Annotated in this window: 49 protein-coding genes and 1 tRNA gene (1 of these 50 cut by a window edge); 20 read left to right on the top strand and 30 right to left on the bottom strand. The window is 71.0% G+C overall.

Annotated elements, in window-relative coordinates:
* The 4 genes from ACFXKG_RS06100 to pdhA form a co-directional block, all read right to left on the bottom strand.
* A protein-coding gene (locus tag ACFXKG_RS06100; RefSeq protein WP_384833098.1) for an NTP transferase domain-containing protein crosses the window boundary here: on the bottom strand, positions 1-374 show its 5' end (the start). The gene continues 502 nt to the left of window position 1, outside the view; 374 of the gene's 876 nt are visible here — the first part of the coding sequence; its start codon is at positions 372-374; its stop codon lies off the left edge, out of view.
* Between the two features lie 69 nt (positions 375-443).
* Entirely contained in the window at positions 444-1,946 is a 1,503-nt protein-coding gene (locus ACFXKG_RS06095; RefSeq protein ID WP_384833094.1) for a dihydrolipoamide acetyltransferase family protein, read from the bottom strand.
* A complete protein-coding gene (locus ACFXKG_RS06090) occupies positions 1,946-2,971 on the bottom strand; it encodes an alpha-ketoacid dehydrogenase subunit beta (protein ID WP_384833091.1) in 1,026 nt (341 codons plus the stop codon). Before ACFXKG_RS06090 ends, ACFXKG_RS06095 begins: the two co-directional genes overlap by 1 nt.
* Positions 2,968-4,149, bottom strand: coding sequence for a pyruvate dehydrogenase (acetyl-transferring) E1 component subunit alpha (gene pdhA, locus ACFXKG_RS06085; protein WP_384833088.1), 1,182 nt, complete (start codon positions 4,147-4,149; stop codon positions 2,968-2,970). The genes ACFXKG_RS06090 and pdhA overlap by 4 nt, the downstream gene beginning before the upstream one ends.
* Positions 4,150-4,354: 205 nt before the next feature.
* Between pdhA and ACFXKG_RS06080 the strand changes: the two genes are divergently transcribed.
* The gene (locus tag ACFXKG_RS06080) at positions 4,355-4,861 is read left to right on the top strand and encodes an Lrp/AsnC family transcriptional regulator (RefSeq protein WP_384833085.1); all 507 of its coding nucleotides are present in this window, start codon (positions 4,355-4,357) and stop codon (positions 4,859-4,861) included.
* 82 nt (positions 4,862-4,943) lie between these two features.
* Here the strand turns inward: ACFXKG_RS06080 and ACFXKG_RS06075 are convergent, their stop codons facing one another.
* Both ACFXKG_RS06075 and ACFXKG_RS06070 read right to left on the bottom strand, forming a co-directional pair.
* The gene (locus ACFXKG_RS06075; RefSeq protein WP_365807626.1) at positions 4,944-5,534 is read right to left on the bottom strand and encodes a TetR/AcrR family transcriptional regulator; all 591 of its coding nucleotides are present in this window, start codon (positions 5,532-5,534) and stop codon (positions 4,944-4,946) included.
* Complete coding sequence (locus ACFXKG_RS06070) at positions 5,531-7,054, bottom strand: 3-hydroxyacyl-CoA dehydrogenase (RefSeq protein WP_384833080.1); 1,524 nt, start codon at positions 7,052-7,054, stop codon at positions 5,531-5,533. The genes ACFXKG_RS06075 and ACFXKG_RS06070 overlap by 4 nt, the downstream gene beginning before the upstream one ends.
* 208 nt (positions 7,055-7,262) lie before the next feature.
* Here ACFXKG_RS06070 and paaN point away from each other — a divergent pair, with 208 nt between their 5' ends.
* On the top strand, positions 7,263-8,969 hold the full coding sequence (paaN, locus tag ACFXKG_RS06065) for a phenylacetic acid degradation protein PaaN (protein ID WP_384833077.1): 1,707 nt from the start codon (positions 7,263-7,265) through the stop codon (positions 8,967-8,969).
* A gap of 111 nt (positions 8,970-9,080) precedes the next feature.
* Here paaN and ACFXKG_RS06060 read toward each other — a convergent pair whose 3' ends face one another.
* The 3 genes from ACFXKG_RS06060 to ACFXKG_RS06050 form a co-directional block, all read right to left on the bottom strand.
* Complete coding sequence (locus ACFXKG_RS06060; RefSeq protein ID WP_384833074.1) at positions 9,081-9,758, bottom strand: TrmH family RNA methyltransferase; 678 nt, start codon at positions 9,756-9,758, stop codon at positions 9,081-9,083.
* Positions 9,759-11,084, bottom strand: coding sequence for an HTTM domain-containing protein (locus ACFXKG_RS06055; protein WP_384833702.1), 1,326 nt, complete (start codon positions 11,082-11,084; stop codon positions 9,759-9,761).
* A gap of 104 nt (positions 11,085-11,188) precedes the next feature.
* Positions 11,189-11,893: a DUF5819 family protein gene (locus ACFXKG_RS06050; RefSeq protein WP_384833071.1), complete on the bottom strand. Its 705-nt coding sequence runs from the start codon at positions 11,891-11,893 to the stop codon at positions 11,189-11,191.
* A gap of 114 nt (positions 11,894-12,007) precedes the next feature.
* Between ACFXKG_RS06050 and paaA the strand changes: the two genes are divergently transcribed.
* The 5 genes from paaA to ACFXKG_RS06025 are packed head-to-tail and all read left to right on the top strand — an operon-like array spanning position 12,008 to position 15,694.
* A complete protein-coding gene (gene paaA / locus ACFXKG_RS06045) occupies positions 12,008-13,003 on the top strand; it encodes a 1,2-phenylacetyl-CoA epoxidase subunit PaaA (protein WP_384833068.1) in 996 nt (331 codons plus the stop codon).
* Positions 13,000-13,290 carry a 1,2-phenylacetyl-CoA epoxidase subunit PaaB gene (paaB, locus tag ACFXKG_RS06040; RefSeq protein WP_384833065.1) on the top strand — a complete coding sequence of 97 codons (291 nt, stop codon included), beginning with the start codon at positions 13,000-13,002 and terminating at the stop codon, positions 13,288-13,290. Before paaA ends, paaB begins: the two co-directional genes overlap by 4 nt.
* Positions 13,287-14,069, top strand: coding sequence for a 1,2-phenylacetyl-CoA epoxidase subunit PaaC (paaC, locus tag ACFXKG_RS06035; RefSeq protein ID WP_384833062.1), 783 nt, complete (start codon positions 13,287-13,289; stop codon positions 14,067-14,069). The genes paaB and paaC overlap by 4 nt, the downstream gene beginning before the upstream one ends.
* Entirely contained in the window at positions 14,063-14,635 is a 573-nt protein-coding gene (paaD, locus tag ACFXKG_RS06030) for a 1,2-phenylacetyl-CoA epoxidase subunit PaaD (RefSeq protein WP_384833059.1), read from the top strand. Before paaC ends, paaD begins: the two co-directional genes overlap by 7 nt.
* The gene (locus tag ACFXKG_RS06025; protein WP_384833056.1) at positions 14,636-15,694 is read left to right on the top strand and encodes a 2Fe-2S iron-sulfur cluster-binding protein; all 1,059 of its coding nucleotides are present in this window, start codon (positions 14,636-14,638) and stop codon (positions 15,692-15,694) included.
* 80 nt (positions 15,695-15,774) lie between these two features.
* On the opposite strand, the gene ACFXKG_RS06020 is transcribed toward ACFXKG_RS06025, so the two are convergent.
* The 4 genes from ACFXKG_RS06020 to ACFXKG_RS06005 form a co-directional block, all read right to left on the bottom strand.
* Complete coding sequence (locus tag ACFXKG_RS06020; protein WP_365807610.1) at positions 15,775-16,119, bottom strand: rhodanese-like domain-containing protein; 345 nt, start codon at positions 16,117-16,119, stop codon at positions 15,775-15,777.
* Between the two features lie 83 nt (positions 16,120-16,202).
* Positions 16,203-17,087 carry a J domain-containing protein gene (locus tag ACFXKG_RS06015; protein ID WP_384833051.1) on the bottom strand — a complete coding sequence of 295 codons (885 nt, stop codon included), beginning with the start codon at positions 17,085-17,087 and terminating at the stop codon, positions 16,203-16,205.
* Positions 17,088-17,156: 69 nt separating this feature from the next.
* Positions 17,157-18,641 (bottom strand): DUF2252 domain-containing protein, encoded by a 1,485-nt coding sequence (locus ACFXKG_RS06010; RefSeq protein WP_384833048.1) that lies wholly within the window; start codon positions 18,639-18,641, stop codon positions 17,157-17,159.
* 413 nt (positions 18,642-19,054) lie between these two features.
* Positions 19,055-19,138, bottom strand: a tRNA-Leu gene (locus ACFXKG_RS06005).
* Between the two features lie 338 nt (positions 19,139-19,476).
* Between ACFXKG_RS06005 and ACFXKG_RS06000 the strand changes: the two genes are divergently transcribed.
* The 6 genes from ACFXKG_RS06000 (at position 19,477) to pknB (ending at position 27,658) form a co-directional block, all read left to right on the top strand.
* The gene (locus ACFXKG_RS06000; RefSeq protein ID WP_384833045.1) at positions 19,477-20,352 is read left to right on the top strand and encodes an FhaA domain-containing protein; all 876 of its coding nucleotides are present in this window, start codon (positions 19,477-19,479) and stop codon (positions 20,350-20,352) included.
* Positions 20,353-20,362: 10 nt separating this feature from the next.
* Entirely contained in the window at positions 20,363-20,881 is a 519-nt protein-coding gene (locus ACFXKG_RS05995) for an FHA domain-containing protein (protein ID WP_365807604.1), read from the top strand.
* 141 nt (positions 20,882-21,022) lie between these two features.
* Positions 21,023-22,546, top strand: coding sequence for a PP2C family protein-serine/threonine phosphatase (locus ACFXKG_RS05990; protein ID WP_384833041.1), 1,524 nt, complete (start codon positions 21,023-21,025; stop codon positions 22,544-22,546).
* Positions 22,547-22,572: 26 nt separating this feature from the next.
* The gene (locus ACFXKG_RS05985) at positions 22,573-23,991 is read left to right on the top strand and encodes an FtsW/RodA/SpoVE family cell cycle protein (RefSeq protein ID WP_384833038.1); all 1,419 of its coding nucleotides are present in this window, start codon (positions 22,573-22,575) and stop codon (positions 23,989-23,991) included.
* Positions 23,988-25,454, top strand: coding sequence for a peptidoglycan D,D-transpeptidase FtsI family protein (locus tag ACFXKG_RS05980; protein ID WP_384833035.1), 1,467 nt, complete (start codon positions 23,988-23,990; stop codon positions 25,452-25,454). The genes ACFXKG_RS05985 and ACFXKG_RS05980 overlap by 4 nt, the downstream gene beginning before the upstream one ends.
* A 167-nt stretch (positions 25,455-25,621) precedes the next feature.
* Positions 25,622-27,658 (top strand): Stk1 family PASTA domain-containing Ser/Thr kinase, encoded by a 2,037-nt coding sequence (pknB, locus tag ACFXKG_RS05975; RefSeq protein ID WP_384833032.1) that lies wholly within the window; start codon positions 25,622-25,624, stop codon positions 27,656-27,658.
* A gap of 362 nt (positions 27,659-28,020) precedes the next feature.
* On the opposite strand, the gene ACFXKG_RS05970 is transcribed toward pknB, so the two are convergent.
* A complete protein-coding gene (locus ACFXKG_RS05970; RefSeq protein WP_384833029.1) occupies positions 28,021-28,380 on the bottom strand; it encodes a hypothetical protein in 360 nt (119 codons plus the stop codon).
* A gap of 70 nt (positions 28,381-28,450) precedes the next feature.
* Between ACFXKG_RS05970 and ACFXKG_RS05965 the strand changes: the two genes are divergently transcribed.
* On the top strand, positions 28,451-28,609 hold the full coding sequence (locus tag ACFXKG_RS05965) for a hypothetical protein (RefSeq protein WP_384833026.1): 159 nt from the start codon (positions 28,451-28,453) through the stop codon (positions 28,607-28,609).
* A 235-nt stretch (positions 28,610-28,844) separates the two neighbouring features.
* Here ACFXKG_RS05965 and ACFXKG_RS05960 read toward each other — a convergent pair whose 3' ends face one another.
* The 5 genes from ACFXKG_RS05960 to ACFXKG_RS05940 form a co-directional block, all read right to left on the bottom strand.
* On the bottom strand, positions 28,845-29,513 hold the full coding sequence (locus tag ACFXKG_RS05960; RefSeq protein ID WP_384833699.1) for a class E sortase: 669 nt from the start codon (positions 29,511-29,513) through the stop codon (positions 28,845-28,847).
* Between the two features lie 175 nt (positions 29,514-29,688).
* Entirely contained in the window at positions 29,689-31,173 is a 1,485-nt protein-coding gene (locus tag ACFXKG_RS05955; RefSeq protein ID WP_384833023.1) for a class E sortase, read from the bottom strand.
* Positions 31,170-31,808 (bottom strand): aminodeoxychorismate/anthranilate synthase component II, encoded by a 639-nt coding sequence (locus ACFXKG_RS05950; protein WP_382890257.1) that lies wholly within the window; start codon positions 31,806-31,808, stop codon positions 31,170-31,172. Before ACFXKG_RS05950 ends, ACFXKG_RS05955 begins: the two co-directional genes overlap by 4 nt.
* Positions 31,805-31,978: a hypothetical protein gene (locus ACFXKG_RS05945; RefSeq protein ID WP_365807594.1), complete on the bottom strand. Its 174-nt coding sequence runs from the start codon at positions 31,976-31,978 to the stop codon at positions 31,805-31,807. Before ACFXKG_RS05945 ends, ACFXKG_RS05950 begins: the two co-directional genes overlap by 4 nt.
* 113 nt (positions 31,979-32,091) lie before the next feature.
* Positions 32,092-32,907 carry a DUF881 domain-containing protein gene (locus tag ACFXKG_RS05940; protein WP_384833018.1) on the bottom strand — a complete coding sequence of 272 codons (816 nt, stop codon included), beginning with the start codon at positions 32,905-32,907 and terminating at the stop codon, positions 32,092-32,094.
* Positions 32,908-33,046: 139 nt separating this feature from the next.
* Between ACFXKG_RS05940 and crgA the strand changes: the two genes are divergently transcribed.
* The gene (crgA, locus tag ACFXKG_RS05935) at positions 33,047-33,304 is read left to right on the top strand and encodes a cell division protein CrgA (RefSeq protein WP_382890261.1); all 258 of its coding nucleotides are present in this window, start codon (positions 33,047-33,049) and stop codon (positions 33,302-33,304) included.
* Positions 33,305-33,594: 290 nt separating this feature from the next.
* Here crgA and ACFXKG_RS05930 read toward each other — a convergent pair whose 3' ends face one another.
* Together ACFXKG_RS05930 and ACFXKG_RS05925 are read right to left on the bottom strand one after the other, a co-directional pair.
* On the bottom strand, positions 33,595-34,497 hold the full coding sequence (locus ACFXKG_RS05930) for a rhomboid family intramembrane serine protease (RefSeq protein WP_384833015.1): 903 nt from the start codon (positions 34,495-34,497) through the stop codon (positions 33,595-33,597).
* A gap of 164 nt (positions 34,498-34,661) precedes the next feature.
* Positions 34,662-35,189: a peptidylprolyl isomerase gene (locus ACFXKG_RS05925; protein WP_384833012.1), complete on the bottom strand. Its 528-nt coding sequence runs from the start codon at positions 35,187-35,189 to the stop codon at positions 34,662-34,664.
* Between the two features lie 291 nt (positions 35,190-35,480).
* Between ACFXKG_RS05925 and ACFXKG_RS05920 the strand changes: the two genes are divergently transcribed.
* On the top strand, positions 35,481-36,218 hold the full coding sequence (locus ACFXKG_RS05920) for a DUF5324 family protein (RefSeq protein ID WP_384833009.1): 738 nt from the start codon (positions 35,481-35,483) through the stop codon (positions 36,216-36,218).
* 22 nt (positions 36,219-36,240) lie between these two features.
* Here the strand turns inward: ACFXKG_RS05920 and ACFXKG_RS05915 are convergent, their stop codons facing one another.
* On the bottom strand, positions 36,241-36,867 hold the full coding sequence (locus tag ACFXKG_RS05915; protein WP_384833006.1) for a DUF6344 domain-containing protein: 627 nt from the start codon (positions 36,865-36,867) through the stop codon (positions 36,241-36,243).
* 229 nt (positions 36,868-37,096) lie between these two features.
* Between ACFXKG_RS05915 and ACFXKG_RS05910 the strand changes: the two genes are divergently transcribed.
* Together ACFXKG_RS05910 and ACFXKG_RS05905 are read left to right on the top strand one after the other, a co-directional pair.
* Complete coding sequence (locus ACFXKG_RS05910) at positions 37,097-38,416, top strand: MFS transporter (protein WP_384833003.1); 1,320 nt, start codon at positions 37,097-37,099, stop codon at positions 38,414-38,416.
* 20 nt (positions 38,417-38,436) lie between these two features.
* On the top strand, positions 38,437-42,288 hold the full coding sequence (locus ACFXKG_RS05905; RefSeq protein WP_384833000.1) for a hypothetical protein: 3,852 nt from the start codon (positions 38,437-38,439) through the stop codon (positions 42,286-42,288).
* 21 nt (positions 42,289-42,309) lie between these two features.
* Here ACFXKG_RS05905 and ACFXKG_RS05900 read toward each other — a convergent pair whose 3' ends face one another.
* The 8 genes from ACFXKG_RS05900 to ACFXKG_RS05865 all read right to left on the bottom strand — a co-directional run bounded on the left by ACFXKG_RS05900 (position 42,310) and on the right by ACFXKG_RS05865 (position 52,244).
* Positions 42,310-43,083: an SDR family oxidoreductase gene (locus ACFXKG_RS05900; protein WP_384832996.1), complete on the bottom strand. Its 774-nt coding sequence runs from the start codon at positions 43,081-43,083 to the stop codon at positions 42,310-42,312.
* Positions 43,080-44,732, bottom strand: coding sequence for a DHA2 family efflux MFS transporter permease subunit (locus ACFXKG_RS05895; protein ID WP_384832994.1), 1,653 nt, complete (start codon positions 44,730-44,732; stop codon positions 43,080-43,082). The genes ACFXKG_RS05900 and ACFXKG_RS05895 overlap by 4 nt, the downstream gene beginning before the upstream one ends.
* A gap of 111 nt (positions 44,733-44,843) precedes the next feature.
* The gene (locus ACFXKG_RS05890) at positions 44,844-45,788 is read right to left on the bottom strand and encodes an MBL fold metallo-hydrolase (protein ID WP_384832991.1); all 945 of its coding nucleotides are present in this window, start codon (positions 45,786-45,788) and stop codon (positions 44,844-44,846) included.
* Between the two features lie 60 nt (positions 45,789-45,848).
* Positions 45,849-46,601 carry a dienelactone hydrolase family protein gene (locus ACFXKG_RS05885; protein WP_384832988.1) on the bottom strand — a complete coding sequence of 251 codons (753 nt, stop codon included), beginning with the start codon at positions 46,599-46,601 and terminating at the stop codon, positions 45,849-45,851.
* Between the two features lie 137 nt (positions 46,602-46,738).
* Positions 46,739-47,707 (bottom strand): PDR/VanB family oxidoreductase, encoded by a 969-nt coding sequence (locus ACFXKG_RS05880; RefSeq protein ID WP_384832985.1) that lies wholly within the window; start codon positions 47,705-47,707, stop codon positions 46,739-46,741.
* 658 nt (positions 47,708-48,365) lie between these two features.
* Positions 48,366-49,802 carry an NAD(P)-binding protein gene (locus ACFXKG_RS05875; RefSeq protein ID WP_384832982.1) on the bottom strand — a complete coding sequence of 479 codons (1,437 nt, stop codon included), beginning with the start codon at positions 49,800-49,802 and terminating at the stop codon, positions 48,366-48,368.
* Positions 49,803-50,279: 477 nt separating this feature from the next.
* Complete coding sequence (locus tag ACFXKG_RS05870) at positions 50,280-51,464, bottom strand: epoxide hydrolase family protein (RefSeq protein WP_384832979.1); 1,185 nt, start codon at positions 51,462-51,464, stop codon at positions 50,280-50,282.
* A 117-nt stretch (positions 51,465-51,581) separates the two neighbouring features.
* Positions 51,582-52,244 (bottom strand): TetR/AcrR family transcriptional regulator, encoded by a 663-nt coding sequence (locus ACFXKG_RS05865; protein ID WP_384832976.1) that lies wholly within the window; start codon positions 52,242-52,244, stop codon positions 51,582-51,584.
* A gap of 462 nt (positions 52,245-52,706) precedes the next feature.
* On the opposite strand from ACFXKG_RS05865, the gene ACFXKG_RS05860 reads away from it, so the two are divergent.
* A complete protein-coding gene (locus ACFXKG_RS05860) occupies positions 52,707-55,127 on the top strand; it encodes a PQQ-dependent sugar dehydrogenase (RefSeq protein ID WP_384832974.1) in 2,421 nt (806 codons plus the stop codon).
* 1,083 nt (positions 55,128-56,210) lie between these two features.
* Entirely contained in the window at positions 56,211-57,299 is a 1,089-nt protein-coding gene (locus ACFXKG_RS05855; protein WP_384833696.1) for an alpha/beta fold hydrolase, read from the top strand.
* The last annotated feature ends 122 nt before the right edge of the window (positions 57,300-57,421 follow it).

The following is a 57,421-nucleotide window of genomic DNA, read 5'->3' as shown; positions in this document are numbered from 1 at the left end:
TCGGCGTCGGTGAGCAGGGCCCCCTCCGCGCCGCTCGTGGTGAGCGCCCCGACCAGCCGGCGCACCGTGGGCCGGGAGAGGAACGGCAGATCCGCGGAGAGGACGAGCACCGTCTCCGTATCGGGGCGGACGCCGCGGACCCCGGCGTCGAGCGCGGCGAGCGGTCCGCCGCCCGGCGGCTCCTCGCGGGCCCAGCGCACCGGCCGTGCCGTCGGCCGCCGGCCGCCCACGACCACGGTGTCGGCGGCCCCGTCGCAGGCGGCGAGCACCCGGTCGAGCAGCGCCCGGCCGCCGACCCGTACACCGGGTTTGTCGACCCCGCCGAGCCGTCTGGCGGCGCCTCCGGCGAGCACGATGGCGTCATACGCGGTCATGGCTGCATTATGTGCCGTGATCGCCGGTACGGAGCACGCGAGGGTGCCCGTTCTTCGAACTCGCCCTCCTCACAAGGCGCGCAGCAGCACCGCCGGCTGCTCGACGCAGTCCGCCACGTAGCGCAGGAAGCCGCCCGCCGTACCGCCGTCGCAGACCCGGTGGTCGAAGGTGAGCGAGAGCTGGACGACCTGACGCACCGCCAGCTCCCCTTGGTGGACCCAGGGTTTGGCCGCGATCCGCCCGATGCCGAGCATCGCCGCCTCGGGGTGGTTGATGATCGGGGTGGAGCCGTCGACCCCGAACACCCCGTAGTTGTTGAGGGTGAAGGTGCCGCCGGTCAGATCCCGCGGCGTCAGCGCGCCGGACCGGCCCGCCTCCGTGAGCCGGGCGAACTCGGCGCTCAGTGACTCCGCGGAGCGGGTGTGCGCGTCCCGTACGACGGGGACGACCAGCCCGCGGTCGGTCTGTGCGGCGAAGCCGAGATGCACCTCGGGCAGCAGCATGATCTCCCGGGCCGCCGTGTCCACGGTGGAGTTCAGCTCGGGGTGGCGGGCGAGGGCCGCCGTGCAGATCCTGGCGAACAGCGCGATCAGCGAGACCTTGGGCCCGTCCGCCGCGTTCATCGCCGCCCGGGCGGCCAGCAGCTCCGTGGCGTCCGCGTCGACCCAGCAGGTGGCGTCCGGGATCTCGTGCCGGCTGCGGGTGAGCTTCTCCGCGACCGCGCCCCGTACGCCCCGCAGCGGCACCCGCGTCGCCCCGGACCGCGCCGTGGAAACCTGCGTTCCGGCGGTCGTGGCCGGCCCACCGGGCCGGGCCCCCGCGGGCCGGTCCGGCGCGAGGTGCCGCGGCGCCGCCGGAAAGGCCGTGCCCACCGTGGAGGCGGTGGCCGCCGTGGGAGTGGTGGCCGCGGTGGTCCCCTGGGCCTGCGCCGCGGGAACGCCTTCCCGTATCGCCCGCTCGACGTCGCACCGCAGGATCAGTCCGTCCCGGCCCGAGCCCGTGAGCGTCCGCAGATCGAGGCCGTGCTCACGGGCGAGCCTGCGCACCAGGGGTGAGACCACGGCGACCGGCCCGGGTACCGGCCCGGGTGCGCCCGCCGCCCCGCCGTCCGGGACGGCGGACGGAGCCGTACGGGCCCCGTTGACGGGCGGCCGGACCCGGCGCCTGCGGGCCACCGGTGCGCCCGTGCCGTACCCGACGAGCACATTCCCCGACGCGCCCTCCCGGGACGGTGCGGGGTCCTGCGCCGGCGTGCGCGTAGGCGCGGAATCGGCCACCGGAGCCGGAGCGGCGGGAGCGGGCGTGGACGCACCGGCCGGGGCCGAGGCACCCACCGCGACGGTCAGCAGCGGCGCCCCGACGGGCAGCTCCGTGCCCTCCTCGCCGTAGCGCGCCGTCACCACACCGCCGTAGGGGCAGGGCACCTCGACCATCGCCTTGGCCGTCTCGACCTCGACGACCGGCTGATCGACGGCGACAACATCCCCCACCGACACCAGCCAGCGGACGATCTCCGCCTCGGTCAGCCCTTCACCGAGGTCAGGCAGTTTGAATTCCAGCACCTGCGCCATCAGCTCTCCGTCTCCCACTGGAGCCGCGCAACCGCGTCCAGCACCCGGTCCACTCCCGGAAGATGGTGCCTCTCCAGCATGGGCGGCGGATAGGGAATGTCGAATCCGGCCACCCGCAGCACCGGCGCCTCCAGGTGGTGGAAGCAGCGCTCGGTGACCCGCGCGGCGATCTCCCCGCCCGGCCCGCCGAAGCCCGTGGACTCGTGGACGACGACCGCCCGGCCCGTACGGCGCACGGATTCCGCCACCGTCCCGTCGTCGAACGGCACCAGCGAGCGCAGGTCGACGACCTCCAGGTCCCAGCCCTCGGCACGGGCCGCTTCCGCCGCCTCAAGACAGACCGGAACCGAGGGGCCGTACGTGAGCAACGTGGCGCTGGAGCCCCGGCGCCGGACGACGGCCCGCCCGATCGGCGCGACCTCGGCCGGCGCCTCCGGCAACCACGCGGCCTTCGACCAGTAGAGCCGCTTCGGCTCCAGGAAGACCACCGGGTCGTCGGAGGCGATGGCCGCCCGCAGCAGCCCGTACGCGTCCTCGACCGTCGCGGGTGTGACGACATGGAGGCCGGGCGTGGCCATGTAGTACGCCTCGGAGGAGTCGCTGTGGTGCTCGACCCCGCCGATCCCGCCGCCGTACGGCACCCGCACCGTGATCGGCAGCGGCAGCGCGCCGCGCGTGCGGTTGCGCATCCGCGCCACATGGCTGACGAGCTGCTCGAACGACGGATAGGCGAAGGCGTCGAACTGCATCTCCACCACCGGCCGCAGCCCGTACATCGCCATCCCGACGGCCGTCCCCAGGATGCCCGCCTCGGCGAGCGGCGTGTCCGTGCAGCGCTCGTCCCCGAACTCGGCCGCGAGCCCGTCGGTGATCCGGAAGACCCCGCCGAGCGTGCCCACGTCCTCCCCGAGGACATGGACCGAGGGATCCTCGGCCATCGCGTCGCGCAGCGCGCGCTGGAGCGCCAGCGCCATCGTGGCGGGCTTCGCCGCGACGGCCGCCTTCTCGGTGAGCGTGTCGGTCATCGCGGATCACCGGACCCTTCGGAGCCCCCGGCCGGCTCGGCGGCGGCCGCCAGCTCGGCGCGGAGCTGGTCCTCCTGCTCGCGCAGTTGCGGCGTCCGCTCCGCGTAGACGTGCGCGAACAGATCCATGGGGTCCAGCACCGGATCCGCGTTCATCCGGTCGCGCAGCCGCGCCGCCATCGCCTCGGCGGAGGCGGCAACTTCCCTGACGCCGTCCTCGTCGAGCACCCCGCGCCCCGTCAGCTCGCGCTCCAGGAGCCGCACCGGGTCGTGTGCGCGCCAGGTCTCCACCTCCTCCCGCCCGCGGTAGCGCGTCGCGTCGTCCGCGTTCGTATGGGCGTCGATGCGGTACGTCACCGCCTCGACCAGCGTGGGGCCGTCGCCGCGCCGGGCGCGCGCCAGCGCCTCCCCGAGCACCGCGTGCACCGCGACCGCGTCGTTCCCGTCGACCAGCCGCCCCGGCATGCCGTACCCGACGGCCTTGTGGGCCAGGGAGGGCGCGGCGGACTGCTTGGCGAGCGGTACGGAGATCGCGAAGCCGTTGTTCTGGACGAGGAAGACGACCGGAGCGCGCCATACGGCGGCGAAGTTCAGCGCTTCGTGGAAGTCCCCCTCGCTGGTGCCGCCGTCGCCGACCAGGGCGAGCGCGACGACGTCGTCCCCCCGGAGCCGGGCCGCGTGGGCCAGCCCGACGGCGTGCGGAAGCTGGGTGGCGAGCGGCGTGGAGAGCGGGGCGATCCGGTGTTCGTGCGGGTCGTAGCCGGTGTGCCAGTCGCCGCGCAGCAGCGTCAGGGCCTGGACGGGGTCGAGCCCGCGCGCCACGGCGGCGAGGGTGTCGCGGTAGCTGGGGAAGAGCCAGTCCTGCTCGCGCAGGGCGAGGGCGGCGGCGACCTGGCACGCCTCCTGGCCGGTGCTCGACGGATAGACGGCGAGCCTGCCCTGCTTGGTCAGGGCCGTGGCCTGCGCGTTGTACCTGCGGCCGCGGACCAGCTCGGCGTAGAGCCGCAGCAGCAGCGCGGGGTCGGCCCCCGCCGCGGCGTCCGTCCCCAGCACGCGGTACGGCTCGGGGTCGGGGAGCAGCGGTGCGGGGTCGGTCCGCGGCTGCCAGGCCGGTGGCGGGGCGGGTGGACGGGCCGCGGCGGCGGGCAGTTCCTGGACCGGCGTGCTGCTCTTCTTCACGCGTGCACCTCCTCGTCGGGGCGAACGGGCTCGTCGGGCGAGCGGGCGGACGCCGGATCGCGGCGCCTCCTCCCTACCGATTGTTCGGTCGTCAGGCCATTTTGGCTACACACGCCTCCAGCCTGTGGACAAACGGTTCTCCACAGCCTGGGATGGACGCAGGCCGTCCATCGCGGGCAGTCCGGGAGACAGGGGAGCTGAACAAATGGCCGACGGCACGGCACGGGCCGCCGAGCAGGAGCAGCCACCGCGTCCGCTGGACGCCATCGACCGGGACATCCTGCGCATCCTCCAGACGGACGGCCGTGCCTCGATACGGTCGGTCGCCGAGCGTGTCCATGTCTCGCGGGCCAACGCGTACGCGCGGATCAACCGGCTGATCGACGACGGGGTGATCCGTGGTTTCAGCGCCAGGGTCGACCATGAACGGGCCGGTCAGGGGGCTTCCGCGTACCTCACGCTGAAGATCGTGCAGAACTCCTGGCGCACGGTGCGCGAGCAGCTCCAGGAGCTGCCGGGAGCCACCCACATCGCGCTGGTCAGCGGCGACTTCGACGTGCTGCTGCTGGTGCACACCCCGGACAACCGGACGCTGCGCGAGCTGGTCCTGACCAGGCTCCAGGCGATTCCCGAGGTGCTCTCGACGCGCACGCTGCTGGTGTTCGAGGAGACGGACCTGGACCCGGGCGGGGGCGGTGTGCCGCCCCTGTAGGCGGCAGGCGGTGCCCGCGGCCTGCAGGAGGCCCGCGGCCCGTCAGGAGAGGGCGCGGCCCGTCAGGAGGCCCGCGGCCCCGTCAGGAAGTGCGCAGGCCGTCGAAGGCCAGCCGTACGACCGCGTCCGCGACCTGGTCGCGTCCGTAGCCGCCGGCCGCGTGCGGTCGGTACCACTCGACCAGGGAGTTGACCATGCCGAAGAGCAGCCGGGTCGCGAGCTTGGTGTCCAGATCGGCCCGCAGGTCCCCCTCCGCGGCGGCGGCCTTGAGCAGACCGGCGACCCGCTGGTCGAACTCCCGGCGCCGCTCCATGGCCCAGCGCTCGGTCTGCGTATTGCCCCTGACCCGCAGGAGCAGCGTCACGTAGGGCAGCTCGGCCATCAGCACCTCGACCGTGCGCCGGACGACGTGCTCGACCCGGTCGACGGCCCGGCCGTGCGTCGCGCCGTCCTCGTCGAGAACGCCGAAGAGGCCGTCCAGGGCGCGGCTGACGGCCCGGCGCAGCAGTTCCTCCTTGCCGACGACATGGTGGTATATGGAGGACTTGGAGATCCCCGCGGCCTTGGACAGATGCTCCATGGAGGTGCCGTCGTAGCCGCGTTCGTTGAAGACCCGGACCGCCACGGCCAGCAGGGTCTCCGGAGTGTAGGTGTCGCGCTTGGCGGTGGTCATGAACGCCCCTGCTTCGCTTCGGTGTCGGCACGGCGGGTCAGTGCCGGGGACGGGGCGTAGCGGCCGCCGGGATACGCCCCGTCCAAGGTCGACAGGAAGGACCGGGCCCACTCCGAGGTGAGCCGGTCGCACCACTCGCCGGGTCCGCCAGGGTAGTTCACGCCGAGTTTCATGGCGGTGTCGATGTCCCCCGCACCGGCCACCCCACGGGCGGCGGCGTCGCAGGCGAAGTCGATCAGCAGCGCGACGGTGCGGCCGACGATCATGCCGGGGACGTCGTCGACGACGCTGACCCGCTTGCCTAGCCGCTGGAAGAGGCCGATGGCCGCCCGCAGGTCCGCGGGGTCGACGTCGTCCCCGGGCGCGAGGGCGACGCGCGTACAGGAGCGGTAGTCCAGCGCGAGGTCGAAGTGGATGGTCGGACCGAAGGGGTCGCCGGTGGCGCTCGTTCCGCCGGTGAGGCGCAGCGACGTGCCGCCGGGCAGCGCGAGGAACCCCTCGGAGACGTGCGGGGTGCGGTCGCGGGTGACCTTGATGCCCGCTTCCTCGATCATCTCCCGCAGGACGGCGGCGGGCCCGAGGCGGGCGTGGAGGCCGACCGTCTCCGGGGCCTCGCAGGGCTCTTCCGTACGCGGTACGGGGGCGGCGGCGCCCTCACCGTACGGGAACCACCCCCGGCCCGTCTTGCGGCCGAGCCGGCCCGACTCCACCAGCCTGCGCTGGGCGAGCGACGGCGTGAACTTCGGGTCGTGGAAGAAGGATTCCCACACGGAGCGGGTGACGGCCTCGTTGACGTCCTGGCCGATGAGATCGGTCAGCTCGAAGGGGCCCATGCGGAAGCCGCCGCACTCGCGCAGGACCGCGTCGATGGTGGCGGGGTCGGCGGCCCTCTCCTCGTACACCCGCAGCGCCTCGGCGTAGAAGGGGCGCGCGACGCGATTGACGACGAAGCCCGGCGTGTCGGCGCAGCGCACCGGGGTCTTCCCCCAGGCCAGCACGGTCTCGTACGCGCGTGTCACGGCGTCCGGGTCGCTCGCGTGACCGCTGACGACCTCCACCAGGGGCAGCAGGGGGGCCGGGTTGAAGAAGTGCGTCCCGACCAGGCGTCCCGGCAGCCGCACGGCGCCCGCGACGGCCGTGACGGAGAGGGAGGAGGTGTTGGTGGCGAGCAGGCAGTCCTCGGCGACGACGTCCTCCAGCGCCGCGAAGAGCTCGCGCTTGACGGACAGCTCCTCCAGGACCGCCTCGATCACGAGCGCGGCGTCGGACAACTCGGCGAGGTCCGCGGCCGGGAACAGCCGGGCGGTCGCGGCGTCACGGGCCGACGCGTCGAGCCGGCCCTTGGCGACCAGCCGGTCCAGGCGTCCGGCGATGGTGGCGGCGGCCCGTACGGCCCGGCCCGGCACGGCGTCGTGGAGCCGCACGGGGTGGCCGGCGACCAGCGCCACCTGGGCTATGCCCTGGCCCATCGTGCCGCTGCCGACGACCGCGACGACGCGGCCGGGCCCGATTGCTGTCATGGCCGCGATCCTCCTGTTGTCGGTGGGCGCACGGCGGCGGGTGACCGTGCTCCGGGGGCGGTGGTCCGCCGCCCGCCGACCGGCGTCGCTTTTCCACAGGATCGCCCGGATCCCCTTGTCCCGACCGATCGTTCGGTTACTCTAACCCTGTCCGCCCGTACTTGTCCCCCCGCTCCGCCTGCCTGACTCGATGAGGAGTTGGTCCACGATGGCCGCCCAGCTCAGCCCCCAGCAGCTCGCCGAGAAGCACCGGCCCACGCTCGACCGGGCCCTTGAGACGGTCGGGTCCCGCGGTTACTGGTCCCCGCATCCCGAGCACCCCAAGGCGTACGGCGACACCGCCCCCGCCGACGGGCTCGCCGCCTTCCAGGCGCTGCGCGGTACCCGCTTCGAGCTGGACCAGCCGGGCACGGACGGCTGGACCGGCGGCGAGGTCTCGCCGTACGGGCCACCCCTGGAGATCGAGTATCCGCACGCGGACCCGGACGTCCTGCTGCCCGCCCTGCGCGCGGGCATGGGCGCCTGGCGCGAGGCCGGGCCCGAGACCCGCGCCCTGGTCTGTCTGGAGATCCTGGCGCGGATCGGTGCGCGGACCCACGAGTTCGCGCACGCGGTGATGCACACGAGCGGCCAGGCGTTCACGATGGCGTTCCAGGCGGGCGGCCCGCACGCCCAGGACCGCGGCCTGGAGGCGGTGGCGTACGCGTACCAGGAGCAGACGCGTACGCCCGCCTCGGCCGGCTGGTCCAAGCCGCAGGGCAAGCGCGACCCGCTGGAGCTGCGGAAGTCCTTCACCGCCGTGCCGCGCGGGGTCGCGCTGCTGATCGGCTGCAACACCTTCCCCACGTGGAACGGCTATCCGGGGCTGTTCGCCTCCCTCGCCACCGGCAATCCGGTCCTGGTCAAGCCGCATCCGCGCGCCGTGCTGCCGCTCGCGCTGACGGTACGGGTGGCCCGTGAGGTGCTCGCCGAGGCGGGCTTCGACCCGAATCTGGTGGCGCTGGCGGTGGAGCGGCCCGGCGAGGGCATCGCCAAGACCCTGGCCGTCCGCCCGGAGGTCCGGATCATCGACTACACGGGGTCGACGGCCTTCGGTGACTGGCTGGAGACCCACGCGCGCCAGGCGCAGGTGTACACGGAGAAGGCGGGCGTCAACACGGTCGTCGTGGACTCCACGGACGACTACAAGGGGATGCTCTCCAACCTCGCCTTCTCGCTGTCGCTGTACAGCGGCCAGATGTGCACCACACCGCAGAATCTGCTGATCCCCCGCGACGGCATCACCACGGACGCGGGCGAGAAGTCGTACGACGAGGTGGTGGCCGATCTGGCGGCCTCGGTGGCCGGGCTGCTGGGCGACGACGCCCGAGCCAACGCGCTGCTGGGCGCGCTGGTCAACCCCGGGGTGAAGGCCCGGCTGGAGAGCGCCGACGGGCTCGGGGACATCGCGCTGGCCTCGCGGGAGATTGCCCACCCGGACTTCCCGGACGCCGTGGTCCGTACACCCGCGATCGTGAAGGCCGACGGCGCCCGCAAGGTCTGGGAGAAGGCGTGGCAGGGCGGCGAGGAGGTGCCGTACCTGACGGAGTGCTTCGGGCCCGTGTCCTTCGCGGTCGCCATGGACTCGACGGAGGACGCGCTGGAGCTGCTGCGGCGCACGGTGCGCCATCAGGGCGCGATGACGGTCGGCGCGTACACGACGTCGCCGGAGACGGAGCGCGCGGTCGAGGAGGTGTGCCTGGACGAGTCCGCGCAGCTCTCGCTCAACCTGACGGGCGGGGTGTACGTGAACCAGACGGCGGCGTTCTCGGACTTCCACGGCTCGGGCGGCAACCCGGCGGCGAACGCGGCGCTGTGCGATGCGGCGTTCGTGGCGAACCGCTTCCGGACGGTGGAGGTCCGCCGCCCGGCCTGAGGTCGCCCGGCCTGAAGTCGCGGCCTGAGGTCGCGCGTCCGGGGCCCGGCCGGATCGGGGGCATCCCCGGCCGGGATACGGGGCCGGATCAAGCCGGGATACGGGGCCGGATCAGGGCGCGGGCGGTGCCGGGATCTCGGCGTACCGCTGGATCCAGGCGTGCATGGCGATGGCCGCGGCGGCTCCCGCGTTGATCGAGCGCGTCGAGCCGAACTGGGCGATCGAGCAGACCATCGTGGCGTGCCGACGGGCCTCTTCGGTCAGGCCGGGACCCTCCTGGCCGAAGAGCAGCACGCAGCGGCGCGGCAGCTCGGTCCGCTCCAGCGCGACGGCCCCCGGCAGGTTGTCGATCCCGATGATCGGCAGCCCCTCGGCCGCCGCCCAGGCCGTCAGCTCCTCCGTGCCGGGGTGGTGGCGCACATGCTGGTACCGGTCGGTGACCATCGCGCCGCGCCGGTTCCAGCGCCGCCGGCCCACGATGTGGATCTCCTTGGCGAGGAAGGCGTTGGCGGTGCGGACGACGGAGCCGATGTTGAAGTCGTGGCTCCAGTTCTCCACGGCCACGTGGAAGTCGTGCCGCCGGGTGTCGAGGTCCGCGACGATCGCCTCGCGGGTCCAGTAGCGGTACTGGTCGGCGACATTGCGCCGGTCACCGGCGGCCAGCAGCTCCGGGTCGTACCGCTCGCCCCGGGGCCACGGCTCGCCGTGCGGTCCGACGCCGACCGGGGGCCCGTAGCCTTCGTCGTACTGGACCGGCTCCAGGCCCTCGTCCGCTGTCTCGCTGATCACCTATACGAGGGTACGTGGCTGCTCGGAGCTCTCCCGCCGCTGCCCGGGCGGTGCGGCCGCCCCGGCGAGGGGGCGTCGCCGGCCCGGCAGCCGCCGACGCAGCCGGTCGTACACCGCGGTGGTCCGGCCGCCGAGCCACAGCAGGAAGACCGTCGGCAGGAACACGGCGTCGGCGGCGATCATCGCGAGCGAGAAGAACGGCAGCCCGAGCAGGACGGCGATCCCCGCGTGCTCCAGGATCATCGCGACGAGCAGGACGTTCTTGACGCGCCGGTTGAAGAGCGTGAACGGGAAGGCGACCTGCACGATGACCGTGCCGTACGTCAGCACCATCACGACGAGCGCGCTGGACGCGAAGAGGCCCGAGAGCGCGGGCCAGGGGGCGAAGTAGTCCAGTTTGAGCGGGTAGTACAGCGCGGTGCCGTCCTGCCAGCGCGAGCCCTGGATCTTGTACCAGCCGGCGGTGGCGTAGATGAGACAGACCTCGGCCATGATGACGGCGAGCGCGGCGTTGTGGATCAGATTGGCCAGGACGTCCAGCAGCGCGCGCGGCTCGCCGTGGGGCGCGCGCCGGTTCACGGCCCACCAGAGCCCCTGTCCGGCCCACGCCCCCCAGAACAGGGCCAGCAGCCAGCTCTCGGCCTGGACCCGGTCGGTCAGCGTGCCGACGAGGAGGACTGTGCCGGTGACGGCCCACAGGACGGGGCCGACCCGGTCCCGTACGGCCGGCCGGCCCGCATCCGCCGCACCCGCCCCGGCCGGTCCCGACGGGTCCGGTCCATCCGTCCCGGCGGATATCTCCGCTCGGCGCGACGCACGGGCGGCGCGCCGCGCGTCGAGCGACCAGACCTGCCCGCAGCGCGTCAGCACGAGATAGATCGCCATGAGGTGGATGACGTTGTCTCCGCCGTCCCCCATGAAGATGCTGCGGTTCTGGAGCGAGAGCACCCCGAACATGAAGAGCACGGACATGGTGCGGGTCCGCCAGCCGAGCATCAGCAGCGCGCTGGAGAGCACGGCGACGGCGTAGACGATCTCGAACCAGACCGTGCTGTCCGACCACATCAGCGCGGAGAAGGCGCTGTTCTTCGCGATGAGCTGCTGGGCCATGCCCCAGCTCCAGGGGCCCTCGGGACCGTACAGCTCATGGCGGTGCGGCACCTCGCGCAGCAGAAAGAGCAGCCAGGTGCCGGCGAAGCCGATCCGGATGACGGCGCTCTGGTAGCGGCCGAGGGCGGTCGCCGTGACACGCCGGAGCGCGACCGCGGCCCGCTGTTCGAGGTGGCGCGGCCGGCCCACGGACGAGGCGGGCTTCGGACCGGGCAGTCCCGGCGGTACGGGCTCCACGGAAGGCCCCGGCCGTACGGGCTCCACGGGCCGCGCGGACTCCGCGGGCTGTCGTTGCTGTGAGGGTTCCACGGGCTGTTCGCTCACCGGTCCGCCTCCGCGCTGCCGTTCTCCACGCCTCCGGGAAGATCGGCGGCGTTCACCGCCCACCACGGATAGACCCGGTAGGACGGGCGCGTGCTGATCTTCTCCGTGCTCCAGGACGGCGAGGCGACGGCCGTGGTGACCGACCTGACCTGGATACGTTCCACCGGGCCGCCCAGGTCGTGGTTCTCCAGCCGCAGCATCACGATCCGGCGGATGTAGCTCTCGGAGAGCTGGCCGCGCAGCCCGTTCGGACGGTTCTGATTGTCATGCGATCCGACGAAGAAGTCCCAGCCCCGGCGCAGCTCGTTCTGGTCGACATGGCTGGGCAGGAGATTCCCCTGGATCGCGGCGCCGTCCTCGGCGGAGAGATCGATCCATTCGCTGGTCCGGCGCGCGGCGCCGGACCCGGTCTCGGCGCGCGCCTGGACGGCGATGTTCTGCTGGAGGGGGTTGGGTGCGAAAAGCTTCCAGTTCTGCTCGAACTCGGGGTAGACCCAGGCGTCGACGGCCTTGCCGTGCTGCTTGGTGAGCGTGTTGGACGGGGCGACGTGGAGGAACACCATCGCGACGTGCACGCAGGCCAGCAGTCCGATGACCGCGAGGGAGACGGCGGCCACCACCTGGTAACGGAAGGAGAGGCCGGCTATCCCGGCCCCGGGTGGCGGTCCGGCTTTCCCGCCCTGGTCGTCGTACGAATCCATCCCGCCCCGATCGCCGTCGCACTCCGGTCAGTTATCCACAGGGTTGACACCCTACGGGCCGCCGACTCACCATTGAAGTCCATGAACCGAACGATCGGTCGGTAGGGGGTCCGGATGACGGCAGTGACCACGGGGACAGCCGAGGAGGCGACGGTGGAAAGGACGACGGAGTCCTTCGAGGCGGCGTTCGACGCGGCCGTGGCCGCCGACGAGCGCATCGAGCCGCGCGACTGGATGCCCGAGGCGTACCGCGCGTCGCTGGTCCGCCAGATGGCCCAGCACGCGCACTCCGAGATCATCGGGATGCAGCCGGAGGCAAACTGGATCACGCGCGCGCCCTCCCTGCGCCGCAAGGCGATCCTGATCGCCAAGGTGCAGGACGAGGCGGGACACGGTCTGTATCTGTACAGCGCGGCCGAGACGCTGGGCACGGGCCGCGACGAGCTGCTCGACAAGCTGCACAGCGGCCGCCAGAAGTACTCCTCGATCTTCAACTACCCCACCCTGACCTGGGCCGACGTCGGCGCGATCGGCTGGCTGGTGGACGGCGCGGCGATCACGAACCAGGTCCCGCTGTGCCGCTGCTCCTACGGCCCTTACGCCCGGGCCATGGTCAGGATCTGCAAGGAGGAGTCCTTCCACCAGCGCCAGGGGTACGAGCTGCTGCTGACCCTGAGCAACGGGACGGACGCACAGCACGCCATGGCCCAGGACGCGGTGGACCGCTGGTGGTGGCCGTCGCTGATGATGTTCGGCCCCCCGGACGACGAGTCGGCCCATTCGGCCCGGTCCATGGCCTGGAAGATCAAGCGGCACTCCAACGATGAGCTGCGGCAGCGCTTCGTCGACATCTGCGTCCCCCAGGCCGAGGCCCTCGGCCTGACCCTCCCCGACCCGGATCTCCGGTGGAACGAGGAGCGGGGGCGGCACGACTTCGGGCCGATCGACTGGGCGGAGTTCCACGAGGTGCTGAAGGGCAACGGGCCGTGCAACGAGGAGCGGATCACCCAGCGCCGCCGCGCACACGAAGAGGGCGCATGGGTACGGGAGGCCGCCGCGGCGTACGCGGAGAAGCACCGCCCGGCGGCACGGACGGAGGCGGCGGCATGAGCGGTACGGCCGACTGGCCCCTGTGGGAGGTCTTCGTACGCTCCCGCCGCGGGCTCTCGCACACCCACGCGGGCAGCCTGCACGCCCCGGACGCGGAGCTGGCCCTGCGCAACGCGCGCGATCTGTACACCCGGCGCGGTGAAGGCGTCTCGATCTGGGTGGTGGAGTCGTCGGCGATCACCGCCTCCTCGCCGGACGAGAAGGACCCGTTCTTCGACCCGTCCGCCGACAAGCCCTACCGGCACCCGACCTTCTACGAGATCCCCGAGGGGGTGAACAACCTGTGACCGGCGTACCGGCAACGGAACGGCCGGCGCGGGCCGCGCGGCCCGCGCCCCGGGCGGCGGCTCTCGCGCTCGGCGACGACGCGCTGGTGCTCTCGCACCGGCTGGCGGAGTGGGCGGGCCACGCCCCCGTCCTCGAAGAGGATGTCGCGCTCGCCAATATCGCGCTGGACCTGCTCGGCCAGGCGCGGTTCCTGCTCTCCCTCGTCGGGGACGAGGACGAGCTGGCCTATCTGCGCGAGGAGCGCGCGTTCCGCAACCTCCACCTGGTCGAGCAGCCGAACGGGGACTTCGCGCACACGATCGCCCGCCAGCTCTACTTCTCCACCTACCAGCTCCTGCTGTACCGGCAGCTCGCCGCCGGGGAGAGCGAGTTCACCGGACTCGCGGCCAAGGCGGTCAAGGAGATCGCCTACCACCAGGACCACGCCGAGCGCTGGACGCTGCGGCTCGGGGACGGCACACCGGAGAGCCATGAGCGGATGGACCGGGCCTGCCGGGCGCTCTGGCGGTTCACCGGCGAGATGTTCCACCCCATCGGAGAGGACGACGAGCCCGACGACCACGACGGGCTCGACGTCGACTGGCGGGCGCTGGAGGAGAGCTGGCTCGCGTCCGTCACCGATGTGCTGCGCCGGGCGACCCTGACCGTGCCGGACGGCCCCCGGTCCGGCGCCTGGACGGCGGGCGCGGGCAGGCAGGGGCTGCACACGGAGCCGTTCGGCCGGATGATCGCCGAGATGCAGCATCTTCACCGCAGCCACCCGGGGGCGTCATGGTGACGACCCCGGGCACCACCCCGTACCCGGCCCCGGACAGGAGCACGGACAGAAGCGCTGCACCGGCGGGCACGACGGCGCTGGAGGAGGAGCTGCGCGCCCTGGCCGGGGCCGTGCCCGACCCGGAGCTGCCGGTGCTGACCCTGGCCGAGCTGGGCGTGCTGCGCGGGCTGCGTCTCTCGGGCCCCGGCCGGGTCCGCGTGGAGCTGACCCCCACCTACACCGGCTGCCCGGCCATCGGGACGATGTCCGCGGACATCGAGCGCGTCCTGCACGACCACGGGGTGCCGGAGGTCTCGGTCGTCACGGTCCTCTCCCCGGCCTGGTCGACGGATGACATCAGCGCCGAGGGGCGCCGCAAACTCGCCGCGTCCGGCATAGCGCCGCCGCGCCCGGGCGCGGCGCCGGGAGCCGCCGCCGGACCGGTGCCGCTGGCGCTCTCCCTGCGCTGCCCGCACTGCGGCTCCACCGACACCGAACTGCTCAGCCGGTTCTCCTCCACCGCCTGCAAGGCCCTGCGCCGCTGCACGGCCTGCGGTGAACCGTTCGACCACTTCAAGGAGTTGTAGATGTTCCATCCGCTCCGGGTCAGCGAGGTCGAGCCGCTCACGGACGACGCGGTGGCGCTCACCCTCGCCGTCCCGCCCGAGCTGCGCGAGGCGTTCCGGCACATGCCGGGCCAGCACATCGCCCTGCGCCGCCGCACCGCGCACGGCGAGGAGATCCGGCGTACGTACTCGATCTGCGCACCGGCGGGCCCCGAGCCGACGCTGCGGGTGGGCATCCGGCTGGTCGAGGGCGGCGAGTTCTCGACGTACGCCCTCAAGGAGCTCGCCGTGGGCGACACGGTCGAGGTCATGGAGCCGACCGGCCGCTTCGTCCTGGAGCCGCGCCCCGGGCACTTCGCGGCGATCGTCGGGGGCAGCGGCATCACCCCGGTGCTGTCGATCGCGGCCACCCTGCTGCTCCGGGAGCCCACGGCCCGGTTCTGTCTGGTGCGCAGCGACCGCACCGTGGCGTCCACGATGTTCCTGGAGGAGGTCGCCGATCTCAAGGACCGCTTTCCCGACCGGTTCCAGCTCGTCACGGTCATCTCACGGGAGCAGCGGCAGGCAGGACTGCCGTCCGGCCGTCTGGACCGCGAGCGGCTGACCGGGCTGCTGCCCGCGCTGCTTCCGGTGGCCGAGGTCGACGGCTGGTTCCTGTGCGGCCCGCTCGGCCTGGTCTCCGGCGCGGAACGCGCGCTGCGCGGCCTCGGGGTGGAGCGCGCCCGCATCCACCAGGAGATCTTCCACGTCGACGAGGCGCCCCCCGCCGTCGCGGCGGCCACAACCGGCGCCCGGGCTCCCGCGCACAGCACCCTCACCGCGAGCCTCGGGGGCCGCTCGGGCACCTGGCCGGTCCAGGAGGGCGAATCGCTGCTGGAGACGGTGTTGCGCAGCCGGGCGGACGCGCCCTACGCGTGCAAGGGCGGGGTCTGCGGCACCTGCCGGGCGTTCCTGGTCTCGGGCGAGGTCACGATGGACCGCAACTTCGCGCTCGAACCGGAGGAGACCGACGCGGGGTACGTACTGGCCTGCCAGTCCCATCCGGCCACCCCGGAGGTGGAGCTGGACTTCGACCGCTGACCGCTGACCACGACCACCGACTCCGACCTCTGACCGCGACCACCGGCTTCGGTGGCTGAGCCGACCACCGGCCCCGGCGGTCAGAGCACGAAGGCCGCGGTGCCGTTGTCGGCGACCATCGGGCGCCCGGCGCCGTCCCAGGCGAGCATGCCGCCGTCCACGTTCACCGCGTCGATCCCCTGCTGCACCAGATACTGGGTGACCTGTGCGGACCGACCGCCCACCCGGCACATCACGAAGGCCTTCCGGCCCTCGGCGACCGCCTCCGTGACCTCGCCGAAGCGGGCCACGAAGTCACTCATCGGCACATGCAGCGCGCCCTCGACATGACCGGCCGCCCACTCGTCGGCCTCCCGGACGTCCAGCACCAGGGCGTCGGAGGGCACCGCCGCGGCATCGACCGAGGGCAGCGGGGCGAAATTCATGGGTGTTGCCTTCTCTCGTACGGGACCGGGACCGGGGTCCGAGCCGGGGCGCGATCGCCGTGGCGGGACCCGGGCTCCGGAATCTACTCCACCAGTCCGGCGAGCTCCGCCTCACGCCCGGAGACCTCCGCGAGCAGCTGCTCCGCGATCTCCTCCAGCAGCCGGTCCGGATCGTCCGGAGCCATCCTGAGCATGGCGCCGATCGCGCCCTGCTCCAGCTCCTGGGCGACCAGCGTCAGCGCCTCCTTGCGCTGCGACAGCCACTCCAGCCGGGCGTACAGCTCCTCGCTCTCGCTCAGCTCGGCCGGCCGCGGCGCGGGCCCCGCCGCCCACTCGCCGGCCAGCTCCAGCAGCTGCGCCTCGTCCCCGCGCCCGTACGCGGAGTTGACCCGCGTGAGGAATTCCTCACGGCGCGAGCGCTCCCGGTCGTCCTGCGCGAGATCCGGGTGCGACTTGCGCACCAGGTCCCGGTAGAGCTTGCGTGCCTCGTCGCTCGGCCGGACCCGCTTGGGCGGCCGGACGGCCCGGTCCGTGAGCATCGCCGAGGCCTCCGGCGACAGACCGTCGGAATCGAGCCAATCGTGGAACAGCTCCTCCACGCCCGGCATCGGCTGCACCATCGCCCGTGCCTCCCGCGCCTTGCGCAGATCCTCCGGGTCGCCCGAGCGGGCGGCGCGGGCCTCCGCGATCAGCGCGTCCAACTCGTCGAGCCGGGCGTACATCGGGCCGAGCCGCTGGTGGTGCAGCCGGGAGAAGTTCTCGACCTCGATCCGGAACGTCTCCAGGGCGATCTCGAACTCGATCAGCGCCTGCTCGGCGGCGCGCACGGCCCGCTCCAGGCGCGCCTCGGGGCGCGGGTCGGACGCTTCGGTGGCGTCCGGCACCGAAGCGGTGGCGTCCGGCACGTCTCGTACGTCCTGCTCGTCGTCGTTACGGATCGTCGGCTCCCCAGGGGCGTCGTGCATCACCCGCCCAGCCTACGGGCGGATCCGGCCGCCCCGTCCCTCCCCGGCCCCCGGCACGCCCGTACCGGCCGCTCAGACGCCCAGTTCGGCGGAGATCCGCCCACCGCGCACCGCCGCGAGCAGCTCCGAGTGGTTCGCCTCCGTGCGGTCCGCGTACGCCACAGCGAACTCCGCCACGGCCGCGTCCAGTTCCTCGTTCCTGCCGCAGTACCCGGCGACCAGGCGCGGGTCCACGCTGTGCGCGTGCGCCCTGGCGAGCAGCGCCCCGGTCATCCGGGCGTAGTCGTCGACCAGGTCGGCGGGGAGGGCCGCCGGGTCCACGCTGCCTTTGCGGTTCCTGAACTGGCGCACCTGGCAGGGCCTGCCCAGGACCGTCGTCCAGCCCAGCAGGTTGTCGCTCACCACCTGCATCCGCTGCTGGCCGAGGACCACCCGCCGCCCCTCGTGCGCCACCTCGGGCGGCTCGAAACCGACGGCCGGCAGATGGGGCAGCAGGGCGGAGGGCCGCGCCTCCTTCACCTGGAGTACGAGCGGCTCCCCCCGGTGGTCCAGCAGGAGCACCACGTACGACCGAGTCCCCACGCTGCCGGTGCCGACGACCCGGAACGCCACGTCGTGGATCGCGTACCGCGCGAGCAGCGGCAGCCGGTCCGCCGGAAGGGTGGTCAGATACTCCTCCAGCGAGGCGGCCACGGCCGCCGCCTCCTCGTCGGGCACGCGCCGCAGCACGGGCGGCGCGTCCACGAAGCGCCGCCCGGCGGGGCCCTTCCCGCTCACGCCGTCCACCGCCTCGGTCGACCGGGCCGCGAACCGCGCGCTCGTGTTGTTGCGCGCCTTCTCCGAGACACGCTCCAGCGTGCCGGCGAGATCACGGGCGTCCGTGTGCGAGACCAGCTCCTCGTCGGCGATGGCGTTCCACGCGTCGAGCACGGGCAGCTTCGCCAGCAGCCGCATCGTGCGCCGGTAGGCCCCCACCGCGTCGTACGCCGCGCCCCGGCAGGTGTCCTCGTCGGCGCCGGCCTCGCGCCCCGCCAGCACCAGCGAGGCGGCGAGCCGCTTGACGTCCCACTCCCAGGGGCCGACCACGGTCTCGTCGAAGTCGTTGAGATCGATGACGAGCCGGCCGCGCGCGTCCCCGTACAGGCCGAAATTGGCCGCGTGCGCGTCACCGCAGAGCTGCGCGCCGACCCCGGTGACCGGGGTACCCGTCAGGTCATGGGCCATCAGTCCGGCGGAGCCGCGCAGAAAGGCGAAGGGGGTCGCGGCCATCCGCCCCACCCGTAGCGGAGTGAGCCTCGCCACCCGGCCGCGGCCGGATTCCTCGACGGCCCGCACCGCGTCCGGCCGCCCCGCCACCTCGGCCCACGCGGCGTGCGAGGACCGCGGCACCCGCTCCCGCAGCGCGCGCCCCCGCGCCTTCGGCGTCCGCGCACCGTCCGCCTCCGCCCGCGCGGCACGCGGCGCGAACCCCGGCACCGCCGGAATCCGTACCGCCCCGGCCGCCGTCGCCGGACCCGCTGCCCGCGGACCAGCCGTCCCAGACCCGACACCGCCCATGGCGCGCCGCCTCCCCCGTACTCGTCTGCCCGTCGTGACTCGGCACTCGTCGTGTGAGATCAACCGCTCACGACCGTACCGCCGGTTTCGGCCAGGCGCCCGCCCCTGTGGAAAACCCCGGAACGGTCCCCGCCCGGCCACCCGGCAGTAACCTGCGTCACAGAGTCACAGAGCCGGATCCCCGAGAAACGGGAGAATCCCGAGGAACCGAAGAAACCCGCGGCACCCGAAGCCCGGGGCACCCGGACCACACCCGCCGGCCCACACCCGCCGGACCACGTACAGGGCGGCCCCACACCAGCCGGACCAGGCACGACACCACCGCCCGGGCATACGGAAGAACCCCCGCCCCGGAAGATCTCCGGAGCGGGGGTTCGACCAATCCGCTGTGGGTAGTCACTGACTACCCGCTGTGCGCGAGGGGGGAGTTGAACCCCCACGCCCTTTCGGGCACTGGAACCTGAATCCAGCGCGTCTGCCTATTCCGCCACCCGCGCATTGGGTGTGTCGTCCCGGTACTTCACCTGCTGGTGTTGAGCTGGTGTGTGCTCCTGGCGACATCGAGAAGATTAGCACGCTGCCGAGGGTGGAATCACATCCGTTTGTTTCCGGGACCTTCGACGGATCGGCCGCGGAAGCAGGGAACGGACAACGGGCGCCACCCACTCCTCCTGAGTGCACCCAGGGTGCGGGACACTGGCGTCGGGCCGCCTCTACGATCCGTGTGAGAGGTGACACTCATCGACGGGGCAGACAAGGGGAACCAGCCGATTTCCCGACGCGTGGATACGATCAGTAAGCAGTACCAGGACGGCAACGACGGAGGAGGTGCCCCATGGGAGTCATGAAGCGTTTCGAACAGCGTCTCGAAGGTTTGGTCAATGGCACCTTCGCGAAGGTGTTCAAGTCCGAGGTCCAGCCCGTCGAGATCGCGGGTGCCCTCCAACGCGAGTGCGACAACAACGCGACGATCTGGAACCGCGAGCGGACAGTCGTCCCGAACGACTTCATCGTGGAGCTGAGCACGCCGGACTTCGAGCGGCTCAGCCCGTACTCCGGCCAGCTCGGCGACGAACTGTCCGGGCTCGTCCGCGACTACGCGAAGCAGCAGCGGTACACCTTCATGGGGCCGATCAAGGTCCACCTGGAGAAGGCCGAGGACCTCGACACCGGTCTGTACCGGGTACGCAGCCGGACCCTGGCGTCGAGTACGTCACAGGACGGACCCGGCGGCCCGGGCGGCCCCGCGGGCGTCTCCGGCCGCCCCGGCTCCGCGGCCCCCGCCTCACCTCCCAGGGGCGCCCCCGGCGGCTACGGCTACCCGCCCAGCGCCGTGCCCCCGATGCCCTCCTCCTCGCCGCCCGGAAGCCCGGCGGGCGGCCCCGGCGGCCGGCCCGCGGGCCCCGGCCCCGGCCCGCTGCCGCAGGGCCAGGTGCGCCGCTGGATCGAGATCAACGGCACCCGCCACCAGATCTCCCGCGCCACCCTCGTCCTGGGCCGCAGCACCGACGCCGACGTACGGATCGACGATCCCGGGGTCTCGCGCAGGCACTGCGAAATCCGGGCAGGAACGCCCTCCACGGTCCAGGACCTCGGGTCCACCAACGGCATCGTGGTAGACGGACAGCACACCACCCGCGCTACGCTCCGCGACGGCTCGCGGATCGTCGTGGGCAACACCACCATCGTTTTCAGGCAAGCCGAAGGGTGAAGCGGGGGCAATGTCAGAGCTGACCCTGACGGTCATGCGGCTAGGTTTTCTGGCCGTTCTGTGGCTGTTCGTGATCGTGGCCGTACAGGTCATCCGCAGCGACCTGTTCGGAACACGCGTCACGCAGCGCGGCTCACGCCGCAACGCAGACGCCCGCCCGCAGCAGGGACGCCAGTCCGCGGCGCCGCCCCAGCAGCGCCAGCAGCAACAGCAGGGGGGCCGGCAGCGCAGGGGAGCGCCCACCAAGCTGGTCGTCTCCGAAGGGAGCCTCACCGGCACCACGGTGGCGCTCCAGGGGCAGACGATCACGCTGGGCCGCGCCCACGATTCGACCATCGTGCTGGACGACGACTACGCGTCCAGCAGGCATGCCAGGATCTACCCGGACCGTGACGGTCAATGGATCGTCGAGGACCTCGGGTCCACCAACGGCACGTATCTCGACCGGACCCGGCTCACGACCCCGCAGCCGATCGCACTGGGCGCTCCGATCCGCATCGGAAAGACCGTCATCGAGCTGCGGAAGTAGTACGACAATGAGCGAGCGGAGCGAGCGAGCCGCGACGGTCCCCACAGCGGACCGCAGCAGGCTCCCGACCGGAGGGTGGGCAGTGTGGCTCGAGACCGGCTGGCGCGACAGTCGACCGGCGAGCCGACGGGCGAGGTGCGCATGAGTCTGTCTCTGCGTTTCGCCGCCGGGTCGCACAAAGGAATGATCCGGGAGGGGAACGAGGACTCCGGCTATGCCGGCCCCCGGCTGCTGGCCATCGCCGACGGCATGGGCGGCCAGGCGGCCGGAGAGGTCGCCTCGTCCGAGGTGATCTCCACCCTCGTGCAGCTCGACGACGACGTACCGGGCTCCGACCTCCTCACCTCGCTCGGTTCCGCGGTGCAGCGCGCCAACGACCAGCTCCGCGTCATGGTCGAGGAGGACCCCCAGCTGGAGGGCATGGGCACCACGCTCACCGCCCTCCTGTGGACCGGCCAGCGGCTCGGCCTCGTCCATGTCGGCGACTCCCGCGCGTACCTCCTGCGCGACGGCGTACTGACCCAGATCACCCAGGACCACACCTGGGTGCAGCGGCTGGTCGACGAGGGCCGGATCACCGAGGAAGAGGCCACCACCCACCCGCAGCGCTCCCTGCTGATGCGCGCGCTGGGCAGCGGCGACCACGTCGAGCCCGACCTCTCCATCCGTGAGGTCCGTGCCGGCGACCGCTACCTGATCTGCTCGGACGGCCTCTCCGGCGTGGTCTCGCACCAGACCATGGAAGAGACCCTCGCCAGCTACCAGGGCCCCCAGGAGACCATCCAGGCCCTCATCCAGCTCGCCCTGCGCGGCGGCGGACCCGACAACATCACCTGCATCGTCGCCGACGTCCTGGACGCCGAGGCCAACGACACCCTGGCGGGACAGCTCAACGACACCCCCGTCGTCGTCGGCGCCGTCGCCGAGAACCAGCTCCCGCTGAGCTCCGCGGAGAACGCCGCGGCGATGCAGACCCCGGCCGGCCGCGCCGCCGGCCTCGGCCGCGCCGTACCCCCGCAGGCCGCCGGCAGCTTCGGCCCGCCCGGCAGCGGCGACGACACCGACTACGGGTACGGCGGGATGCCGCCCGGCAGCGGCTCCGACGGCTTCGGCGCGTACGACAGCGCCTCGGACGGCTTCGTCAAGGAGCGCCCGCGCCACCGGTGGCTCAAGAGATCTCTCTACTCCGTGCTCGCGCTGGCCGTCGTCGGCGGCGGTCTGTACAGCGGCTACCGCTGGACCCAGACGCAGTACTACGTGGGCGCCAGCGACCAGCACGTCGCCCTCTACCGGGGCATCAGCCAGGACCTCGCCTGGCTCTCGCTCTCGAAGGTCGAGAAGGACCACCCCGAGATCGAACTCAAGTACCTCCCTCCGTACCAGCGCAAGCAGGTGGAGGACACCATCGCCGAAGGCAGCCTCGCCAACGGCCGCAAGAAGATCGAGGAACTCGCCACCCAGGCATCGGCGTGCAAGAAGGAAGAGCAGCGCCGCACCGCCGACCAAGAGTCCAATGTGGTCACGGGTGAGGGAGAGGCCGGCGGTACGACCGGTACACCCCTCACGAAGTCCACCGTCAACCCGAAAGCCGCGACTCCCACTCCGGGCCCCAGCCTCTCGGAAGAGGAGCAGAAAGTGGCCTCGAACTGCGGTAAGCAGCAGTAGCCGGCCGTAGGGGGCCCTTCACCACCATGAGCGTTGTCACCAACACGACCACCATCGGCGCGATCGAAGCACCGAGCCGCCGCAACACCGAGCTCGTCCTGCTCGCCTTCGCCGTAGCCATCCCCGTGTTCGCGTATCTGAACGTGGGACTGGCCATGGACGGCAAGGTCCCCGCAGGCATGCTCGGCTACGGGGCCGGGCTCAGCCTGCTCGCGGGCGTCGCGCACCTCGTGGTGCGCAAGTTCGCCCCGTACGCCGATCCGCTGCTCCTGCCGCTGGCGACGCTTCTCAACGGCCTCGGGCTGGTGCTGATCTGGCGCCTGGACCAGTCGCCGCGGCTGATCCAGCTCGCCAAGATCGTCACCAAGTCCGAGTACAACCCGGCAGCCCCCGGCCAGCTCCTCAACTCCGCGATCGGCGTCGCGCTCTTCGTCGTCGTACTGGTCGTGCTCAAGGACCACCGCGTTCTCCAGCGCTACACGTACATCTCGATGGCCGTCGCGCTCTTCCTGCTGATCCTGCCGATGTTCTTCCCGGCGAAGAACGGCGCCAAGATCTGGATCACCCTCCCCGGCCTCGGCTCCCTCCAGCCCGGCGAGTTCGCGAAGATCATCATCGCGGTCTTCTTCTCCGGCTACCTGATGGTCAAGCGGGACGCCCTGGCCCTCGCCAGCCGCCGCTTCATGGGCCTCTACCTGCCCCGGGGCCGTGACCTGGGACCGATCCTCGGTATCTGGGCCATCTCGATCCTCATCCTGGTCTTCGAGACCGACCTCGGTACCTCCCTGCTCTTCTTCGGCCTCTTCGTGGTGATGCTGTACGTCGCCACCGAGCGGACCAGCTGGATCGTCTTCGGGCTGCTGATGTCGGTCGGCGGCGCCGTCGGCGTCGCCACCTTCCAGTCACACGTCCAGTCCCGCGTCAACGCCTGGCTCGACCCCTTCGCCTGCTACGAGACCAGCGGCGCCTGCCAGCAGATCGGCGACGCCCTGCTCTCCTTCGGCTCCGGAGGCACCCTCGGCACCGGGCTCGGCCAGGGCAACTCCGACCTCATCGGCTTCGCCGCCAACGCCGACTTCATCCTCACCACCATCGGTGAGGAACTGGGCCTGGCCGGCACCATGGCGGTCCTGATGATCTACGCGCTGATCGTGGAGCGGGGCGTACGCACCGCCCTCGCCACCCGCGACCCCTTCGGCAAGCTCCTCGCCATCGGGCTCTCCAGCGCCTTCGCCATCCAGGTCTTCGTCGTCGCCGGCGGCGTCATGGGACTCATCCCGCTGACCGGTATGACCATGCCGTTCGTCGCGTACGGCGGCTCCTCCGTCCTCGCCAACTGGGCCCTGATCGGCATCCTCATCCGCATCAGCGACACCGCGCGCCGACCCGCCCCGGCCCCCGCCCCGTCCCCCGACGCCGAGATGACCCAGGTGGTCCGACCGTGAACAAGCCCCTGCGCCGTATCGCCATCTTCTGCGGGCTCCTCATGCTCGCCCTGCTGATCCGGGAGAACTGGCTCGGCTTCGTACGCTCGAACGAGCTCAGCTCCCACGATTTCAACAAGCGCGTGCAGATCGAGCGGTACAGCAGCGCACGGGGCAACATCATCGTCGACGGCAAGCCCATAACCGGCTCCGCGAAGACCGACGACACGTACTACACGTACAAGCGCACCTACACCGACGGCCCCATGTGGGCGCCTGTCACCGGCTTCGCCTCGCAGGCGTTCGGCGCCACCCAGATCGAGTCCATCGAGGACGGCGTCCTCACCGGCAACGACGACCGGCTCTTCTTCGACCGGACGATGTCGATGTTCACCGGCGACGAGAAGAAGGGCGGCAACGTCGTCACGACGCTCAGCAGCGCCGCCCAGAAGGCCGCGTACGAGGGCCTCGGCAAGAAGAAGGGCGCCGTCGCCGCGATCGAACCGGCGACCGGCAAGATCCTCGCGCTGGCCTCCACCCCCAGCTACGACCCGTCCACCTTCGCCGGCCGTACGGAGAAGGATTCCAAGGCCTGGGTCGACCTCGACAAGAAGAACGACCCTGACGACCCGATGCTCAACCGGGCGCTGCGCGAGACCTACCCGCCGGGCTCCACCTTCAAGGTGCTGACCGCCGCCGCCGCCCTGGAGCACGGCAAGATCAGCGACGTCGACGCCCCCACCGAAACGCCGCTCCCCTGGATCATGCCCGGGACCACCAGGCCGCTCCCGAACGAGGGCAACATCCCCTGCGAGAACGCCACGCTCCGGGTGGCCCTGCGCTACTCCTGCAACACCGTCTTCGGCAAGCTGGGTTCGGACCTGACCAAAGAGAAGATGCTGGAGACCGCGAAGAAGTTCGGCTTCAACGAGGAGCAGTTCGTCCCGGTCCGCGCGGCGGCCTCGGTGTTCCCCGAGGAGATGAACAGCTCGCAGACGGCGCTCTCCTCCATCGGCCAGTTCGACACCCGCGCCACGCCCCTCCAGATGGCCATGATCGCCGCGGCGGTCGCCAACGACGGCAAGCTGATGAAGCCGTACATGGTCGACCGTCTGGAGACCCCGGGCGTCGACGTGCTCAGCAAGACCGAGCCCGAGGAGCTGAGCCGGCCCCTCTCGCAGGAGAACGCCCAGAAGCTCCAGAGCATCATGGAGACCGTCGTCGACGAGGGCACGGGAACCAACGCCAAGATCCCGAACGTCACAGTAGGCGGGAAGACCGGCACCGCCCAGCACGGCGAGAACAACAGCAAGAACCCGTACGCGTGGTTCATCTCGTACGCCAAGACGAGTGACGGCTCCCCGGTTGCCGTCGCTGTCGTCGTCGCGGACAGCGATGCCAGCCGTGACGACATCTCCGGTGGTGGCCTCGCGGCCCCCATCGCCAAGGACGTGATGAAGGCGGTCATCGACAGCAAGAAGTGACGCCCGTCACGACGCACGTCCATACCCGCACAATGCGATACCGGTCGTATATCAGCTCACCGTTACGGGCCAACCTCATACGGCGTGCCCGGTAGCGTAGGCGCGAACAGCACACCGCCGGACCACTCGCCGGTGCGGTCGGGACTGACGGAGAGGGCTGGAACGTTATGGAAGAGGCGCGTCGCCTCGGCGGCCGGTACGAACTGGGCTCGGTGCTCGGTCGTGGTGGCATGGCGGAGGTCTACCTCGCCCATGACACCCGGCTCGGCCGCTCCGTGGCCGTCAAGACCCTGCGGGCCGACCTGGCCCGCGACCCGTCCTTCCAGGCCCGGTTCCGCAGAGAGGCCCAGTCGGCGGCCTCGCTCAACCACCCGGCGATCGTCGCGGTCTACGACACCGGCGAGGACTACGTCGACGGGGTCTCCCTCCCGTACATCGTGATGGAGCACGTCGACGGCTCCACCCTCCGCGAGCTGCTGCACTCCGGTCGCAGGCTGCTGCCGGAGCGCACGCTGGAGATGACCGTGGGCATCCTCCAGGCGCTGGAGTACTCCCACCGCAACGGGATCGTCCACCGCGACATCAAGCCGGCCAACGTCATGCTGACGCGCACCGGCCAGGTCAAGGTCATGGACTTCGGCATCGCCCGCGCCATGGGCGACTCCGGCATGACGATGACCCAGACCTCGGCGGTCATCGGCACCGCCCAGTACCTCTCCCCGGAGCAGGCCAAGGGCGAACAGGTCGACGCACGCTCCGACCTCTACTCCACCGGCTGCCTGCTCTACGAACTCCTCACGGTCCGGCCGCCGTTCATCGGCGACTCCCCGGTCGCCGTCGCCTATCAGCACGTACGGGAAGAGCCGCAGACGCCCAGCGTCTTCGACCCCGAGATCACGCCCGAGATGGACGCGATCGTCCTCAAGGCCCTCGTCAAGGACCCGGACTACCGCTACCAGTCCGCCGACGAGATGCGCGCCGACATCGAGGCCTGCCTCGACGGCCAGCCCGTCGCCGCCACCGCCGCCATGGGCGCGGTCGGCTACGGAGGCGGTTACGGCGCCGACCAGCCGACCACGGCGATGCGCGCGGGCGACCCGGCCGGCCAGACCTCGATGCTCCCGCCGGTCAACCCGGACGACGGCGGCTTCGGCGGATACGACGACCGCCCGGCCCGCCGCCGCCAGCAGCCGAAGAAGTCCAACACGTCGACCATCCTGCTCGCGGTCGCGGGCGTCCTGGTGCTGGTCGGCGCGATCCTCATCGGCAAGTGGCTCATGGACGGCAGCGGCGGCGAGGCCACCGGCCAGGTGCCGGTCCCGCAACTCGTCGGCAAAACGCTCGAAGAAGCCCAGACCCTCGCGGACAACGCCTCAGTGAAGGTCGCCCAGTCGGGCGCGGAGCGCTGCGACCAGCCCAAGGGCTCCATCTGCAGCCAGAACCCCGAGACCGGCCAGATGGACAAGGGCAACACGATCCAGGTCGTCGTCTCCGAGGGCGCGCCGCAGATCGAGGTCCCGGACGTCACCGACAAGCAGAAGGACAAGGCGACCGTCCAGCTGGAGAACAAGGGCTTCAAGGTCGACTACAAGGAGGAGGAGTCCGACCGGGACGCCGGCACGGTGCTCTCCCAGGACCCCGAAGGCAACACCCAAGCCGAGAAGAACTCCACGGTCACGCTGACGATCGCCACGAACAGCCTGATCCCTGTCCCGAACGTGACCACCAACGCCGTGGACGACGCCGAGGCGCAGCTCAAGACGCTCGAATTCGTGGTCGTACGCAACCCGGTCGACTCCGACCAGCCCGCCGGCACCGTCGTCAAGCAGGATCCGCCGGGCGACACCAAGGCCGCCAAGGGCGCCACCATCACCCTGGACGTCTCCAAGGGGCCCCAGCAGGAGAAGGTGACCATCCCCGCGGACATCCTCGCCGGCAAGCGGCTCGGCGAGGTCAGGGGCACCCTCCAGGGCCAGGGCCTGAACGTCGCGGTCGCGGGCGGCTCGTCCAACGACGACAACGCCATCGTCATCAACAGCGACCCGCGCCCCGGCCAGGAAGTGAACAAGGGCGACACGGTCACCCTGACGACCTTCGGCGGCGGGAACAACGGCAACAACGGCGGGGACAACAACGGGAACAACAACGGCGGGAACAACGGCTTCATCGCCGGCCAGTCCGGCTTCCGCAACGGGGACCAGTAACCGGACACCGGCGCACCAGCCCGCCGCCTCGGCTCAACGCCTCAGCGCACTGCCCCGGTACCCACCTCATGGGTACCGGGGCAGTGCGCGTCCCTGTGGCCGTCCGGTCGTCCCCCGTCCGTGACCGGCGTCAGCGCAGCTCCGGCGGGGGCATGCGCTCCCGTAGACGGGCGTGCAGGTCGTCAGTGTCAGGTAGCGGCCCGGCTTGGTCTTTCTGGATCGGCGGGCAGCTCGCCCCGGTCCCGCATCGTGCCAGAGCGCGGTGCGGAAGGCTGTGGAGCGGCCAGTCTGCGCCGAGTTGTGCGGTCCCGATCGGCACATAAATCAGAAACAGGAATCTAAACCCGCTGAAGAGTAGTTATTCACCGCGCAGACGAAATTCCCGACGTCAACCCCAAGATCGACAAAATCAGGTCATCATCGGAATCACTTAGTCCGAAATTGATCACGCCAAGTGCATAACCCATGTGTTTCGATTTAAGCGCCAAGAAGATTAGACATGGGGAGAAAATGAACCACTCAAAGGCGAAAATTGGTCGCACTATCGGATTGGCTCTCACCGCCACGGCGCTGACAATGGGAACAGCGACGGCCGCGAACTCAGCCACCGCCGCGGTCACCAAGACAGCGAGTTGCTCCACTACCGGAGCAAAGGGGTCATCGGTGACGGTCAGACCCTCAAGCGATCCGTACGCCGAGGTGAAGGTGACTTTGAGCGTCACCGATACGTCGGCTGATGGTCATCACGTCAGGGTGAGGTTCGTCCACAAGTCGAGTGGTGGCGGTGTTACCGTGCCGTGGACGTGGCGCTCCAACACCAGCGGCGCAAACACCACCAAGGAGTGGGCCACCACCGCTCAGAGCAGCAGCGGTATCTACGAGGTGGGCGTCCAGGTAGCCCGCTTCGAGGGTGACACGCTGCTCAATTCGTGCACCGACTGGGCCTCATAGAATTCTCGTCCTCGTCTGACTGAAACCCCAGTTCCGGCCTTTTCGGTATTCCCACAAACCGCCTCGCATGCTCTGCACCATTGAACGGCGGAATGCAGTTCCAGTCGGTCCCGAAAGGCCGATACCGCATCATGACCTGGCCGCCCCAAGGGCGGTCAGGTCATGGGCGAATTCGATTCAGGACACCTGGCCCAGCTGGAATTACAAGAATCTCCCGTCGCTCAGGAGAGCCCCGTCAGCGCAGCTCCGGCGGGGGCGTGCGCTCCTTGTCGACCTTCTCCGTGCGTTCCAGCTCGGCCCAGACGATGTAGCGGTAGTCCGAGGTGTAGACGGGCGTGCAGGTCGTCAGCGTCAGGTAGCGGCCCGGCTTGGTCTTCCCCGACTCCTTGGGCACCGGCGACAGCACGTCCACGTTGTACTTCGAGGTCTTCGGAAGCTCCTTGTAGACCTTGTAGACGTACCAGGTGTCCCGCGTCTCGAAGACGACCGCGTCACCCGTCCTGATCTTGTGGATGTTGTGGAACCGCGCCCCGTGGCCGTCCCGGTGGGCCGCCAGCGTGAAGTTGCCCTGCTCGTCCCAGGGCAGCGCCGACTTGACCGGATCCGTGTAGTACCCCGCGACGCCGTCGTTCAGCAGGGACGTACTCGTGCCCTTCTTCACCAGCACCTCGCCGTCGCCCATCGCCGGGACGTGCAGAAAGCCGATGCCGTCCGCCGGGTCGAAGCTCTTGGGGCCACCGCCGGTCACCTCACGCGCCCAGTTGTGCCGTACGTCGTCGCTCTGCCGGTCCGCCGCGCGGTCGGCCAGCACGTTCGTCCACCACAGCGAGTAGACGACGAAGAGGCCCAGCACCACCCCCGCGGTGATGAGCAGCTCGCCGAAGACGCTGACGGCGGCGGCCACCCGGCCCCGGGGGCGGCGGGCCGGGGCCGGCGCCGGATCCCGGTCCGGGTCGCGTTCCTGGTCCTGGGCCTGTTCCTCGCGCCCGGTACTCGCTGCCACGGCACCCGTCCCCGTTTCCCTGTCGTGATTCCGGCCGCTCGTTCGTCGGCCGGGCCCCGCGGGGTCCCCGCCGGCCTCAGCGGACGAGCGCGTCGGGCTTCCCCTTGCTGCGCGGCCGTTCCTCCACCATCTTGCCCCACACGATCATGCGGTAGGTACTGGTGAACTCCGGGGTGCACGTCGTCAGCGTGATGTAGCGGCCGGGCTTGGTGAACCCGGACCCCGGCGGCACCGGAGTGATCACGCTCACGTTCGACGGCGGGGTCTGCGGCAGGATGCTCGTCATGTCGTACGTGTAGTACGTGTTCTGCGTCTCGACGATGATCTTGTCACCGGGCTGCAGCCGGTTGATGTAACGGAACGGCTCACCATGGGTGTTGCGGTGCCCGGCCACGGAGAAGTTGCCCTGCTTGTCGGAGGGCATCGCCGTCTTGAGCTTGCCCTCCGCGTAATGGCCGACCATGCCCTGGTCCAGGACCTTCGCCTTGTTGATGCCCTCCGCGATCGGCACGACGACGTCCAGCTTCGGGATGTGCATGATGGCGAAGCCCTGGCCCGGCGCGAAGGTCCCGGGCTGCCGCCCCTCCGCCCAGCTGCTCTGGATCTTGTTCGTCTCCTTGCCGGCGATCTGGTCGGCCCGGATGTTCGTCCACCAGAGCTGGTACGTGACGAACAGCAGCATCAGCACACCGAAGCTGATGAACAGCTCACCGATCGCCCGGCTCGCGATCACCGCGGGGCTCTCCTTGAGGGCGCGCGCCGCCCGCCGTGCCTCCAGCCGGGAGAGCGGCCGGGAGGAGGCCGCCGCGGCGGACGCCGGACCCGGGGCCGTCCGCTCCGCCTCGTTCCGGCTGCTACGGCCGCTTCCGCCGCTTTGAGGTGTGTCCTCGTCCTCCGGCGCCTCGGGGCGTCTGCGGCCCCTGCCGCCGCCCTTGGCGGCCGCTCTCCGGCGCTCCGCACGGCCGCCGGTACGGGGCTCGGGCGCCGCCGGAACGGGCACGGCCGCCGGCAGCGGTCCCGGGCCCGGCGCGGGATCCACCACGGGCATCGGCTGCGTCGCGAACGGCGCCGCGCCGGAGTCCGTGGCGCCGGCCGTGGGTATCGAGGCGGGAGCGGGTGCCGGGGCCGGAGCCGGGTGGGGCAGCGCCTGCTGAGGAGCCGGTGCCGGGGCCGCGGGCGAGAGTGCTCCGCCGTCGTACAGCGGCCGCGGCGGCTCCGCCGCGTACTGCCGGTAGTAGTCCCCGGTCCACTCGGGCTCGGCGGCGGCCCCCGGCGCGGGCGCGGACGGGCGCCCGGGTCCCGGCTCCGGCGGCTCGTCGCGCCGCGGGCCCCTGTGCCGCCCCTGCCGACGCTCCGGGCGCTGTCGCTGTTCCGGGGCCCGCTGCCCCGGCAGAGGGTCGCTCAGCGGGTCGGCGAGGCCGTCCACCACCGCCTCGAACGCGCGGGCGTCCCCGTACGGACCCGGCCGGAACCCGTCCGGTTCGTATCTGCCCGCTCCGTATCCCTCCGGCTCGTACGCGGACCCGTGACCGGCGCCGTGTTCGGGGCGCGGTGGGGTCACGCGAGCGCCTTGCCCACCACCGGCGCCAGTCCCGTCGAGCGGTCCACCGCGCCCGGATCACCGCACTGCGCCAGCCAGTTGGCCAGCATCAGGTGGCCGTGCTCGGTGAGCACCGACTCCGGGTGGAACTGCACGCCCTCGACGGGCAGTTCACGGTGGCGTACGCCCATGATGATCCCGTCCTCGGTCCGCGCCGTGACCTCCAGCTCGGCCGGCAGCTCGGCCGGTTCGGCCGCGAGCGAGTGGTAGCGGGTCGCGGTGAACGGCGAGGGCAGCCCGGCGAAGACGCCCCTGCCCTCGTGCGTGACGAGCGACGTCTTGCCGTGCAGCAGCTCGGGCGCCCGGCCGACGACACCGCCGTACGCGACGGCCATCGACTGCATGCCGAGGCAGACGCCGAAGACCGGCAGGCCGATCCCGGCGCAGTGGCGCACCATCTCGACGCAGACACCGGCCTGTTCGGGGGTGCCGGGGCCCGGGGAGAGCAGAACGCCGTCGAAGCCGTCCTCGGCGTGCGAGGTGGCCACCTCGTCGTTGCGCAGGACCTCGCACTCGGCCCCGAGCTGGTAGAGGTACTGGACGAGGTTGAAGACGAAGCTGTCGTAGTTGTCCACGACCAGGATCCGCGCGCTCATCGGGCCGCCCCCGCTCCGTCGACCGTCACGTCGTTGAACGGCAGCAGCGGCTCCGCCCACGGGAAGACGTACTGGAACAGCGCGTAGACGACGGCGAGCGCCAACACGAGCGAGATCGCCGCCCGTACCAATGCGTTGCCCGGCAGATGACGCCAGATCCAGCCGTACATGCTGTCCCTTCCGTTCGGTACCGCACCAGGCGGTACGGCACCAGACTAAAGGGCCGCGGGGGCACGTGGGCGGTGATGAGCCAGCTGCGCGGAGGTTCCGGACTTGCTCTTCGTCACTCGTCCCCGTCGTCCGCCGGCGTCGCGTAGTGCAGGTCGACCGTGCCCGAGTAGCCGGGGAGCGTCTCTTTGCGCAGCTCATCGACTTTCCAGCCGAGTCCGTACGCCTTCACGTACAGCTCGTAGTTCTGGATCGCGGGCGAGTTGTCGAGCGCCTTGCGGAGCTTGGTCCGGTCGCCGACGGCCGTGATCCGGTACGGCGGGGAGTAGACGCGGCCCTGGAGGATCAGGGTGTTGCCCACGCACCGGACGGCGCTGGTGGAGATCAGCCGCTGGTCCATGACGCGGATGCCCTCGGCGCCGCCCTGCCAGAGCGCGTTCACCACGGCCTGGAGGTCCTGCTGGTGGATGACGAGGTCGTTGGGCTGCGGTTCGGGGTAGCCGGGGTTGGCGGTGGCATTGGGCGGGGCGTCGTCGAGGGTGACGGTGAGGCCGGGGCCCGTGACCTCCTTGGTGCCCGCGGCGCTCTCCAAGGCGCGCAGCTCGGCGTTCTCCGCCTCGGAGGTGCCGTGGTCGCGGCTGACGAGCCGGTCGTTCTCGCGCCGTATCGCGGCGGTGGTGTCGCCCAGCTCGGCGTTCTTCCGGTCGCGTTCGTGGATCAGGTCGGAGAGCTTGAGGAGCGAGGTGTCCGTACGGATGTTGGTGCCCTTGGCCGTGTTGAAGCTCGTCACGAAGATCAGCCCGGCGAGGGCGAAGACGGCGGCCGTGAGGCCCCGGACGGGGCGTATCCGTGACCGGCGGCCCGGCGGGTTTTCCGGCTGTTCGTCCGGCCGGTTCACCGGCCCTGGGGGAGAGTCGGCTGAATTGCTCAACGTACCCTTATCTCCTTAGGCGCCGCGGAAGCACTACGCTAACGGACGCCCGGGGGCGGCGGTTCCCCCTGCTCTCCGCCCCGGGACCCGTTAACAGTCCCCTGCGCGGTCACGCAGCGCATCGACAGGAGAGTCCCTCGTGCCGAAGTCACGTATCCGCAAGAAGGCCGACTTCACACCGCCTCCGGCGGCGAAGGAGGCGACCGCCATAAGGCTCACCAACCGCAGCTGGGTGGCTCCGGTCATGCTGGCCCTGTTCCTGCTCGGGCTGGCGTGGATCGTCGTCTTCTACGTGACCGAGGGCGATCTTCCGATGAAGAGCTTCGGGAACTGGAACATCGTGGTCGGGTTCGGCTTCATCGCGGCCGGCTTCGGCGTCTCCACCCAGTGGAAGTAGCGGCCCGGCCGCTCCCCGTCAAGCTCTCCCCATGCTTGTCCACATTGTTATCCACAGGCAGGGGAAAAGGTCAGAAGATCTGTGGATAACCCCGCGGGTCGTTGACGCCGGTGTGACCGATCCGGTCCCTCCGATCATGTGACAGCCCCTTGTCTCCGCTGGTCAAACCCGTACCGGCGACAAGGGGCACGCATGTTCCCCACACGATGCACAAGATCCGGCACACTCTGTGGACAACTGGCCTCAGGTGAGCCCCGGCTGAGCCTTCGGCGCGTTTCAGGTGAGCTACTTCAGGTGAGCTGCATCGTCCGGGCCACGACGATCCCGACCGTCACCAGCAGCACCAGCGCGCACGTCCCGTACTGCACCACCGTCCGGTGCGCCCGGGGCGCGTGGACCATCCCTATGGCGATCGCGACGCCCGCGACCAGGCCGCCGACATGGGCCTCCCAGGCGATACCGCTCCAGGTGAAGGTGAAGAGCAGGTTCAGCGCCAGCAGGGCGAGGACCGGCCGCATGTCGTAGTTGAGCCGGCGCATCAGCACGGCGGTGGCGCCGAGCAGCCCGAAGACGGCGCCCGACGCGCCCAGCGAGATCTGGCCGGGCGCGGCGATCAGGTAGGTGAGCGCGCTGCCGGCCAGCCCGGAGAGCAGGTAGAGCGCCAGAAAGCGGGCGCGGCCGAGCGCGGCTTCCAGCGGACCGCCGAGCCACCACAGGCTCAGCATGTTGAAGGCGATGTGCCACACCTCCTGGTGCAGGAACATCGAGGTGACCAGCCGGTACCACTCGCCGTCCGCGACACCGATGACCTGGCCCGAGCTGTAGGCGCCGCCGATGAGCCCGAGGTCGATGACGAGCCGGTTGCCGCCCACGGCGAGGACGGCGACGAAGACGGCGACATTGATGCCGAGCAGGATCTTGGTGAGCAGCCGCGGGTCGGCGGCGACGGTGCCGCCCGCGAGGGTGCGCGGCAGGTTGGCGGTGGCGCCGTGGCCCGTACCGGATCCCTGCCGGACGCACTCGGGGCACTGGAATCCGACCGAGGCGCTGATCATGCACTCCGGGCAGATGGGCCGGTCGCAGCGCGTGCAGCTTATGCCCGTCTCCCGGCCGGGATGGCGGTAGCAGCTCGGCGGGCCGTCGGTGACGGCGGGCTGGTCCTGGCCTCCGCGGCCTCCTGGCGGCTGGTCCATCGGTCCCCTCGGTCTTCGTGTCGGCGGGCGGTACACAGCGCACCGCCCCGCCCGTCCGGTATGTAACCACTACGGACGGGCAGGGCGGGAAGGTTCCCGGAGTGCGGGAACCCGTCGGCGGCGGGTCGGCACGGGGCCGGTGGTGTCGGCACGGGGCCGGTGGTTCAGCGGGTCTCGACGACGACCGATTCGATCACGACGTCCTGGAGCGGGCGGTGGGTGCCCGGGTTGGTCGGGACGGAGATGATCGCGTCGACGACCTTCTTGCTCGCGGCGCCGCTGACCTCGCCGAAGATGGTGTGCTTGCGGTTCAGCCAGTCGGTCGGCGAGACGGTGATGAAGAACTGCGAGCCATTGGTCCCCGGTCCCGCGTTGGCCATCGCCAGCAGGTACGGCTTGTCGAAGGCCAGCTCGGGGTGGAACTCGTCCGCGAACTCGTACCCCGGGCCTCCGGTGCCGTTGCCCAGGGGGTCACCGCCCTGGATCATGAAGCCCTTCATCACGCGGTGGAAGACCGTGCCGTCGTAGAGCGGGTCCGTCGTCTTCCGGCCGGTCGCCGGGTGGGTCCACTCCCGTTCGCCCTGGGCCAGTTCGACGAAGTTCTTGACCGTCTTGGGCGCGTGGTACGGCAGAAGCCGCAGCTCGATGTCGCCCTGGCTGGTCCTGAGGGTGGCGTAAAGCTGCTCGGCCACGATGTGCCTTCCGTGAGTCGTCGCTGACGTGCACGATCCTCGCACGGAAGCAGCGGCGGAACGCGGCTGCGGAAGACAGGTCCCGGAGGCGGGGCCGGAAGTCGGGCCGGAAGCCGGGGCCGGAAGTCACGGCCGGAGGGCGGGTTCAGACGGCCCGTCGGGCATGCCGAAGGGACGGACGTCCGGGATGACACGGATGCCCGTAACGCATGCCGGGATCGTCACCGGCAGGCATGATTTCGAAAAGGGTGGATAGGCGAAATACGGAACGCCACCGAGGAGGATGATCCTGTGACCCGCATGGACAGCGTGCTCGCCGCTACCGGTTCGGCGAAGGACAGCGTGCAGCACGCCGCGGAAGCGGTGGCCCCTTACGCCGGCACGGCAAAGGAGCAGGCCACTCTGGCCAAGGAACAAGCGGCGCTGTACGCCCGCGAAGCACGGGTACGGCTCGCGCCGGCGGTGTCGAAAGCCGCCGAGCAGGCTCGTGTTCAGTACGGAGCCTATGTAGCGCCCCGGGTACCCCCGAAGGTCGATGACGCGGCTCACCGTGCCGCCGCACGCACCCGCAGGGCCGCCCGTCAGGCGGCGGACTACACGGTCCCACGGGTCGGTCTGGCGGTGGCCACGGCCCAGCCGGTGGCGGAGCAGGCCGCGGCGCGTTCGGTGGCGGCGCTGGCCGCCCTGCGCGGACAGGTCACACCGAAGGAGATCCGGAAGCTGGTGCGCAAGCACGAGCGCCGGGCCAGGGCCGGCCGGATCGCCAAGGGCCTCGCGGTCGTCGGTGTGGTGGCCGGTGGAGCTTTCGCGGCGTGGAAGTGGTGGGACAAGCAGGCGAACCCGGACTGGCTGGTGGAGCCGCCGGCCGCCACGGAGGTCTCGGAGCGCGCCCCGCTGACATCGGTGGACGGCAGTCCCCTGGAGGGCAGCCATGTGGTCGATCCGCTCGACGCCGAGCTACAGGCGAAGCAGGCCGACGCGGAGGCCGCGGAGCGGGACCGGGACCGGAACCGGGACGACCGTCCCTGACCACCCGGGCCGTACGAGCGCCTCACGCCGCGACGAGTGCCGCGGCGGCACGGGCGTCGGGGCGGGTGTCCGAGTCCGAACGAGCGGCGGAGCGGGCATCCGGACGGGCGTCACCGTAGGTACCGGAGGAGGCGTCCGGGTGGGCGCCGGCACGGGTACCGGAGGAGGCGTCCGAACGGGTGTCACCGTGGGCGGCGAAATAGGCGTCCGAGCGGGCACTTGCACTTGTACCGACACCGGCACTTGCACTCGCACTTGTACCGGCACCAGCACCGGCGCCGGAGTGAACACCTTCACCGTCCGGCACCGCGAGGGCGGGCAGGTGACGGACCGACGGTGACGAGCCGTGCGCCTCGGCGCGGATGCGCTGCTTGATCGTGGGCGGCAGGGAGCGGGCCCGCGGCAGGGCCCGGGGCACGGTCGCCCTGGGTACGGCCGCTCTGGCCGCCGGTACGGACGCGGTGGCCCGGTGCGCGGCGGCGGGCGCCTGCGCCGGACGGCCGGCGGTCTCGGCGCCGGACCGGTCGGCCGGCTGCTGGGCGCCGCGGGCGGCGGCGGTGGCCGGGGTGGTGAGCCCCAGGGAGGCGAGCACCGCGAAGAACGCGGTGAGGAAGACGGTCCACAGTTTCTTGACCTTGAAGGCGGCCATGACCCCTCGCTTTCGATCGAGCTTCGGATCTGCTGTTGCTTCGCGTTCGGGTGAGCTTCGAGTTGCGCTTTCGGTCGGGGCGATCTACATACCTTCCTCATGATGTGTACGCATCTTGAGAAACCCAGGAGCTACGCCGCCGCTTCGCAGTTCTTCGGATGAACACCACTCGTACGGTCCAACCGGCCCCGAAATCCCCCCGGCACAACGTCGTGTAGGAGGAACAGCCATGGCCCAGCGGACGGTCGGAGCCGCCCCTGGCGAAGCCGTCGGCCGGGAGGAGGTCAGCTCCCAGCAGTGGAGATGGTCCGTCCTGGCCGGTATGGCGTCCTATCTGGACGCGGGATCCATCGTGGCCCTCGGCGCCGGGCTGGCCCTGTTCCAGACGTATCTGGGGCTGAGCAGCACGGTGGTGGGCGCGCTCGCCGCGATCGGCCCGAACGCCGTCGGCTGCGCGATCGGGGCGTTCATCGGGGGCCGGCTGGGTGACCGTCTCGGCCGTAAGCGCATCTACAAGTACGACCTGCTGGTGTACGCGGCGGGGGTGCTCTGTGTCGCGCTCTCCTTCGACTCCCTCATGCTCTTCCTCGGGGTCTTCGTCATCGGAGTTGCGGTCGGCGCGGACGTGCCCACCTCACTGGCGCTGGTCGGCGAGTTCTCGCCGCCGAAGTCGCGCGGCAGGCTGCTCGGTTTCACCCAGGTGGCCTGGTCGCTGGGGCCCGTGGTGGTCCTGGTGCTGGCTCTGGTGCTCGCCCCGCTGGGACTGCTGGGCATTCGGATCGTCTTCCTCCATCTGCTCGTCGTCGCCCTGATCACCTGGGCGCTCCGTCAGGGGCTCACCGAGTCGCCGCGCTGGCAGGCCGCGTCCGCCGCCGCGGCGGCGGCCGGGACCGCCGCCGGGACGGTCGCCCGTTACGGCGTGCGGGACCTGTTCTCCGGCGCCCATCTGCGGGCGCTGGCGTGGACCGGGACGATCTATGTCTTCTGGGGGCTGGCGGCCGGTACGGCGGGCATCTTCACGCCGTACTTCGTCAAGACGCTGGGCGCCGGGGGCCAGGCGGCGGGCGTGGCGCTGTCGTGCGCGGGCTTCGTGATCAGCATCGTCGTGACGGTGCTGGTGTTCATGCGGCATGCGGACGGGGAGCACGGGACGCGCAGGCTGCTGTGGGGCGTCGGCTCGGTGCTGCAGATCGCGGCGTACGCCCTCTTCCTGGTCCTGCCGTTCACGATCCCGGTGATCATCGTCAACATCGTGCTGTTCAGCGCGGGCGGCGCCCTCGCGGGCGAGGCGTTCTACAAGGTCTTCAGCCAGGAGCTGTTCCCGACCATGCTGCGCGGCACGGCGCAGGGCTTCACCTTCGGGGTGGCACGCATGTTCCTCGGCGTCTGGAGCTTCTTCGTACCGACGCTCGCACAGGTCGGGCTCGGCGTCGTGGGCGGTCTGCTGTCGCTGTTCCTGCTGATCAGCGGCGTGGTCGGGTTCTTCTTCATGCCCAATACCTCCGGCAAGCCGCTGGAGCTGATCGAGGCGGAGCGTGCCACGGCATGAGCAGGGGCAGGAATGCGGGCATGAATCCGGGATCAAGCGGGACGGCGAACGCTCACACGGGCACCCGCACGAGCGCGGGCGAGCTCCTGGCCCGGTTCACCGCACCGGGGCCGGAGTACACCCCGCTGCCGATCTGGTGGTGGAGCGGCGCGAAGGTCACGCGGCAGGGGCTGCGGCGCCAGATGACGGAGCTGGTCTCGCAGGGCGTGCGGCAGGCCGTGGTGATGTGTCTGGCGCCGACGGGGCCGATGTTCGGCTCGCTCGCCGACGATCCGCCCTTCCTCAGCCCCCGGTGGATCGAGCTGCTGGACAACGCCTGCGAGGACGCGCGCGAGCTGGGCTTCCACCTGTGGATGTACGACCAGATCGGCTTCTCCGGCGCCAACTTCCAGGGCCGGCTGACCGCCTTACGCCCCGATTTCGCCGGACTCGCCCTGCACCAGGGGGCGCACGGGGTGATCGAGGAGCGGGTCAGCGGCTTCGACTACTTCGGCACCGAGGCGTGCGCGGCCCTGCTCGACCAGGTGCACGGCGAGCTGGAGCGCCAGGTGGGGCACTGGTTCGGCACGGTCATCCCCGGGTTCTTCCAGGACGAGCTGCCGCCGATGCCGACCTGGGGGCGGGACTTCGCGGCCACGTTCGAGAAGGCGTACGGGTACGACCTGGTGCCGCTGCGCTCCGCGCTGTTCGCGGGCGGCCGGAGTGCCGAGGGCGCCCGCTATCTCGGAGCCGTGAGCCGGGACGCGGCGACCGTCCGCCGGGACTACCACGCGCACCGGGCCACGCTGGCGCGCCGGGCGTTCTTCGACCCGCTGGACGACTGGTTCGCCGAGCGAGGGCTGGTCTGCGGCTTCGACCAGGCGTCCCCGGCGCGGGAGGGCGACCCGGTGGGCGGGGTGCTGCTCTACGGCGACTACCTGGGCACCCACAAGGGGTACGGGGCGCCCGGCAGCGACCACTGGGGCGACCCGAAGGCGCACAGTTCACTGGCGCACGCGCACGGCGGCCCGCGGACCTGGATCGAGGCGTTCCACTCCTCCGGCTGGGGCGGCACCCTGGAGGAGACGTACGACTGGCTCGCGCCCTTTCTGCGCCGGGGCGCCAACCTCTACGACCCGCACGCCGTCTACTACTCGACGGCCGGGGGCTGGTGGGAGTGGGCCCCGCCGTCCACCTGCTGGCGTCAGCCGTACTGGCCCTCGTACCACCAGTTCGCCGGGGCGGTGACCCGGCTCTGCTCGGTGCTGTCGGCCGGTACGCATGTCTGCGACACGGTGCTGCTCTCCCCGACGAGCACCGCCCAGGCGTATCTGACGCTGGACGGGCCGCTGCCGCCCGCGCGGCGCGCGGTCGCCGCGTACCACGAACTGAACGGCGTGAGCGCCTGGTTCGCGGAGCGCCGCGGGGTGCTGGAGCGGGCCGGAGTCGATCACGACACGCTGGACGAGAGAACCGTCGCGGGCGCCACGGTCACCGGGGACGGAGGGCTGCGGATCGGCCGGGAGACCTACCGCAACGTGGTGATCCCCGACGTGGCGCTCGTCGACGCGGCGGCGGAGTCGGTCCTCGCGGAGTTCGCGCGGGCGGGCGGCCGGGTGATCCGCGTCGGCCGGAGCCCGGTGGGCCCGGCCCTGGCCGGGCTCGCGGTGCGGGTCGCCGCTCCGCAGGACGTACCGGCGGCGCTGGCTGCGGGGCCGGTCCGGGTACGGGCCGACGCGCCGTATCTGCTGCGGCGGCTGGGGGCAGCGCGGGGCGCGACGCCGCGGAAGGACACGGCACGGCACCCGGACGACACCTGGGTGGTGCTGCTCGCCGCGCACGACGAGCTCAGCGGTACCAAGGCGCCGATGACGCGGCTGGAGGGGCTGGACCGGCACGACTGGGCCGACGCGGGCTTCCCGTGGGACGAGTACTGGCGCCAGTTGCGGGAGGACGGCTACGTCTTCGTGCCGCCCGGCGACCGGCGCGCGCGGGTCACCGTCGAGGGCCTGCCGCCGCTGCGGGCGCAGCGCTGGGACCCGCGGACGGGGGCGCGTACGGAGCTGACGGTGGCCGACGAGGGGGACGGGGACTTCTGGACGGTGGAGGTCGACTTCGCCGACGGCCCCATGACCCTGCTCGTGCTCGGCGCGGAGCTGCCCGACGCCACCCGTGAGCCGCTGGGCGAGCCCGTGGGCAGCATCCCGGTCGAGGGCCCGTGGCGGGCGCTGGCGCGCTCTACGCTGGACAACACCCATGGCGACCTGGCCGCCGCCGACCGTACGGGCGTCCTGCCCCTGGAGGTCTGGCGCCTGGAGCACCGGGCCGACGGCGACGGGCCCGACAGCGACGGGCCCGACGGCTGGCGGCCGGTCGTCGCCGGTTACGGCCCGTTCGCCGAGGTCCGCGACCCGGACGGAACCTGGCGGCCCGCGCGGTGGTCGCTCTCCCGCGGCATCCACAAGGACCCCGCGCACCAGGGGCCGCTGGGCCCCAAGGGGTACGTACCGGAGGAGTTCCTCGACTGGCGCCACGTGCCGCGCGGCTCCACCGTCGCCGTACGCACCCGGATCGAGCTGCCCGAACCCGACAGGGACGGCCGGGGCGGCGGCGGGGCGGCGCGGTGGCTCGCCGTGGGGGCCGGGGCGGCGCGCCGGGTGCGGGTCGACGGCGCCGGACTGCCCGCGGAGGGCGAGGGGTACCAGTCCTTCAGCCCGCTGCCCGCGCACACGGCGGGGCGCTCGGTCGAGGTGGAGATCGAGTTCACCGCCGAGCGCGACGGGCCGCTGCGCGCCTCCTTCGCCGTGGTCACCGACCCCGCCGCCTACCGCAGGCCCGAGTGGCTGACCGGCACGGAGCCGACCCGGGTCTTCCGGCTCGCGGAGGTCCCGGACGACGCGGAGGTGCTGGTCGGCTGCGAGGGTGCCTGCACGGTGCTGGTCAACGGCGTCGAGGTGGGCCGCCAGGGCGACTTCAACCCGTACCCGGGCCACCGCGAGATCCGGGTGCACCCCTACGACCTGCGCGCGGTGCTGCGCCCGGGGGAGAACACGCTGACGCTGCGGCTCGGCGAGGGCGGCGCGGCGACGGTGGACTCCCGCACCCTGGACGTGCTCAGCGGCCCGGGCTGGGCGTCGGCCGCGCCGCGCCGGCACCACCCGCGCGACCCGCGTTTCCTGTGCGCCCGGGTCAGACCGCATCCGCTGCCCGGCGCGAGCTGGCTGGAGCCGGGCGCGGCGCAGGGCGGTGTCGTACTGCCCCTGGTGCCCCGGTCACCGGCGGCCGGGGAAGCCGGCGCACGGACCGAGTGGCTCCGCTTCCCGGCGCCGCTGGGGACGACCGCGCTGCGCATCCCGACCGCCCTCGGTGTGGCGGTGACGGCGGCGGACCGCACGTACCGTCCGGCGGCGGACGGCCGGGTCCGCTTCCCCGCCCCGCTGCCCGCCGGGACGGAGGTCCTGCTGCGGGTCACGGCGACCGACGGCCGGCACGGCGGCGCCCTGCTGGACGCGGCGATCGAGGCCGAGGTCGCCGAGGCCCCGGCGGAGCTGGTGGCCTGGGAGGAGCTCGGGCTGCGCGCCCTGGGCGGCGAGGTCCGCCACCGTACGGTCTTCCGCGCACCACCCGGCGGGCGCCTGGTGCTCGACCTCGGCGAGGTGCGCGGCACGGCCGACGTGCTGGTCAACGGCGCGCTGGTCGACCGGCTCGTCTGGGGCCCCTGGCGCACCGAGATCACCGGTGCCCTGCGCCCCGGGGAGAACGACCTGGAGATCGTGGTCCGCGGCACCCTCGCGGGCTACCTGGACGACGCGTCCCCGACGACGGCGGTCACCGCGGGCCAGGTCCGTACGGGCCTCTTCGGACCGGTACGACTGGTGCGGTACGGAGCGTGACCCGGCCCGCGGCGCCCCCGCTCACCAGGGCAGCGTCAGCCCGGCCCCGGTGACGTCGGAGCAGGTGAAGGTGCCGGTCGGGCCGCCGTCGGGGAGCGTGGCCATCCGTACGGGCATGACGGCTCCCTGTTCCCGCGACAGGATGCCGGAGTGGTCGTTGGCGTCGGTCGGCACCCAGTTCGGGGAGACGGAGTTGACGAGGATGCCCTCCTCGCGCAATTCGTTGGCGTACATGACGGTGAGGGCGTTCACCGCGGTCTTGGAGAGGCTGTAGCCGAGGATGACGGGGAAGCCGCCGTCCGGGAAGGCGCCGGTCGGGTCGTGGTTCTCGGCGGCGGCGGTGAGCGAGCCGAGCACGCTGCTGATGTTGACGACGCGGGCGGCGGTGGAGCGGCGCAGCAGCGGCAGCATGGCGTTGGTGACGGTGATGTAGCCGATCACATTGGTCTCGAAGCCCTGCCGTACCTCGTCGGCCGTGGTCCGGCTGGGGACCCGCCAGGGCGTGCTGATCCCGGCGTTGTTGACGAGGATGTCGAGCCGGCCGCTCTCCTCCTCGATCCGCTTGGCGGCGAGGGCGACGCCGGATTCGTCGGTGACGTCGAGCCGGAGGAACCGGACGTCGCGGCCGTCGGCGCGCAGTTCGCCCGCGGCCGCGCGGCCGCGCTCCTCGTCGCGGGCGCCGAGGTAGACGGTCGTGCCGAGGTCGGCGAGTTGCTCGACGACGGCGCGTCCGACGCCCTTGTTGGCGCCGGTGACGAGGGCGACGCGCGGGTCCGAGCCGCTGGGGGAGGTCATGAGGAGCCTTTCCTGAAGGTGACGGGGGTACGCGGGGAAGGGTGATCGGTCGGCTGCGAGGGGCCCTGGGCCGGTGCGGTACGGCGCATCGCGGCGCCGGCCAGCGTGCCCAGGAGAAGGACCGCGATCAGGGGGATCAGGGTCTCCCTCGCCGCCTGGGTCAGGCCGTTGTGGACGGCCTGTTCGGCGAGCTGGTGCCCTCGGCGGGCCAGGTGCCCGGGGAGGGCCATGGGGGTCGTCCCCGGGTCGCCGGCGCCCGTCGCCCGGCCGGCCGCGTCCCGTACGTACGCCAGGAAGTCCTGGCGATGGGAGGCGGGCAGACGTGCGGAGGCCGTCCTTGCCGCCTCGGCCGTCGCGGCCGCGATACGGATCTGGAGCAGAACGCCGATCGTCGCGCTGCCGAGGACCGCGCCCAGCTGGCGGGCGGTGAAGAAGATTCCCGAGGCGGCTCCGCGGAGTTCGGCGGGGACGGTGCCCATCGCGACGTTGTTCACCGGGACGAGGACGCATCCCATGCCGAGCCCGCACACCAGCAGCCCGGGGACGAGCTGCCAGGGCGGGAGGTCCGCCCTGGCCTGGAGGGCGACGACGCCCAGGCCGGCGGCCATGCCCAGCAGCCCCGAGATCACCAGGTACTTGCCGGGGACACGGTCCGAGAAACGGCCCACGAACGGGCCCATGAGCCCGGACACCAGGGCCATCGGCGCGGTGACCAGCCCGGCGTCGGTCGGCGAGAGACCGAGCGCGGACTGTGTGTAGATGACCAGCGGCAGGAACATGCCGGTCAGGGTGAAGCCGAGGACCGCGGTGGTCAGCGACCCCATGGAGAAGTCCCGGTCGGCGAAGACACGCAGCGGCACCAGCGGCTCGTACGGGTGGACGCGCTGCCAGATCACGAAGGCGACGAGGAGCGCCACGCCGGCCGCGATGACACGGAACACCGTGACCGGCCCGAGGATCTCGCCCCACCCGTACGTCCGGCCGTTCTGGACGCCGAAGACGATCAGAAGCAGTCCGGCGCCGGAGAGCAGGATGCCGGGCAGGTCGAAGCGCGGTGCGCGCGCCGGGCGGATGTCCGGGACGACGAGCAGGCTCAGGGCCAGTGTCGCGGTGCCGACCAGGACGTTGACGTGGAAGATCCACTGCCAGCCGAGGCCGTCCACCAGGATCCCGCCGAGCAGCGGGCCGGTGACGGTGGCCAGCCCGGAGGCTCCGCCGAGGATTCCCATCGCCCGGCCGCGGTCGCCGTCCGGGAAGAGATGGGTGATGAGGGTCAGGGTCTGCGGGGTCAGCAGCGCCGCTCCCAGGCCCTGCACCGCGCGGGCGGTGATCAGCGTCTCCACGCCCGTGGAGAGTCCGGCGCCCAAGGAGGCCGCGGTGAACACGGCCAGCCCGGCGACGAAGACCCGCCGGGGGCCGTAGCGGTCGCCGAGCCGGCTGGTGAACAGCATGGGGACGGCGTACGCGAGCAGGTAGACGCTGGTGACCCACACCACCGCGTTGAGACCGGTGCCGAGACCGCGCACCATGGCCGGCACGGCCACCGACACGATCGAGGTGTCCACCACGATCATGAACAGTCCCAGCGACAGGGCGGCCAGCGCCGCCCACGGGCCGGTGGTACGCGGCCCCTGCCCACTCCCTGTCATGTCCCCTGCCTCATTCGTGGTCTCCTCGTTCTCCGCTCGATCGGGGGAGGCTCAGGGGCGCGTACGCGTGGTCGCGGACACCCCTGAGCCCCCGTACGGGTGCGCCGCCCGTCAGTAGCGGACAGCCCCGTAGTCGATGCCCTCGGCGGGGTAGGTCGCGGCGCGGCGGCCGAGACCGCGCATCCGCTCCCGCATCTCGTCGGCGGGGAGGTGGTGCAGATCGCCGTGGCCCGGCAGCACCCACTCGAAGGTCAGCTCCTCGGCGCCACGGGCCACCGACTCGGCGAGGGTCCTGATCGAGTCGTAGACGACGCTGTGGGCCACTTCCAGGGTCTGCTGACCGTTCGACCAGAAGAACGCGTCGCCGGAGAAGCAGAACTTCTCGTCCGCGATGAAGAGCGTGGAGCCCGCGGTGTGCCCGGGGAAGGGGTGGGCGATCACGCCGGGACCGATCTCGACCGGGTCCGTGCCCCGGATGACCTGGTCGGCCGAGGGGAGGGAGTGGAGGTCCCCCTCGTGGATCCACAGCCGGGCCTTGAAGGCGTCGGCGTATTTCCGGGCGTGCGCGACGTGGTCGAGGTGGGTGATCAGGACGTCGGTGATCCTGCCGGCCTTCTGCTCGTAGCGGCGGGCCAGCGCGGGCCGCCAGCGCGGGGTGTCGATCATCATCCCGGTGCCGTCGGGACGGCGCAGGAGGTACGAGGTCGCGCCGTACGTCTGCGGCGAGGCGTGCCCGCAGAGGAAGACGGTCTCGTCCTCGTCCAGCGCCAGCGGGTACGGATCCGAGTCCGCGCCGAGGTCGTCGGCCGGGGGGTGGATGGAACGGGTCGGGCAGGCGTGCGCGGCCATGTACAGCTTCTCGACGTCCGCCGCGGTCTCCGGCTGACGGATGACCTTCGACAGGCCGCCGTACTCCCCGCCCTCCGTGTAGCCGATCATGCCGGGGGCGATCTGCCGGGCGATGTTGCAGTTCAGACAACGGTCGTCGACGTGCCAGCCCTTCTCGGTCCCGGTCTCCGTCGCCTGGTTTCCCTGCTCTGCCTGTGTGGTGCTCATGAGCTCCGCTCTCGTGTGAGGGGAGACGCCCGACGGTCGGGCGTCCGCTTCGTCAGTGCGTCATCCGGCGGTCGCCGGTCGTTTGAGATGGGTGTCGAAGAAGGTCTCGATGCGCCGCCACGCGTCGGCGGCGGCTTCCGGGTCCGGGCCCATGCCGGTCACCCGGAAGAGCGGGCGCAGCGGGCGCGGGCCGACCTCCGCGTCGTTCAGGAAGGCGTGCCCGGCCGCCGGGTACTCCTTCACGTCGTGCACGACGCCGAGCCGGTCGAGCGCCGCGTCCAGCCGGTCCGCGGCGCCCTTGAGCATCCGGTCCCGTCCGCCGTAACTCGCGACGACCGGACAGGCTCCGGACAGCGCCCGGTCCAGGTCCTTGGGGAGCATCCCGTAGTTGGCGGAGGCCGCGTCGAAGCCGCCGTCCGCCGCGGACATGAGGGCGAACGCACCGCCCATGCAGAAACCGATGATGCCCACGGCTCCGGTGCAGTCGGCGCTCCCGGTGAGGAAGGTCCTGGCGGCCGCGATGTCCTGGTACGCCCGCCCGTGGCCGGCCAGCGACGCCCGCATGGTGGGGATCAGGCAGCGCCGGACCCCGCCCTGCGTGAACAGGTCCGGCATCAGGGCCAGATAGCCGGCGCGGGCCAGCCGTTCCGTCTGCCGCACCATGACGTCGTCGACGCCGAGGGCCTCGTGCACGACGACGACACCGGGCCAGGGGCCGGATCCTTCGGGCCGGGCGAGGTGCCCGGTCAGCCGCCCGGATCCGCCGGCGGGGGCACTGAGCGGGCTCAGATCGACGCGTTCAGTCTTGGACATGATGGCTCCATCGATGCGCGAACGTGTGGGGGTGTGGGGGTGCCGGGGCGGGTGGGCGCCCGGAGAGGCTCACGCGTCCGGGGCGCCGTGGGCGCGGAGCGCCGGTTCCGTACCGCTGGAGAAGGAGGACGCGGCCGTCACAGATCGAGGACCAGCCGGGGGCCGCGGGAGCGGGAGACGCAGATCATCATCGTCTCGCCGGACGCCCGCTCCTCCGCGCCGAGCACGGAGTCCCGGTGGTCCGGCTCGCCCTCCAGCACCTCGGTCTCGCAGGTGCCGCAGATGCCCTCGGCGCAGGAGGAGAGCGCGGCCACCCCGGCCTCCCGCACGGTCTCCAGCACGCTCTTCCCCGGAGCCACCTGAAGGGTGTGCCCCGAGCGGGAGAGGACGACCTCGAACGCGTCGCCGCCCGCCGCCGCCCGCTCCCCCTGATCCGCGGCCCGGAAGCGCTCCACCCGCAGCGCCCCGGGCGGCCACGCGCGGCACCGCTCCTCGACGGCGACCAGCAGCGGCTCCGGGCCGCAGCAGTAGACGAGGGTGTCTGCGTCCGGCTCGCCGAGAAGGCCGTCGAGGTCGAGCAGGCCGTGCCGGTCCTGCGGACGGACGGTCACCGCGTCCCCGTAACCGGCCAGTTCGTCCAGGAAGGCCATCGAGGAGAGCGTCCGCCCGCCGTACATCAGCCGCCACTGCGCCCCGGCGGCCTCGGCGGCGGCGATCATCGGCAGCAGCGGCGTGATACCGATGCCGCCCGCCACGAACAGGTAGCGCCCGGCCTCCCTCAGCGCGAAGTTGTTGCGCGGCCCCCGCACCCGTACCGGCGTACCGGCGTGCAGCGTGCCGTGCACGTACGCCGAGCCGCCTCGGCCGTCCGGGACGCGGAGCACGCCGATGCGCCACGACGACCGGTCACCGGGGTCGCCGCACAGGGAGTAGGTGCGGATCTGCCCGTTGTCGAGCAGCAGGTCGATGTGGGCGCCGGGCCGCCACTGCGGGAGCGGCTCGCCGCCGGGGTGGCGAAGGGTCAGGGCGGCTACGTCGTCGGCGGATTCGACCCGTTCCGCGACGACGAGCGAGAGCTCTTCACCGGGAGTGGAGGGATGGCTCACAGAGGCTTCCCGCTTTCACAGGAGACGGAGCGACACTCACGTCACCGCACAGGCCGGCGCATGAGCTGACGCTGGAAGGTCAGGTCATGGGCGCGCGACGGAAGGCGTGGCGACGGACGGCGTTTCCCGAGATGAACACTACCCGCTCCACAGCAGGTGCGTAACCGAATCGTTACCTTCCGGACGAAGTCGACCGTCTCACTCCGGCCACTCCGGGCCGGCCTCCCGGCAACCCACGCGAGGCCAGGGAGGACAGCATTGCCGGATCTGTTGCATTCGCAACGCCCACCCTTCTCGCGCAGTCACCGGAAGGCCGTTACCTGCGTGTTTTCCGGGCGCGGAGCCGTCCGCGCCGTTCGCCGTCCTGGACGACAGCCCCCCGGAGCGCGCCGGACGGCCACCGGTCCGCGTCCGTACGAGCGGAGGACGCCGTGCCGCCGGCCTCACCGATGACGAGTTCCGGACCTTCCAAGCCCGCCGCCGAGGCCCGGACTCACGAACGGCGGCCACAGAGCGCTGCGGGGGAGTCGATGTCCCAGATGCCCACGGCCATGCCCGACTTCCCGGGCGGGGAGACCGCGCGCAGCATGCCGAGGGTGCTGGGCAACATGATGGCGCCGAAGAAGCACGGCACGGCACGGCACGGCACCGAAGGCGATCACGCCATCGATCGATCCGGCGAGTTCGGCGCTTCGGCGGGGCTGTCCTGGGCCAGGAGCTCCTGCAATCGTACTTTCACCACCGCCAAGCCCTGGTGGAACTCCGCCTGCTGCTCAGGAGTGAGAGCCGCCGCCGACTGCATCGAGACGCGGGAGGTTTCGATCCAGTCGCGGACCGCGGGTTCCGCACTCCACCTGAGCTGCCGCTCGGCGGTGTCGATGTGGGCACGCAGCCAGTCGAGATCGGTGTGGGGGTGTGAGGAGGCGGCGCACAGCCAGTTCTTGGTCTCGTCCCGGTCGTACGATGCCTCGACATGCGCGGTGAGCGCGGCACTGAACACCTGCTGGCATGGGACGACCGACTGCAGCGTGATGCGTGAGCCGTCGAACACCGGGACCGCGGGCCGCTGTTCCAGACCGTCGGCGGTGCAGTCGACATAGAGGGTGCCCGGCACTGCCGGGACGACGGCCTGTTCGAGTTCGACGGCTTCGTCACCGATGCGTACGACCCTGCCCTGGCGCACGATGTCGTCGACGCGTCGGAGCTGTTCGAGTTCGGTCCGGGTCACGGTCGCGCAGCGGAAGCTTGTCGGCGTGACATCGGGCGACAACCGCAGGAGGCTGCCGCACTCCTCCAGGTGCTGGAAGAGTTCCTTGACGGTGTGCGACCGGGTCACCGCCCGCATGCGGGCCTTGACCGCCGCCGCGTTGGAGGCGGCGAATCGCGCTCCCGGCTGAAAGTGGACCCGGTCGAACAGCCACGCGTCGCGGGGCATGATCCATGTGATGTCGGCCGGGTCGACGGCGTGCTCCAACAGCCACAGAACCGCGTCGATGCCCGTCTTTCCCGCACCGACCACGGTGTAGTGGGACGGCCTGCTGCTCAGCGAGGGCAGCTCGTTGGGTGTGATCAGCCGGACGCCCGGGCCGACCTCGTATTTCGGTGCCACCATGGCCGGCACGGTGACGTTCATGTAGGTGGAGTCCACGACGCGGCGCCGCACCGTCACCTCGTACCGGGCGTCGGCGACGAGTGAGTGGAACCGGTGGACGTCGGGCCTCGTCGGTTCCGGACCGTCGTAGAACGTCATCGGGTGGTAGGACACGCGGCCGGTCGGCAGGAGGGTTCTGTGCATCACCTCCTTGAAGTAGGTGAGGATCTCACTGACCGACGCCAGCTCGTGCAGTCCCTCGTTCCCACCGTCGGTGTCGAGTGAACGTGTGCCGAGTTCACGGGAGTTGACGCCGTAGAAGGCCGACGGCTGATGCAGCCGTACGAAAGGGTAGGCGACGGTCCAGTGACCGCCCGGCCGGCCGTAGCGGTCCACGACGGCCACGGTCGCATCGGTCTCGGCCACCAGGGTGTCGGCGAAGGCCAGGCCCATGGCGCCTGCTCCGACGATCAGATAGTCGACCTCGAACGCTGTCGGTTCCAACGGTTTCTCTCCTCTTTTCCGCTACCTCGCGAGCATCAAGACGCGGCTGGTGGGCGGATCGGCCGATGCGCCCCGACGGCGGACCTCGCGTGCGATCCCCGGCGTCTCAAGACGTCGGCCTGTACGATCCAGCGGTCCGCGGCGGCATGGTGGACACGACGACTCGCCGCGGGCCCGGCTCGCCGTCGAACCGACGTCACATGGTCGAGCCCGACCGGTGACCACCAGCAGACAAAAAATGGAGATCCAGTCTCCACTCGTCCGAGTCTAGCACCAAGTGGAGATGCCATCTCCGCCATATGCGAGGGGGCCGCGCCAGGATGCCGTCCACCCGTGAGTGGACCGCCGGAGGCGTTGCGGCGGGCCCGGGAGATCGGCGGTCACGGCTGGTTCGGGGCAGGGCGGCACGGGCCTGATGCGGCCCTCACGAAGCGGCTCACCCGCTGCCCTGTTCCGGGGCTGTGAGCGGGCTCTGCCTCAGCCTGCGCCGTCACCGGCGGACAGCATGGCGCCGAACGCGGCGCGCAATTCGGCGACGAAGGTCTGCGGCACCTCCAGCGAAGGGAAGTGCCCACCCTTACCCGGCGCGTTCCAGTAGCGCAGATCACGGTAGCGGGCCTGCACCCAGGTCCGGGGCGACCTGAAGGGCTCCTTGGGGAACATCGAGACCGCCGAGGGCACGGTCACCGGGGTGACCATGTCCCGGCTGCCGGAACTCTCCCAGTACAGTCGCGCGGATGAGGCTCCGCTCGCACCGAACCAGTAGACGGACGCGTTGTCGAGCAGCCGCTGCCGCGACACCGCGTTCTCCGGGTGCCCGGCGCAGTCGGTCCAGCCGTGGAACTTCTCGACGATCCAGGCCAGCTGACCGGCCGGGGAGTCGGCCAGTCCGTAGCCGAGCGTCTGGGGACGCGTCGCCTGCTGCGTCATGTAGCCCGCCTCGCCACGCAGCGCGGCGCGGGCCTCGTCCAGCGATGCGCGCTCGGGCTCGCCGAGCCGCTCAGGGGCGAAGTCCGAAGGAGGCTGCACGAGCGGCATCGTGGTGTGCAGCGCCTCGACACGGCCGGGATGGCGGATCGCGAGAGCGGTGGTGACGAACGCACCCCAGTCCCCGCCCTGGGCGAGAAAACGGCCGTACCCGAGCCGGGACATCAACACGGCCCAGGCATCGGCGATGCGCTCGACGCCCCAGCCGGTCTCGGCCGGCTTGTCGGAGAACCCGAATCCCGGAAGCGAGGGCGCGACGACATGGAACGCGGGCTCACCGGCCGGCGGATCCACCAGGGCGTCGAGAACGTCGAGGAACTCCACCACCGACCCGGGCCACCCATGAGTGATCAGCAGCGGACGGGCATCCGGCCGGTCCGAGCGCACGTGCAGGAAGTGAATCCCCAACCCGTCCACGACGGTGCGCCACTGGCCCCGGCTGTTGAGCTCGCCCTCGAACCGGCGCCAGTCGTACTCCTCCAGCCAGTACGCGCAGAGCTCCGCCACATAGGCGCGAGGGATCCCCTGCGACCAGTCGCCGACCGGCTCCCGCTCGGGCAGCCGGACCCGGCGCAGACGTGCGCGCAGATCATCCACCTCCGCCTCGGGCACAGCGAGCACGAAGGGTTCCACGGAGGCGCGTTCAGCAGCGGCGTTCTCTGCGCTGTCGGCCAAGGTGATCTCCTGGAAGAAGGGCCGCTGCCCGACAGGCGGCGGCGCGTGTCGACACGGATCGCTCCCGCCTGCCCCGCGGGTGGTGGCAGTGCCCGAGGGGGACGCCGTCGAAGCCCCTCAGGACATCGAGGTCCCGAGGCCGACGACGCGCTCCTCCTCGGCCGGCGTGAGCGCCGCCTGAGTCATGGGCGTGCCGTCCGGGCGGGCGCGCAGGCCGTCGAGGACGACCGTGAGGCAGCGCTTCCAGACATCGGCGGAAACCGGCTGGGTGTAGTGGATCGTGTGGCTCACCATGTACTGGATGAGCGGGAGATCAGTCGCCGCGAGGTCGGGGCGCAGCGCGCCCGCGTCCTGGGCGCGGCGCATGACGGCCGCCGCGGCCGGCAGGAGCCTTCTGCGCGCCTCGGCGACCTCGGGACGGCCGTGCATCTCCGAGAAGATCACTTCACGCAGCCCCCGGTCACCCGCCATCCGTTCCAGGGCGGTGGTCAGGAATCTGACGAAGCCCTCCCACGGGTCATCCTCGACAAGCACCTCCTCGGCCAGGGTCACCATGGCGTCGAGGCGCTCCTCGAACAACTCGTTGATCAGCACTTGCTTGTTGCCGAAACGACGGTACGCCGTCCCGACACCGACACCGGCACGGCGGGCGACGTCGTCCAGCGTCGCCCCCAGACCGTTCTCGGCGAACTCCTCACGGGCCGCGTGGAGGATGCGCCGACGCTTGCGTTCCGCGTCACTGCGAAGGGGGCGAGCGTCATCGGCTGCGGGAGAGGTCACCGATTCATCCATTTCTCCACCCTAACACCCAACGGAGATACGATCTCCACTTAGCGCCCGGGCATGGCTCTGTGATCTTGCGGCGAGCCCCGGCATGACGCCGTGGGCCTGCCACCGACGGCCTTCGATGACGAGAGCGGGCCTCCCGGGGCGGTCTCCCCTGCCGAGCGAAAGCAGACCTCTTCGACTTTGTCTACAAGCAAGACGAAGTTTTGCGAACTTCGTCTTGCTTCTTCCTGCGGGAGAGGTAAGCGGCTAGATTCCACTCCGCTCCGCCCCCCACAGCAACCGTCGATCGGCACTGATGTTGCTCTGGATGCCCGTGCCTCCCCGCTGAAAGCGGCCACCTCCGGTCCGACCTGTGCCCCAGCGTCCGTCGACGGTCCGTGAACGAAGCAGAGACAGGAGGTCCCTATGGCCCGCCAACAGGGAAGACGCCGACACCCCGCGCGTCGGGTGAAGATGTTTCTACTCGCTCTGATCTTTCCGCTCGCACTGGTGACGCCCGTGGCCGCGGCACACGACGGACCGCACGAAGGCCAGGGGGGCATACCGTCCACAAGCCGACCACCCGGCGACGAGCGGTTCCAGAAGGTTCTCCTCGAAGGTACGGGGCTGACCCAGCCGATGCGTATCAGCGTCGCCCCGGACGGCCGGGTCGTGTACATCGAGCGCGATGGCCGGGTCAAGGTCTGGGATCCGAGGACGGAGTCTTCGGTGACGGCAGGCACGGTCCCGGTTCGGGTTGTGGGTGAACTGGGCCTCGTCGGACTGGCGCTGGCCCCGGACTTCGCCACGTCCGGCCATGTCTACCTGCACTTCTCCCGCCCCGACTGGGACACCTCCTATGTGTCCCGGGTGGCACGCTTCACGCTGAGCCCGCGGAATGTCCTCGACGTGAACTCCGCCACGACCGTCATCGACATCCAGCACCCGCAAGGGGTGAGCGGCGGTCACAGCGCGGGCGATCTGCTGATGACCAAGGGCGGCGTTCTCTTCATCGCGACCGGGGACAACACCAACTGCTGTGCCTCACGTGGCTTCCCCGGTACGGACGAGCGGCCGGGGCAGGCGAACGGCGATGCCCAGCGGACCTCCGCCAACACCAACGACCTCAATGGCAAGGTTCTGCGGATCGTGCCGAAGAAGAAGGGCGGCTACGGCATCCCCAAGGGAAACCTCTTCCCCGAGAAGGCGGACCGCCACAGCAAGACCCGCCCCGAGATCTATGCCATGGGCTTCCGCAACCCCTTCACGCTGGGGGACTACGACGAGAAGACGGGCGCGCTCTGGATGGCCGACTACGGTCCGGACGCGATTCAGCCGGACCCCCAGCGCGGTCCGGCCGGGCATGTCCGCCTGTTCCTGATGAAGGGCGCGGGCAACTACGGTTGGCCCTATTGCACGATGGACAACCAGCCTTACAACGACTGGAACTACGTCGACGACAAACCTGGCCCCTGGTTCAGCTGCGACAAGCCCGTCAACGACTCGCCCAACAACACCGGCCTGGTCGACCTGCCCCCGATCAAACCGGCGACGGTCTACTACACGTACGACAAGCAGGAGTACTTCCCGCAGCTCTACGGTGGCGGCGCGATGGCGGGTCCGGTCTACCGCTACGACCGGAAGAACCCCTCCGCGACCAAGTTCCCGCAGTGGTTCGACGGCCGGCGCTTCCTGTACGACTGGACGACCGACTGGGTCCAAACCACAGCCTTCGACAAGAAGCTGACAAAGCCTCAGGACATGCGGGCATTCCTCCCGGACATGGACTTCAGCAAGCCGATGGACATGGAATTCGGGCCCGACGGCTCCCTGTACGTCCTGGACTACGGCAACGGCTGGGGTTCGAGCAACGACGACGCCGGCTTGTACCGGATCGACTACACCGAGGGCAACCGTGCGCCTGAGGCCGCTCCGGACGCGAGCGCGGATTCCGGGCCGCTGCCTCTCACCGTGGAGTTCGACGCGACCAAGTCCACCGATGCGGACGGCGACGCGCTGACGTACGCGTGGGACTTCAATGGTGACGGCACCACGGACGCGACCACGGCGAAGGCGTCGTACACCTACAACACCGCGGGGTCCTACCAGCCTCGGTTGACGGTCACGGACAGCGGTGGCAAGTCCTCCGTCGCACATCTCTCCGTCGTGGCGGGAAACACCCGTCCCGTCGTCACCATCGAAACGCCGGTGGACGGGGGCTTCTCGGAATTCGGTGCGGACATTCCTTTCAAGGTCGATGTCGTCGACCCGGAAGACGGCACCGTCGACTGCACCAAGGTGAAGGTCACCTACCAGCTCGGGCACAACCAGCACGGCCATCCCATGGCCGAGGCCACGCCCGACGCGAACTGCGAAGGAGTCCTCGTCCCCGGCCGGGACGCCGAGCACGGTCCTGGCGCCTATGTGTTCCACATCGTCCGGGCCGACTACACCGACGGAGGCGGGCCGGGCGGCGCCCCGGCCCTGACCGGTGCGAACGACATCGTGCTGCATCCGACCCAATACAGCGCCAGCACCTATCCTCGTGGGCAGGGCGTCGGCCTCTACACCGGTCAGCTCTTCGTCCCCGACTCGGGCAACTGGTTCATGTTCCCGCGGATCAATGCCGCCGGCATCGACCGGCTCTCGATGGAGTTCGCCACCCGGATGGCCGGGGCGGACTTCACCGTGCACGCCGACTCGCCGGACGGTCCTGTGGTGGCGAAGTTCGAGAACCTGCCGCACACCGGTTCCACTTCCCTCTCCAACCGGGTCTACAAGACGTTCACGGCCGCCGTGAACGACCCCGGTGGAGTCCATGACCTGTACTTCGTCGGCACCTGGCCCGCCGGAGTCCAGCCCGAACTGTTCGTACGTACCTTCACCTTCGGCTGAGAGGGCAAGGTCGAGGGCACCAGGCGACCAGGCCCTGTCCGGGCGATCAGGTAACTGCTCCGTATCCGGCTGTCGGGCGCGGACCGGGGTGCGGTCCGCCGGTCGATCCGCAAGGTCGCCGCTCACCGGACCGCCGCGGCCCCTTGGGAGGCAAGAGCTCCCAAGGGGCCGACGAGCACCATGTGCCCGCTCACGGGCACGAAAAATGCCCCCAAAATCCGCGTTTCCGCAGTTCAGAGGGCATCTCATTGTGGAGCCTAGGGGAGTCGAACCCGAACCAGGCATCGACCTGACCTGCAGTTTTGCCAAAACATTGCACGAGAATCGGACTTTCCAGCCTGTTTCCACCCCGCTCCATCCCGCTCGATCCGGCTGCCCCGACCCGGCGTGCCCACTAGTGGGCACGCCGCTCCGCGCGATTGCTCTTGCAATCTCACCCCCCCTGCACCCCCGGGATCACGGGCTTCTGGCATTGCCTCGCATGGCAAATGCGCAAACATCTTGACCTCAGCAAGGTCTCGGCACAAGTAGCCAGCGGCATTGAGTCTGGGCGCGTACCCCCTGCGCCGCCAGCACCACTGTCGCCACAGCGGATTCGCTGCTAACAGCCACAGAGCGGCGGATCTACGCCCGTCACCTGGATACGCGGCCGGGGGAGCCCGCGCCCACTCCGAAGTGTGATCACCGTGGCGGTCATCACACCGACGCCCGCTGCCCACCGCTGGCAGACGGTGAAGCCGCACTTCTTCAGTTCGGCCGACCGGGAGAGGGGACGGGAACGGGCTCAAGGGGAAGCTGCCGCGGGCCTACGATCCACAGCACACACATCGACTCTATGGCGTGATCTATCTGACTGGCAGACTGAAACTTCACGCCGTATAGTCGCTTGTGGCGAGCCCGCGCATTCGTGTCGGGTGACGCCCTTGCCGGTGCGGAGTGGACGACGCTCACGCGCCTGCGGGCCCGGGCGGCGTCCCTGCGTCCGGGCCGTTCAGCCAGATCGACACCCGTCGAGTTGGCGACCGATCGCGGCGCGACCTGCCGTCCCCGGCGTCAACTCTCCGCGGAACACTGCCATCAGTGATGAGGAAGTCCATGCTCAAACTCCGTACCACCGTGGCGTCGCTTGCCCTCGCGGCGCTGACTCCGGCCTTCGCCGCCGTACCTGCAGCGGCTGCCGAGTCTCCGACTCCTTCGGCGCACTGCAAGGAGGTCAAGGTCCCCGTATCGATGACAGAGGGTGCACCTGCCGACAAGGAGCTCACGGGCACCCTGTGTGCGCCGTCCAGCAAGCGGGCGGCCATCGTTCAGGTCCTGATTCCGGGTGGAACCTACGACCAGAGGTACTGGTCAATGGCTCCCGGCGCCGGCGTGCCCTCGTACACCGAGTCGATGTCCAAGGCCGGCATTGCGACCCTGGCGATCGACCGGCTGGGCACCGGGCGCAGCTCGCAGCCGCCGAGCACTGAGTTCCGTGCCGACACCCACTCCGTGAGCGTCCACCAGGTGCTGCAGAAGCTGCGGGCCGGAAAGATCGACGACCAGCGCTTCAAGCGGATCGTTGTCGTCGGCCACTCGTTGGGGTCGGCCATCGCCGCCGACGTCGCCGGCACGTACCCGCGTGACGTCGACGGCGTCGTGCTCACGGGCGTTGCGTCCAAGCAGAACGACGCGGAAATGGGCGCGCAGGAGAAGGACATGCACCGCGCCAACCAGGACCCGCGCTTCGCGCACCTCGGGCTGGACGACGGCTACGTCACCACCAAGCCCGGTACCCGAGCCAAGTGGTTCTACTACGGGCCGACGATGCTGCCCGAAACCCTCGCGGCCGACGAGGCGGCGGCGCAGCCGGACGCCTTTGCGCTGAGCGAGGAAACCCAGGCGCCCGAGACGTCTCAGGAGCCTGCGGCCGAGGGGTCCGACATGCTCCGGAAGATCAAGGACCCGGTCCTGGTCGCGGTCGGCGAGCACGACGGGGTGGTGTGCGGCGGCACCGGCTCCGACTGCTCCAGCTCCGCTGCGCTGCAGGCCCAGGAGGCTGCCGCCTTCAGGCCGTCCGCGCATGCGCAGGCCGTCGTGATCCCCGCCTCCGGGCACTCCATCAACCAGCAGCTGACCGCTCCGATCCTGTTCTCGAAGGTCCAGGACTGGTCGGACCGGTTCGTCAAGTAGCCCTGACCGGGCACGGCGCATGAGCAGAAGGTGGGGGGGGGCGCCCCCCCGCCCCGCCCCCCCCACCCCGGATCAGGGGAGGGGGCCCCGCCCCACCAAAACGTCCCCCACCAAGAGCAACG

The sequence above is a fragment of the Streptomyces sp. NPDC059255 genome, from assembly GCF_042752355.1.
In the GTDB taxonomy this organism is placed as follows: domain Bacteria; phylum Actinomycetota; class Actinomycetes; order Streptomycetales; family Streptomycetaceae; genus Streptomyces.
The sequence above is the reverse complement of the archived record's forward strand: the minus strand, read 5'-3'. Positions and strand labels throughout refer to the sequence as shown.

Bases quoted from the DNA above. Each gene is read 5' to 3' on its own strand.
- ACFXKG_RS06095 (WP_384833094.1), bottom strand. From the start codon at position 1,946: ATGGCGCAGGTGCTGGAATTCAAACTGCCTGACCTCGGTGAAGGGCTG.
- ACFXKG_RS06090 (WP_384833091.1), bottom strand. From the start codon at position 2,971: ATGACCGACACGCTCACCGAGAAGGCGGCCGTCGCGGCGAAGCCCGCC.
- ACFXKG_RS06080 (WP_384833085.1), top strand. From the start codon at position 4,355: ATGGCCGACGGCACGGCACGGGCCGCCGAGCAGGAGCAGCCACCGCGT.
- ACFXKG_RS06075 (WP_365807626.1), bottom strand. From the start codon at position 5,534: ATGACCACCGCCAAGCGCGACACCTACACTCCGGAGACCCTGCTGGCC.
- ACFXKG_RS06070 (WP_384833080.1), bottom strand. From the start codon at position 7,054: ATGACAGCAATCGGGCCCGGCCGCGTCGTCGCGGTCGTCGGCAGCGGC.
- paaN (WP_384833077.1), top strand. From the start codon at position 7,263: ATGGCCGCCCAGCTCAGCCCCCAGCAGCTCGCCGAGAAGCACCGGCCC.
- ACFXKG_RS06050 (WP_384833071.1), bottom strand. From the start codon at position 11,893: ATGGATTCGTACGACGACCAGGGCGGGAAAGCCGGACCGCCACCCGGG.
- paaA (WP_384833068.1), top strand. From the start codon at position 12,008: ATGACGGCAGTGACCACGGGGACAGCCGAGGAGGCGACGGTGGAAAGG.
- paaB (WP_384833065.1), top strand. From the start codon at position 13,000: ATGAGCGGTACGGCCGACTGGCCCCTGTGGGAGGTCTTCGTACGCTCC.
- paaD (WP_384833059.1), top strand. From the start codon at position 14,063: ATGGTGACGACCCCGGGCACCACCCCGTACCCGGCCCCGGACAGGAGC.
- ACFXKG_RS06025 (WP_384833056.1), top strand. From the start codon at position 14,636: ATGTTCCATCCGCTCCGGGTCAGCGAGGTCGAGCCGCTCACGGACGAC.
- ACFXKG_RS06020 (WP_365807610.1), bottom strand. From the start codon at position 16,119: ATGAATTTCGCCCCGCTGCCCTCGGTCGATGCCGCGGCGGTGCCCTCC.
- ACFXKG_RS06010 (WP_384833048.1), bottom strand. From the start codon at position 18,641: ATGGGCGGTGTCGGGTCTGGGACGGCTGGTCCGCGGGCAGCGGGTCCG.
- ACFXKG_RS06000 (WP_384833045.1), top strand. From the start codon at position 19,477: ATGGGAGTCATGAAGCGTTTCGAACAGCGTCTCGAAGGTTTGGTCAAT.
- ACFXKG_RS05995 (WP_365807604.1), top strand. From the start codon at position 20,363: ATGTCAGAGCTGACCCTGACGGTCATGCGGCTAGGTTTTCTGGCCGTT.
- ACFXKG_RS05990 (WP_384833041.1), top strand. From the start codon at position 21,023: ATGAGTCTGTCTCTGCGTTTCGCCGCCGGGTCGCACAAAGGAATGATC.
- ACFXKG_RS05985 (WP_384833038.1), top strand. From the start codon at position 22,573: ATGAGCGTTGTCACCAACACGACCACCATCGGCGCGATCGAAGCACCG.
- pknB (WP_384833032.1), top strand. From the start codon at position 25,622: ATGGAAGAGGCGCGTCGCCTCGGCGGCCGGTACGAACTGGGCTCGGTG.
- ACFXKG_RS05950 (WP_382890257.1), bottom strand. From the start codon at position 31,808: ATGAGCGCGCGGATCCTGGTCGTGGACAACTACGACAGCTTCGTCTTC.
- ACFXKG_RS05945 (WP_365807594.1), bottom strand. From the start codon at position 31,978: ATGTACGGCTGGATCTGGCGTCATCTGCCGGGCAACGCATTGGTACGG.
- ACFXKG_RS05930 (WP_384833015.1), bottom strand. From the start codon at position 34,497: ATGGACCAGCCGCCAGGAGGCCGCGGAGGCCAGGACCAGCCCGCCGTC.
- ACFXKG_RS05915 (WP_384833006.1), bottom strand. From the start codon at position 36,867: ATGGCCGCCTTCAAGGTCAAGAAACTGTGGACCGTCTTCCTCACCGCG.
- ACFXKG_RS05910 (WP_384833003.1), top strand. From the start codon at position 37,097: ATGGCCCAGCGGACGGTCGGAGCCGCCCCTGGCGAAGCCGTCGGCCGG.
- ACFXKG_RS05905 (WP_384833000.1), top strand. From the start codon at position 38,437: ATGAATCCGGGATCAAGCGGGACGGCGAACGCTCACACGGGCACCCGC.
- ACFXKG_RS05900 (WP_384832996.1), bottom strand. From the start codon at position 43,083: ATGACCTCCCCCAGCGGCTCGGACCCGCGCGTCGCCCTCGTCACCGGC.
- ACFXKG_RS05895 (WP_384832994.1), bottom strand. From the start codon at position 44,732: ATGACAGGGAGTGGGCAGGGGCCGCGTACCACCGGCCCGTGGGCGGCG.
- ACFXKG_RS05890 (WP_384832991.1), bottom strand. From the start codon at position 45,788: ATGAGCACCACACAGGCAGAGCAGGGAAACCAGGCGACGGAGACCGGG.
- ACFXKG_RS05885 (WP_384832988.1), bottom strand. From the start codon at position 46,601: ATGTCCAAGACTGAACGCGTCGATCTGAGCCCGCTCAGTGCCCCCGCC.
- ACFXKG_RS05860 (WP_384832974.1), top strand. From the start codon at position 52,707: ATGTTTCTACTCGCTCTGATCTTTCCGCTCGCACTGGTGACGCCCGTG.
- ACFXKG_RS05855 (WP_384833696.1), top strand. From the start codon at position 56,211: ATGAGGAAGTCCATGCTCAAACTCCGTACCACCGTGGCGTCGCTTGCC.